49 protein-coding genes and 1 tRNA gene (2 of these 50 running past the window's edge) are annotated in these 57,385 nt (G+C 70.5%); 43 read left to right on the top strand and 7 right to left on the bottom strand.

Features of this window, described 5'->3' with window-relative positions:
- The 4 genes in view from ACE3UN_RS07510 to ACE3UN_RS07495 are tightly spaced (at most 54 nt apart) and all read right to left on the bottom strand, a layout consistent with a single transcriptional unit that may run on beyond the window.
- Nucleotides 1–80: the 5' portion of a BolA family protein gene (locus tag ACE3UN_RS07510; RefSeq protein WP_374674298.1), read on the bottom strand. The gene continues 196 nt to the left of window position 1, outside the view; 80 of the gene's 276 nt are visible here — the first part of the coding sequence; it begins with the start codon at nt 78–80; the stop codon falls past the left edge of the window.
- Nucleotides 77–754 (bottom strand): septation protein A, encoded by a 678-nt coding sequence (locus ACE3UN_RS07505; protein WP_374674297.1) that lies wholly within the window; start codon nt 752–754, stop codon nt 77–79. Before ACE3UN_RS07505 ends, ACE3UN_RS07510 begins: the two co-directional genes overlap by 4 nt.
- A 54-nt stretch (nt 755–808) precedes the next feature.
- A complete protein-coding gene (msrB, locus tag ACE3UN_RS07500; RefSeq protein ID WP_374674296.1) occupies nt 809–1,279 on the bottom strand; it encodes a peptide-methionine (R)-S-oxide reductase MsrB in 471 nt (156 codons plus the stop codon).
- A complete protein-coding gene (locus tag ACE3UN_RS07495) occupies nt 1,276–2,799 on the bottom strand; it encodes a YdiU family protein (RefSeq protein WP_374674295.1) in 1,524 nt (507 codons plus the stop codon). The genes msrB and ACE3UN_RS07495 overlap by 4 nt, the downstream gene beginning before the upstream one ends.
- A gap of 155 nt (nt 2,800–2,954) precedes the next feature.
- Between ACE3UN_RS07495 and ACE3UN_RS07490 the strand changes: the two genes are divergently transcribed.
- From ACE3UN_RS07490 to ACE3UN_RS07465, 6 genes are all read left to right on the top strand, one after another.
- The gene (locus tag ACE3UN_RS07490) at nt 2,955–4,604 is read left to right on the top strand and encodes a 3-(methylthio)propionyl-CoA ligase (protein WP_374674294.1); all 1,650 of its coding nucleotides are present in this window, start codon (nt 2,955–2,957) and stop codon (nt 4,602–4,604) included.
- A gap of 109 nt (nt 4,605–4,713) precedes the next feature.
- Complete coding sequence (locus tag ACE3UN_RS07485; protein WP_374674293.1) at nt 4,714–5,955, top strand: branched-chain amino acid ABC transporter substrate-binding protein; 1,242 nt, start codon at nt 4,714–4,716, stop codon at nt 5,953–5,955.
- Between the two features lie 106 nt (nt 5,956–6,061).
- Nucleotides 6,062–7,015 (top strand): branched-chain amino acid ABC transporter permease, encoded by a 954-nt coding sequence (locus tag ACE3UN_RS07480; RefSeq protein ID WP_374674292.1) that lies wholly within the window; start codon nt 6,062–6,064, stop codon nt 7,013–7,015.
- Between the two features lie 4 nt (nt 7,016–7,019).
- Nucleotides 7,020–8,375 (top strand): branched-chain amino acid ABC transporter permease, encoded by a 1,356-nt coding sequence (locus tag ACE3UN_RS07475; RefSeq protein ID WP_374674291.1) that lies wholly within the window; start codon nt 7,020–7,022, stop codon nt 8,373–8,375.
- Nucleotides 8,372–9,175: an ABC transporter ATP-binding protein gene (locus tag ACE3UN_RS07470; protein ID WP_374674290.1), complete on the top strand. Its 804-nt coding sequence runs from the start codon at nt 8,372–8,374 to the stop codon at nt 9,173–9,175. The genes ACE3UN_RS07475 and ACE3UN_RS07470 overlap by 4 nt, the downstream gene beginning before the upstream one ends.
- Before the next feature lie 56 nt (nt 9,176–9,231).
- Complete coding sequence (locus tag ACE3UN_RS07465) at nt 9,232–9,927, top strand: ABC transporter ATP-binding protein (RefSeq protein ID WP_374674351.1); 696 nt, start codon at nt 9,232–9,234, stop codon at nt 9,925–9,927.
- Here ACE3UN_RS07465 and ACE3UN_RS07460 read toward each other — a convergent pair.
- The gene (locus tag ACE3UN_RS07460; protein ID WP_374674289.1) at nt 9,924–10,967 is read right to left on the bottom strand and encodes a MerR family transcriptional regulator; all 1,044 of its coding nucleotides are present in this window, start codon (nt 10,965–10,967) and stop codon (nt 9,924–9,926) included. The two genes, ACE3UN_RS07465 and ACE3UN_RS07460, sit on opposite strands and share 4 nt — an antisense overlap.
- A gap of 108 nt (nt 10,968–11,075) precedes the next feature.
- On the opposite strand from ACE3UN_RS07460, the gene ACE3UN_RS07455 reads away from it, so the two are divergent.
- The 5 genes from ACE3UN_RS07455 to ACE3UN_RS07435 are packed head-to-tail and all read left to right on the top strand — an operon-like array spanning nt 11,076 to nt 15,811.
- Nucleotides 11,076–12,122, top strand: coding sequence for an NAD(P)/FAD-dependent oxidoreductase (locus tag ACE3UN_RS07455; protein ID WP_374674288.1), 1,047 nt, complete (start codon nt 11,076–11,078; stop codon nt 12,120–12,122).
- 8 nt (nt 12,123–12,130) lie between these two features.
- A complete protein-coding gene (locus ACE3UN_RS07450; protein WP_374674287.1) occupies nt 12,131–13,735 on the top strand; it encodes a cryptochrome/photolyase family protein in 1,605 nt (534 codons plus the stop codon).
- Entirely contained in the window at nt 13,732–14,190 is a 459-nt protein-coding gene (locus tag ACE3UN_RS07445; RefSeq protein WP_374674286.1) for a hypothetical protein, read from the top strand. Before ACE3UN_RS07450 ends, ACE3UN_RS07445 begins: the two co-directional genes overlap by 4 nt.
- 11 nt (nt 14,191–14,201) lie before the next feature.
- Nucleotides 14,202–15,191 (top strand): DUF2145 domain-containing protein, encoded by a 990-nt coding sequence (locus tag ACE3UN_RS07440; RefSeq protein ID WP_374674285.1) that lies wholly within the window; start codon nt 14,202–14,204, stop codon nt 15,189–15,191.
- A complete protein-coding gene (locus ACE3UN_RS07435) occupies nt 15,188–15,811 on the top strand; it encodes a DUF1566 domain-containing protein (RefSeq protein WP_374674284.1) in 624 nt (207 codons plus the stop codon). The genes ACE3UN_RS07440 and ACE3UN_RS07435 overlap by 4 nt, the downstream gene beginning before the upstream one ends.
- 37 nt (nt 15,812–15,848) lie before the next feature.
- Here the strand turns inward: ACE3UN_RS07435 and ACE3UN_RS07430 are convergent, their stop codons facing one another.
- The gene (locus ACE3UN_RS07430; RefSeq protein ID WP_374674283.1) at nt 15,849–19,118 is read right to left on the bottom strand and encodes an amidohydrolase family protein; all 3,270 of its coding nucleotides are present in this window, start codon (nt 19,116–19,118) and stop codon (nt 15,849–15,851) included.
- A 744-nt stretch (nt 19,119–19,862) separates the two neighbouring features.
- On the opposite strand from ACE3UN_RS07430, the gene ACE3UN_RS07425 reads away from it, so the two are divergent.
- The 20 genes from ACE3UN_RS07425 to ACE3UN_RS07330 all read left to right on the top strand — a co-directional run bounded on the left by ACE3UN_RS07425 (nt 19,863) and on the right by ACE3UN_RS07330 (nt 42,453).
- Nucleotides 19,863–21,956, top strand: coding sequence for a 3-hydroxyacyl-CoA dehydrogenase NAD-binding domain-containing protein (locus tag ACE3UN_RS07425; protein ID WP_374674282.1), 2,094 nt, complete (start codon nt 19,863–19,865; stop codon nt 21,954–21,956).
- Nucleotides 21,957–22,036: 80 nt separating this feature from the next.
- A complete protein-coding gene (locus ACE3UN_RS07420) occupies nt 22,037–23,212 on the top strand; it encodes an acetyl-CoA C-acyltransferase (protein WP_374674281.1) in 1,176 nt (391 codons plus the stop codon).
- Between the two features lie 173 nt (nt 23,213–23,385).
- Nucleotides 23,386–25,206, top strand: a complete 1,821-nt coding sequence (locus ACE3UN_RS07415) for an acyl-CoA dehydrogenase (protein WP_374674280.1) — start codon at nt 23,386–23,388, stop codon at nt 25,204–25,206.
- A 19-nt stretch (nt 25,207–25,225) separates the two neighbouring features.
- The gene (locus ACE3UN_RS07410) at nt 25,226–26,017 is read left to right on the top strand and encodes an SDR family oxidoreductase (RefSeq protein ID WP_374674279.1); all 792 of its coding nucleotides are present in this window, start codon (nt 25,226–25,228) and stop codon (nt 26,015–26,017) included.
- A gap of 8 nt (nt 26,018–26,025) precedes the next feature.
- A complete protein-coding gene (locus tag ACE3UN_RS07405) occupies nt 26,026–26,481 on the top strand; it encodes a PaaI family thioesterase (RefSeq protein WP_374674278.1) in 456 nt (151 codons plus the stop codon).
- 49 nt (nt 26,482–26,530) lie between these two features.
- A complete protein-coding gene (locus tag ACE3UN_RS07400; protein WP_374674277.1) occupies nt 26,531–27,550 on the top strand; it encodes an NADP-dependent oxidoreductase in 1,020 nt (339 codons plus the stop codon).
- Nucleotides 27,551–27,563: 13 nt separating this feature from the next.
- Nucleotides 27,564–28,073, top strand: a complete 510-nt coding sequence (locus tag ACE3UN_RS07395; RefSeq protein WP_374674276.1) for a GNAT family N-acetyltransferase — start codon at nt 27,564–27,566, stop codon at nt 28,071–28,073.
- Complete coding sequence (locus ACE3UN_RS07390) at nt 28,025–29,761, top strand: isovaleryl-CoA dehydrogenase (RefSeq protein ID WP_374674275.1); 1,737 nt, start codon at nt 28,025–28,027, stop codon at nt 29,759–29,761. Before ACE3UN_RS07395 ends, ACE3UN_RS07390 begins: the two co-directional genes overlap by 49 nt.
- 11 nt (nt 29,762–29,772) lie before the next feature.
- The gene (locus ACE3UN_RS07385) at nt 29,773–30,684 is read left to right on the top strand and encodes an SDR family oxidoreductase (RefSeq protein ID WP_374674274.1); all 912 of its coding nucleotides are present in this window, start codon (nt 29,773–29,775) and stop codon (nt 30,682–30,684) included.
- A gap of 115 nt (nt 30,685–30,799) precedes the next feature.
- Nucleotides 30,800–33,133 carry a Tex family protein gene (locus tag ACE3UN_RS07380; protein WP_374674273.1) on the top strand — a complete coding sequence of 778 codons (2,334 nt, stop codon included), beginning with the start codon at nt 30,800–30,802 and terminating at the stop codon, nt 33,131–33,133.
- A gap of 7 nt (nt 33,134–33,140) precedes the next feature.
- Nucleotides 33,141–34,223, top strand: a complete 1,083-nt coding sequence (locus ACE3UN_RS07375) for a phospholipase (RefSeq protein WP_374674272.1) — start codon at nt 33,141–33,143, stop codon at nt 34,221–34,223.
- Nucleotides 34,224–34,417: 194 nt separating this feature from the next.
- Nucleotides 34,418–36,337, top strand: a complete 1,920-nt coding sequence (thrS, locus tag ACE3UN_RS07370) for a threonine--tRNA ligase (protein WP_374674271.1) — start codon at nt 34,418–34,420, stop codon at nt 36,335–36,337.
- A gap of 80 nt (nt 36,338–36,417) precedes the next feature.
- Nucleotides 36,418–36,966, top strand: coding sequence for a translation initiation factor IF-3 (gene infC / locus ACE3UN_RS07365; RefSeq protein ID WP_374674350.1), 549 nt, complete (start codon nt 36,418–36,420; stop codon nt 36,964–36,966).
- A 126-nt stretch (nt 36,967–37,092) separates the two neighbouring features.
- Nucleotides 37,093–37,296 carry a 50S ribosomal protein L35 gene (gene rpmI / locus ACE3UN_RS07360; protein WP_374674270.1) on the top strand — a complete coding sequence of 68 codons (204 nt, stop codon included), beginning with the start codon at nt 37,093–37,095 and terminating at the stop codon, nt 37,294–37,296.
- Between the two features lie 28 nt (nt 37,297–37,324).
- Nucleotides 37,325–37,681, top strand: a complete 357-nt coding sequence (gene rplT, locus ACE3UN_RS07355; RefSeq protein WP_374674269.1) for a 50S ribosomal protein L20 — start codon at nt 37,325–37,327, stop codon at nt 37,679–37,681.
- A gap of 139 nt (nt 37,682–37,820) precedes the next feature.
- Nucleotides 37,821–38,876, top strand: a complete 1,056-nt coding sequence (gene pheS / locus ACE3UN_RS07350) for a phenylalanine--tRNA ligase subunit alpha (protein WP_374674268.1) — start codon at nt 37,821–37,823, stop codon at nt 38,874–38,876.
- 61 nt (nt 38,877–38,937) lie between these two features.
- Nucleotides 38,938–41,361, top strand: coding sequence for a phenylalanine--tRNA ligase subunit beta (gene pheT, locus ACE3UN_RS07345; RefSeq protein ID WP_374674267.1), 2,424 nt, complete (start codon nt 38,938–38,940; stop codon nt 41,359–41,361).
- 86 nt (nt 41,362–41,447) lie between these two features.
- The gene (locus ACE3UN_RS07340) at nt 41,448–41,789 is read left to right on the top strand and encodes an integration host factor subunit alpha (RefSeq protein ID WP_374674349.1); all 342 of its coding nucleotides are present in this window, start codon (nt 41,448–41,450) and stop codon (nt 41,787–41,789) included.
- Nucleotides 41,790–41,837: 48 nt separating this feature from the next.
- On the top strand, nt 41,838–42,329 hold the full coding sequence (locus tag ACE3UN_RS07335; RefSeq protein WP_374674266.1) for a MerR family transcriptional regulator: 492 nt from the start codon (nt 41,838–41,840) through the stop codon (nt 42,327–42,329).
- A gap of 47 nt (nt 42,330–42,376) precedes the next feature.
- A tRNA-Pro gene (locus ACE3UN_RS07330) sits at nt 42,377–42,453 on the top strand.
- A 461-nt stretch (nt 42,454–42,914) separates the two neighbouring features.
- Here ACE3UN_RS07330 and ACE3UN_RS07325 read toward each other — a convergent pair.
- Nucleotides 42,915–43,616, bottom strand: a complete 702-nt coding sequence (locus ACE3UN_RS07325) for a LuxR C-terminal-related transcriptional regulator (protein WP_374674265.1) — start codon at nt 43,614–43,616, stop codon at nt 42,915–42,917.
- A gap of 949 nt (nt 43,617–44,565) precedes the next feature.
- On the opposite strand from ACE3UN_RS07325, the gene ACE3UN_RS07320 reads away from it, so the two are divergent.
- The 12 genes from ACE3UN_RS07320 to ACE3UN_RS07265 form a co-directional block, all read left to right on the top strand.
- Nucleotides 44,566–45,732: a hypothetical protein gene (locus ACE3UN_RS07320; protein ID WP_374674264.1), complete on the top strand. Its 1,167-nt coding sequence runs from the start codon at nt 44,566–44,568 to the stop codon at nt 45,730–45,732.
- The gene (locus ACE3UN_RS07315) at nt 45,729–46,784 is read left to right on the top strand and encodes a hypothetical protein (RefSeq protein ID WP_374674263.1); all 1,056 of its coding nucleotides are present in this window, start codon (nt 45,729–45,731) and stop codon (nt 46,782–46,784) included. The genes ACE3UN_RS07320 and ACE3UN_RS07315 overlap by 4 nt, the downstream gene beginning before the upstream one ends.
- Complete coding sequence (locus tag ACE3UN_RS07310; protein ID WP_374674262.1) at nt 46,781–47,770, top strand: JmjC domain-containing protein; 990 nt, start codon at nt 46,781–46,783, stop codon at nt 47,768–47,770. Before ACE3UN_RS07315 ends, ACE3UN_RS07310 begins: the two co-directional genes overlap by 4 nt.
- Before the next feature lie 9 nt (nt 47,771–47,779).
- The gene (locus ACE3UN_RS07305) at nt 47,780–48,889 is read left to right on the top strand and encodes a class I SAM-dependent methyltransferase (RefSeq protein WP_374674261.1); all 1,110 of its coding nucleotides are present in this window, start codon (nt 47,780–47,782) and stop codon (nt 48,887–48,889) included.
- Between the two features lie 89 nt (nt 48,890–48,978).
- Nucleotides 48,979–49,878 carry a hypothetical protein gene (locus tag ACE3UN_RS07300; protein ID WP_374674260.1) on the top strand — a complete coding sequence of 300 codons (900 nt, stop codon included), beginning with the start codon at nt 48,979–48,981 and terminating at the stop codon, nt 49,876–49,878.
- Between the two features lie 101 nt (nt 49,879–49,979).
- Complete coding sequence (locus ACE3UN_RS07295; protein ID WP_374674259.1) at nt 49,980–50,237, top strand: hypothetical protein; 258 nt, start codon at nt 49,980–49,982, stop codon at nt 50,235–50,237.
- 96 nt (nt 50,238–50,333) lie between these two features.
- Nucleotides 50,334–50,537: a hypothetical protein gene (locus tag ACE3UN_RS07290; protein ID WP_374674258.1), complete on the top strand. Its 204-nt coding sequence runs from the start codon at nt 50,334–50,336 to the stop codon at nt 50,535–50,537.
- 153 nt (nt 50,538–50,690) lie between these two features.
- Nucleotides 50,691–51,578, top strand: coding sequence for a putative 2OG-Fe(II) oxygenase (locus tag ACE3UN_RS07285; RefSeq protein WP_374674257.1), 888 nt, complete (start codon nt 50,691–50,693; stop codon nt 51,576–51,578).
- Nucleotides 51,575–52,423, top strand: a complete 849-nt coding sequence (locus tag ACE3UN_RS07280; protein WP_374674256.1) for a hypothetical protein — start codon at nt 51,575–51,577, stop codon at nt 52,421–52,423. The genes ACE3UN_RS07285 and ACE3UN_RS07280 overlap by 4 nt, the downstream gene beginning before the upstream one ends.
- Before the next feature lie 161 nt (nt 52,424–52,584).
- Nucleotides 52,585–54,801: a DUF5916 domain-containing protein gene (locus ACE3UN_RS07275; RefSeq protein WP_374674255.1), complete on the top strand. Its 2,217-nt coding sequence runs from the start codon at nt 52,585–52,587 to the stop codon at nt 54,799–54,801.
- A 32-nt stretch (nt 54,802–54,833) separates the two neighbouring features.
- Nucleotides 54,834–55,811, top strand: coding sequence for a hypothetical protein (locus ACE3UN_RS07270; RefSeq protein ID WP_374674254.1), 978 nt, complete (start codon nt 54,834–54,836; stop codon nt 55,809–55,811).
- Nucleotides 55,808–57,385, top strand: partial view of a carbamoyltransferase gene (locus ACE3UN_RS07265; RefSeq protein WP_374674253.1) — the 5' portion only. The gene runs 222 nt beyond the window's last position; 1,578 of the gene's 1,800 nt are visible here — the first part of the coding sequence; its start codon is at nt 55,808–55,810; its stop codon lies beyond the right edge, outside the window. The genes ACE3UN_RS07270 and ACE3UN_RS07265 overlap by 4 nt, the downstream gene beginning before the upstream one ends.

Here is a 57,385-nt window from a genome sequence, read left to right as displayed (position 1 = left end):
TTCACCTGCAGCTCCTCGGGCTGCAGGCGCTCGCGCAGGCAGGCCTCCACGGCGGCGGCGCTGACGTGCGGCCGGCTCATCGGTCCACCCCCTTGGCGCCGGCGCCGGGCGCGGTGTCCGACGGTGCCGGCGCGGCGTCGTCGCGCGTCAGGTAGCGGCCCAGGTACAGCCCCTGGCCGATCACGAAGGCGAACATCAGGCCGGTGGTGCCGAAGACCTTGAAGTTGACCCACGTGCTGGTCTCGAAGTGGTAGGCCACCCACAGGTTGAGCAGGCCCATGCAGCCGAAGAACAGCACCCACGCGAGGTTGAGCCGGCGCCAGACGGCCTCGGGCAGCACCAGCTGCTCGCCCATCAGCGTCTTGAGCAGGCTCTTGCCGAACAGCGCCTGGCTGGCCCAGAACACCAGGCCGAAGCTCCAGTACAGGCCGCTGGGCTTCCACTTGATGAAGGTGTCGTTGTGGAACCAGACCGTCAGGCTGCCCAGCACGACCACCAGCGCCAGGCTCACCCACAGCATCACGTCCACCTTGCGGCCGCGCAGCTTGAGCCAGGCCACCTGGCCCAGCGTGGCGAGGATGACCACCAGCGTGGACAGCAGGACCGGCGCCTCGCGCGTGCCCACCACGCCGCCCGAGACCAGGGCGCCGAAGTACTCGGTGGCGAACGCGGCGGCCTCTTCGGGGCGACCCTCCGCCACCCGGAAGGTGGCGAAGAACAGCACGAGCGGCAGGAAGTCGAACAGCAGCTTCATGGGGAATCGGTGGCCTTCGGGGGCGAGGCCCGGGTGCTCGAGCGACGCGGGAGTCTACCCGCGCGCCCCGGCGTCTGCCTCCGCCCCGGGCGGGGCGGCGTCCTCGTCGAAGCGGATGGCGGCCGAATTGATGCAGAAGCGCTCGCCGGTGGGCGCCGGGCCGTCGTCGAACACATGGCCGAGGTGCGAGCCGCAGCGCGCGCAGCGCACCTCCACGCGGGTCATGCCGTGGGAGGTGTCGACCACGCGTTCGATGCGCCCGTCGTCCACGGCCTGCCAGTAGCTGGGCCAGCCGCAGCCGGCGTCGAACTTGGTCGCGGACTCGAACAGCACCTCGCCGCAGCCGACGCAGCGGTAGACGCCGTCCTGCCAGTGGTCCCAGAAGCGGCCGGTGAAGGCGCGCTCGGTGGCGGCCTGGCGCGCGACGGCGTACTCGGTCGGCGAGAGCTGGGCGCGCCACTCGGCGTCGGTCTTGCGCACCGGGTAGCGCGGGTCGTCGATGGGATGGGGGGTGTCGTGCTTCATGAGGAACAGCTCACTTCGATGTGGCGCGCCCAGTCGGGCGGGAAGCCGGCGTCGGCCTCGTGCTCGGGCTGCTCGTCGAACGGACGCTGCAGCACCCCGAGCAGGCGCATGGTCTCGGCGAAATCGCCCTGCTCGGCGCGTTCGATGGCGGCCTGGGCCAGGTGGTTGCGCAGCACGAACTTGGGGTTCGCCCGGCGCATGCGGGCGGCGCGGTCGTTGTCCTGGCTGGCCTCGCGGGCGAGGCGGGCGGCGTAGCGGCCGGACCAGGCGTCGAAGGCGTCGCGGTCGATGAACAGGTTGCGCACGCCGCCGCTGGCGTGGGGCTCGGCGGGCTGCCAGTCGCACAGCCGCCGGTGGGCGATGGTGTAGTCCACGCGCTCGGACGCCAGCAGGCGCTGCCAGTCGTCGATGAGCGCGGCGTCGTCGGGCTCGGCCTGCGCCAGCCCGAGCTTGGCCCGCATGTGGCCGGTCATCGCCTGGCTGAACGTGGCGGGGTAGGGCGACAGGGCGTCGTGGAGGGCGTCCACGTCGTCGTCCACCAGCGGCGCGAGGGCCTGGGCCAGGGCGTGCAGGTTCCACCACGCCACCTGCGGCTGCGCGGCAAAGGCGTAGCGGCCGCGCTCGTCCGAGTGGTTGCAGATGTGGCCGGGGTCGAAGCCGTCGAGGAAGCCGAAGGGGCCGTAGTCGATGGTCAGGCCCAGGATGGACATGTTGTCCGTGTTCATAACGCCGTGGGCAAAGCCCACCGCCTGCCAGTGCGCCATGAGCCGCGCGGTGCGCTCGGTGACGGCGCGCAGCATCGCCAGCACCGGCCGCTCGGCCTGGGCACAGGCGGGGTAGTGGTGGGCGATGACGTGGTCGGCCAGCGCGCGCAGCTCGTCGGGCAGCCCGTGGTGGGCGAAGTGCTCGAAGTGGCCGAAGCGGATGAAGCTCGGCGCCCCCGGGGTGGCGACGGCCGCCGTCTCGATGCGCTCGCGCCGCACTGGCAGGGCCGACCCGGTGACGCACAGGGCGCGTGTGGTGGGCACCCCCAGGTGGTGCATGGCCTCCGAGCAGAGGAATTCCCGGATGGACGAACGCAGCACCGCCCGGCCGTCGCCCATGCGCGAGTAGGGCGTGCGGCCGCCGCCCTTGAGCTGCAGTTCCTGCGGGCCGGCGGGAGTGTCCAGCTCGCCCAGCCACAGCGCCCGGCCGTCGCCCAGCTGGCCGGCCCACACGCCGAACTGGTGGCCGCTGTAGACGGACGCCAGCGGCCGCATGCCCGGCCAGAGCGCACGGCCGCTGAACACGTCCAGCGCCGGCGGCGCGCCGGGCCCGGGGAAGCCGGGCTCGCGCCAGCCGGCCGGCCAGCCCAGGGCCGCCGCGCAGTCGTCGCTCCAGGCCACCCAGTGCGGCTCGGGCAGTCCGGCCGGCGACATCTCGGTGAAGAACGCCGGGCCCAGCGTGGCGAAGCGGTGCGTCCAGGGCAGCGCCGCAGGGGCGGCGGCCGTGGCGGGCGGGGCGAGCGGGCGCGCGGTCATCCACGGCAGTGTAGGAAGCGGCGCGCATCGTGTGGGCGGCGGGGTCTTGTGGCCGCCGCGGGCCGACCCTGCGGCGCCTTGACGCGGTCGGGACAGACACCGCCGCGGCCGGTTCTAAGATGCGGGTCGACCTTTTAACCTGCAGGAGACACCCCATGACCGCTCTGGCCGGCCAGATGATGCACATGCCGCTGCTGATCTCGTCGCTGATCCGCCATGCCGCCCGCCACAGCGCCGACACCGAGATCGTGTCCAAGCGCGTCGAGGGCGACGTGCACCGGACCACCTGGGCGCAGGTGGAGAAGCGCTCGCGCCAGGTGGCGCAGGCCCTGGCCCGGCTGGGCTGCGGCCTGGGCGACCGGGTCGGCACGCTGGCCTGGAACGGCTACCGCCACCTGGAGCTGTACTACGGCGCCTCCGGCTCGGGCCTGGTGCTGCACACCATCAACCCGCGGCTGTTCCCGGAGCAGATCGCCTGGATCGCCAACGACGCGCAGGACCAGGTGCTCTTCTTCGACCTGACCTTCCTGCCGCTGATCGAGAAGCTGGCACCGGCGATGGGCTCGGTGCGGCACTTCGTGCTGATGAGCGACCGCGCGCACATGCCGGCGCAGACCGCCATCCCCGGCCTGCTGTGCTACGAGGAGCTGGTGGACGCCGAGGACGGCGCCTACGACTGGCCGGTGCTCGACGAGAACAGCGCGTCCAGCATCTGCTACACGTCCGGCACCACGGGCCACCCCAAGGGCGCCGTGTACAGCCACCGCTCCACCGTGCTGCACGCCTATGGCTCGGCGCTGCCCGACGCCATGGACTGCTCGGCCCGCGACGTGATCCTGCCGGTGGTGCCCATGTTCCACGTCAACGCCTGGGGCCTGCCCTATTCCGGCGCCCTGGTGGGGGCGAAGCTGGTGTTCCCCGGCCCGCACCTGGACGGCAAGTCGCTGTACGAGCTGTTCGAGGCGGAGCAGGTGACCTTCTCGGCCGGCGTGCCCACCGTCTGGCTGGGCCTGATCACCCACATGAAGGCGCAGGGGCTCAAGTTCAGCAGCTTCAAGCGCACGGTGATCGGCGGCTCGGCCTGCCCGCCCGCGATGATGAAGACGCTGCAGGAGGACTTCGGCGTGGAGGTCATCCACGCCTGGGGCATGACCGAGCTGAGCCCGCTGGGCACCCTGTCCAAGCTCAAGAGCAAGCACGACAGCCTGCCGCACGACGCGCAGCAGCGCCTGCTGGAAAAGCAGGGGCGGGTCATCTACGGCATCGACATGGCCATCATCGACGACGCCGGGCGGTCCCTGCCCTGGGACGGCCAAGCCTCCGGCAACCTCGTGGTGCGCGGCCCGTGGGTGATCGGCAGCTACTTCGGCCGGCCGGAATCCCCCCTGGTCAGCGTGGACGGCGAGCCCGGCTGGTTCCCCACCGGCGACGTGGCCACGATCGACGCCGACGGCTTCATGCAGATCACCGACCGCAGCAAGGACGTGATCAAGTCCGGCGGCGAATGGATCAGCTCCATCGACCTGGAGAACATCGCCATGGCGCATCCCGGCATCCACGAAGCCGCCGCCATCGCGTGCCGGCACCCCAAGTGGGACGAGCGGCCCCTGCTGGTGGTGGTGCTCAAGCCGGGCGTCACGCTCACGCGAGAGGACGTGCTGGGCTTCTTCGAGGGCAAGATCGCCAAGTGGCAGGTGCCCGACGACGTGGTGTTCGTGCCGGAGATCCCGCACACGGCCACCGGCAAGGTGCAGAAGCTCAAGCTGCGCGACCAGTTCAAGGACCACCAGCTGCCGGCCGCCTGAAGGCGCCTGTCCCGCCCGCGACAGGGCGGTTCGGGGAACTCCTGAAGCCGCCTGATGCGATTCGCCGCTACCGTGCGGCCACGCTGCACCGCACACAAGGAGACTCCCCATGGCAACGCGTCGTTCCTGGACCCTGACGAGCCTGACGATGGGCGCCGCCCTGCTGCTGCACGGCGGCCTGGCCTTCGCCCAGGCGGGCGAGACGGTGAAGATCGCCTTCATCGACCCGCAGTCGGGGCCGTTCGCCAACATCGGGCAGAACATCCTGCGCACCTTCCAGCTGGCCGCCGAGCGCTCCAGCGCGAAGACCGGCGTGAAGTACGAGGTGACCGCGTTCGACAACAAGGCGTCCCCCCAGGAGACGCTGAACGTGCTGAAGGCCGCCATCGACCAGGGCTACCGCTACGTGGCCCAGGGCAACGGCTCCGGCGCCGCGGCGGCCCTGATCGACGCGATCAACAAGCACAACGAGCGCAACCCGGGCAAGGAGGTGGTGTTCTTCAACTACGCCGCCGTCGACCCCGAGCTGACCAACGCCAAGTGCAGCTTCTGGCACTTCCGCTTCGACGCCGACACTTCCATGAAGATGGAGGCCATGGTCACCGCCATGACCGAGGATCCGTCGGTCAAGAAGGTGTACGTGATCGGCCAGAACTACGCCCACGGCCACCAGGTGGCGCAGTACACGAAGGAAATCATCAAGCGCAAGGCGCCCAACGTCCAGGTGGTGGGCGACGAACTGCACCCGATCGGCCAGGTGAAGGACTTCGCGCCCTACATCGCCAAGATCAAGCAGAGCGGCGCCGACACGGTGGTCACCGGCAACTGGGGCCAGGACCTGTCGCTGCTGATCAAGGCCGCCAAGGACGCCGGCCTGGACGCCAAGTGGTACACCTACTACGCGGGCGCCCAGGGCACGCCCACCGCCATCGGCAACGCGCTGTCGGGCAAGATCACCAGCATGTACGGCTCGTACAGCAACCTGCCGGGCGACTACACCGCCTTCCGCGACGCCTTCAAGGCCAAGTACAAGCAGGACTTCTCCACGTCCACCGTGCTGCACGTGTTCGCGGTGCTGGACGCGGCCATCGCCAAGGCGAAGTCCACCGATCCGGTGAAGGTGGCGCGGGCCATGGAAGGGCTCACCGTGCGCAGCTACGCCGGCGAGGTCACCATGCGCGCGGCCGACCACCAGCTGCAGCAGCCGCTGTTCTTCGCCACCTGGCAGAAGACCGACGCGAAGAACCCGTACAACGTGGAGGACACGGGCAACACCTTCGCGCTGACCAAGATGTACCCCTCGTACGTGTCCAGCACGCCCACGTCCTGCCAGATGAAGCGCCCGTCCTGACGGTCGCTGCGCCGCTGCCGGCACGCCGAAGGGCCCGCACGCCGCTGGCGAACGGGCCCTTTTTTCCGCCCCGCGCGGCCCCTTCCTCCTCCTTCCGCCTGCCCCCATGACGCTCGAGGCGCTCACCATCTCGCTGCTCAACGGCATCAGCTACGGGCTGCTGCTGTTCATGCTCAGCTCCGGCCTGACGCTCATCTTCAGCATGATGGGCGTGCTCAACTTCGCGCACGCCAGCTTCTACATGGTGGGCGCCTACCTGGGCTACACCTTCTCGCGCTGGGTGGGCTTCTGGCCGGCGCTGGTGCTGGCGCCGCTGGCGGTGGGCGTGCTGGGGGCGCTGTTCGAGCGTTTCGCGCTGCGCCGCGTGCACAAGTTCGGCCATGTGCCGGAGCTGCTCATCACCTTCGGCCTGAGCTTCGTCATCCTCGAGCTGGTGCAGCTGGTGTGGGGGCGCGCGGCCGTGCCCTACGCGCTGCCGGCCCAGCTGGAGGGGCCGCTGTTCACCCTGTTCGGCACGCAGTTCCCGCGCTCGCGCGGCTTCATCATGCTGATGGCGCTGCTCATGCTGCTGGGCCTGTGGCTGCTGCTCACGCGCACCCGGGTGGGCCTGGTGATCCAGGCGGCCCTGACGCACCCGGACATGGTGGAGGCCCTGGGCCACAACGTGCCCCGCGTGTTCATGCTGGTCTTCGGCGGCGGCGCGGCGCTGGCCGGGCTGGCCGGCGTGATCGGCGGCAACACCTACGTCACCGAGCCGGGCATGGCCGCCGCGGTGGGCGCCATCGTGTTCGTGGTGGTGGTGGTCGGCGGCATGGGCTCGCTGGCGGGGGCCTTCCTGGCCTCGCTGCTGATTGGCGTGCTGCAGAGCCTGGCGGTGGCGCTCGACCACTCGGCGCTCGACCTGCTGGCCTGGATGGGCACGCCCGCGGATGCAGGCACCTTCGGCTACGCCCTGCTCAAGCTCAAGATCTCGCAGGTGGCGCCCATCCTGCCGTTCCTCCTGCTGGTGCTGATGCTGGTGTTCCGCCCGCGCGGCCTCATGGGCACGCGCGAAGGTTGATTCCATGAAGACCCTGTCTGACCAACCCGCGGGCGCGCTCGGCGGCCGGGCCGCCCCCGCCGCGCCGCCGGCGCGCGCCACCTACGAGTGGAAGCCCCACGACGTCGGCCGGTGGCTCGTGTGGGGCGGCTTCGCCCTGCTGCTGGCCGTGGCGCCCAGGCTGTTCACCAGCGGCCTGTCGCTGACGCTGCTCTCGCAGATCGGCTACATGGTCATCATCTGCCTCAGCTACAACCTGCTGCTCGGCCAGGGCGGCATGCTGAGCTTCGGCCATGCGGTGTACACGGGGCTGGGGGCGTTCTTCGCCGTGCACGCGATGAACCTCGCCAGCGCGGGCTCGCTGCCCATCCCGCTGCCGCTGATCCCGCTGGTGGGCGGCCTCGCCGGCCTGGGCGTGGCGGCGCTGCTGGGCTACCCGTCCACCAAGAAGGCCGGCACGCCCTTCGCCATGATCACGCTGGGTGTGGGCGAGCTGGTGGCGGCCATGTCGCTGATGTTCCCCGAGTTCTTCGGCGGCGAGGGCGGCATCAGCGCCAACCGGGTCTACGACACCCAGCTCTTCGGCTGGACCTTCGGGCCGTCGATCCAGGTGTACTACCTGATCGCGTTCTACTGCTTCGTGTGCACGGCGGCCATGTTCGCCTTCACGCGCACGCCGCTGGGCCGCATGCTCAACGCCGTGCGCGACAACCCGGAGCGTGTGGAGTTCATCGGCTACGACACGCGCAAGGTGCGCTACCTGGCCTTCATGATCGCGGGCTTCTTCGCGGGCATCGGCGGCTCGTTCGTGGCGATCAACTTCGAGATCGTCACGGCCGAGACGGTCAGCGCCATCCGCTCGGGCGGCTACCTGCTGTTCACCTTCCTCGGCGGCGCCACCTTCTTCTTCGGGCCGATCATCGGCGCGGTGCTGCTGGTGCTGTCCTCGGTGCTGCTGTCCGAGATCACGCCGGCCTGGCAGATCTACCTGGGCTTCGTCTTCCTGTTCATGGTGATGTACGCGCCGGGCGGCGTGGCCAGCCTCATCATGATGAACCTGCACGTGGCGGCCTTCGGCCGGCTGGGCCGGCTGTGGACGGCCTACCTGGCGCTCGGCGGCGCGGGGGCGGTGCTGCTGGCGGCGCTGGCGGCGGTGGTGGAGATCGTCTACCAGCTGCAGCTCGACAGCTCCGGCGAGGGGGGCGTGAAGTTCTTCGGCACCGTGCTCGACCTGCAGCACACCGACACCTGGGTGGGCATTGCGTTCGTCGCGGCCACCGGCCTGGTGCTGTTCGAGCTGGCCCGCCGGCGTTTCGTCCACGAATGGGGCGAGGCGCAGTCGGAGATCGAGAAGGAAATCAAGCGCCGGGAGTCGATGTGAACCCATCCCCTTCGCCCAGCGGCGCGGCGCCGGCCATCGAGCTGCGCGGCGTCACCAAGAGCTTCGGCCGCACGGAGATCATCCGCGGGGTGAACCTGTCCGTGCAGGCCGGCGAGCGCGTGGCCATCATCGGCCCCAACGGCGCCGGCAAGTCCACGCTGTTCAACCTCATCAGCGGCCGCTTCGGGCCCACCCGCGGCGACATCCTGCTGCATGGCCGGCCCATCCAGGGCATGACGCCGTTCGAGATCAACCGCGCCGGGCTGTCGCGCAGCTTCCAGGTGAGCAACCTGTTCGGCCGCCTGTCGGTGTTCGAGAACATCCGCTGCGCCCTGCTGTGGGCCATGGGCCACCGCTACGAATTCTGGAAGTTCCTGGCCAACCTGCGCGACGTGAACGAGCGCACCGAGCAGGTGCTGGAGATGATCCACCTGGAGCGCAAGCGCGACCACCTCGCCATGAACCTCACCTACGCCGAGCAGCGGGCCCTGGAGGTGGGCCTCACCATCGCCGGCGGCTCCAGCGTCATCCTGCTGGACGAGCCGACGGCGGGCATGAGCAAGAGCGAGACGAGCCGCTTCGTGCAGCTCATCCGCGAAGTGACCGTGGGCCGCACCCTGCTCACGGTGGAGCACGACATGGGCGTGGTGTTCGGCCTGGCCGACCGCATCGCCGTGCTGGTGTACGGGGAGGTGCTCGCCTTCGACACGCCCGACCGCGTGCGGTCCAACGCGCGCGTGCAGGAGGCCTACCTCGGCTCGGTGCTCGCGCATGCGCAGGCGGCGGAGGCCCAGGCATGAGCGTCACCTCGCTGCACGAGGCCGCCAGCGCGGCTGCGGGCCCAGCGGCCGGGGCGCTGCTGCAGGTGGACAACCTGCATGCCTACTACGGCAAGAGCCACGTGCTGCATGGCGTGCGCATGGGCGTGGGCGAGGGCGAGATCGTCAGCCTGCTGGGCCGCAACGGCTCCGGCCGCTCCACCACCGTCAAGGCCATCATGGGCCTGGTGGACGCCACCGGCTCGGTGCGCTGGCGCGGCCAGGAGCTGGTGGGCCGCAAGGCCTTCGAGATCGCCCACCTGGGCCTGGGCTACGTGCCCGAGAACCGCGACATCTTCCCCAAGCTCACGGTGCACCAGAACCTGCTGCTCGGGCAGAAGAGTGCGCGCCGCCGCGGGCGCTGGGACTTCGACGACATGTACGCCATGTTCCCGCGGCTGAAGGAGCGCCAGCACACCGAGGCGGGCGTGCTCTCCGGCGGCGAGCAGCAGATGCTCACCCTGTGCCGCACCCTGATGGGCGACCCCGACCTCATCATGATCGACGAGCCCACCGAAGGGCTGGCGCCCAAGATCGTGGAGCTGGTGGCCGACTACCTGCGCGAGCTCAAGCGCCGGGGCATCTCGGTGCTGCTGGTCGAGCAGAAGCTCACCATCGCGCTGGAGGTGTCCGAGCGCTGCCTCGTCATGGGGCATGGCCAGATCGTGTTCGAGGGCACGCCCGAGTCGCTGAAGGCCGACGCCTACATCCGCAAGGAGTGGCTGGAGGTCTAGCCGGCGCCGGCGCGCGGCAGCACCAGGCCCTCGTGCACCGCGAGGCGCTCCAGCGCGTCCTCGAACAGCGCGCGCGCCAGGCCGGCGGTGCGCTGCAGGTCCCGGTGCACGGCCGCATCGGCCGCGTCGCGTTGCGCACACCCGCCGCTGTAGGCCTCGAAGTGCGACAGCTGCATCAGCAGGTCGGCCACGTGCCGCGGGCATTCGCACGCCATGGTGGGTGACAGCGCGGCGATGTCCGTCAGCGTCAGGTCGTCGTAGCGGCGCGGCGGCGGGGCGTCCGGCCCGCCCGGCCCCTCGGCGCGGGCGGCGGCCGCAGGCAGCCCGGCCGGCTCGGCCTCGGCCAGCGCCGCGTTCCACTGCGCCAGGCAGGCCGCCAGGGCCTCGTCGTCCTGCGGCTGGCGGCACAGCCACAGCCCCGCTGCGCGGGCCGCCGCCAGCGCGCTGCGCTCGGCGTAGCCGTACACCACCGCCAGCTGCGGTGCCCCCCAGGCAGAGGCCGCCCGCTGCAGCTGGGCCAGCTCCTCGTGCCGCAGGGTGGCCAGCGAGGCCAGGAACAGGGCCGGCGCGTCGGCCGGAGGATGGGCCGGCGGGTCGTCCGCCGGTGCGTCGCGCAGCACCAAGGCCGGCAGCAGGCCCGGAGCCGCCCGCTGCAGCCGCCGGGCCAGGGCGCGCCCGACCACCACCCAGGCGGGACGGGCCGGCCGCGGCCCGGCCTGTGGGCGGTGCCCGGGCGGCAACTGCGCGGCACGGGCGCTCGCATGCGTGCTGGCCACCGCCTGCAGGCCGTCGGCGTCCAGGTGCACCAGCGAGCCGATGGCGTGGCCCAGCTGGGTCAGGCGGCGCAAGGTCGCCAGGCGCTGGACATCGGCCGTGCTGTAGAGCCGGTGGCCGGCCGCCGTGCTCGTGCCGTCGCCCAGGCCGTAGCGCCGTTCCCAGACGCGCAAGGTGGTGACCGGCATGCCCACCATGCGGGCGACGGCACCGCTGCGGTACACCGGGCGGTCGGGGGAGGGGAGCGACGGGGATGACGTGACCACGGGTTGACTCGTAATGTGGCGGTGAAACGCTCGGGCAATGGCACTTCTCGGGCCAGGTGACTCGGATTTGCCTACAGTCCGTCGCATGTGTGCATCGGGAGTTTCCTCATGAGTCGCCCGCGCGTGGCCGTCGTGGGGACCGGCATGGCGGGGGCTGCCTGCGCGGCCCGGCTGGCCCGGGCCGACGTCGAGGTGGTGCTGTTCGACAAGGCGCGGGGCGTGGGCGGCCGGCTGGCCACGCGGCGCGTCGTGCTGCCCGGGCCGGATGGCACCGACCAGGAGGTGGCGTTCGACCACGGTGCGCCCTTTTTCACCGCCCGGTCGCCCGGCTTCGCCGCTGCCGTGGACGAGGCCGCCGGCGCCGGCTGGCTGGTGCCATGGTCCCCGCGCTGGGCGCCGGACAGCTTCCAGCCACTGGAGCAGGAGGCGGCCTGGCTCGCGCAGCCGCGCATGACACGCTGGTGCGCGCAGCTGTGCGCCGGGGTGCCGGTGCACCTGAACGCCCAGGTCGTGCAGCTGGTGCGCCGGGGCGGGCGATGGGCCGTCCATGCGGATGCGCCGGTGGGCGTGGTGGACGGCTTCACCCACGTGGTGGTGGCCGTGCCGCCCGCGCAGGCCGCGCCGTGGCTGCTGGAGCACCGGCCCGACTGGGCGCACGAGGCGCGCCACTGGGCGCTGCAGCCCTGCTGGACCTGGCTGGGCGTGGCCGAGCACACCCCGGAGGCGCCGGCCTGGGACGTGTGCCGGCCCCCGCGCGGCCCCCTGGCCTGGCTGCTGCGCCAGGACACCCGGCCCGGCCGCGCGGCCCCTCCGGGATGGACACCCTGGGTGGCGCACGCCACCGCCGAATGGAGCCGCTTGTGGCTGGAGGCTGCGCCCGAGGCGGTGGAGGCGGCGCTGCGTCCCGCCGTGCAGGCGCTGCTGGGCGAGGGCGTGCGCTGGCGCGGCAGCTGGGTGCACCGCTGGCGGTATGCCCAGTCGGCGCGCAGCGTCGCCGCCCAGCCGGCCCCCTGGTGCGACGACGCCCTCGGGTTGGCCGTGGCCGGCGACTACCTCGGCGGCGGCGGCGTGGAGGGCGCCTGGCGCTCCGGCCAGGCGGTGGCCGAGCACTGGCTCGCCACGCTGGCGGGCGACGCGGGCCGCCCGGGGGCGTGAGGCACCTGGTGCTGGTCCTGGGGGACCAGCTCGATCTCGATGCCTCGGCCTTCGACGGCTTCGACCCGGCGCAGGACCGCGTGTGGATGGCCGAGGTGGCGGAGGAATCCACCCACGTGTGGTCGAGCCAGCCGCGCATCGCCCTGTTCCTGGCCGCGATGCGGCATTTCGCGGCCGAGGTGCAGGCCGCCGGCCGGCCCCTGGACTACCGCCGGCTCGGCGATCCGGGCAACCGCGGCAGCCTGGCCGGCGAGCTGGCAGCGGCCATCGAGCGCTGGCGGCCCGCCGCGCTGGTGATGACGGCGCCCGGCGATGCGCGGGTGCTCGCGTCGCTGCGGCGCGTGGCGCAGGCGGCCGGCCTGCCGCTGGACCTGCGGGACGACCGCCACTTCTTCGGCACCGTGCGCGACTTCGCCGCCCATGCACGCGGCCGCCGCACCCTGCGCATGGAGACCTTCTACCGGGGCATGCGCCAGCGCCACCAGGTGCTGATGGACGGCGGCCAGCCCGCGGGCGGGCGCTGGAACTTCGACGCCGACAACCGCGCGGGCTTTCCACGCAGCGGGCCAGCGGAGGTGCCCGCGCCCAGCCGCTTCCCGCCCGATGCGCTGACCCGCGAGGTGATCGCCGAGGTGCGTGCGCGCTTCGCCCACCACCCGGGCTGCCTGGACGACTTCGCCTGGCCCGTCACCCGCGGCCAGGCGCGTCAGGCGCTGCACCACTTCGTCGGCCAGCGCCTGCCCGGCTTCGGCCGCTGGCAGGACGCGCTGTGGCCCGGCGAACCCTGGCTCTGGCATGCCCACCTGTCGGCCGCCATGAACCTGAAGCTGCTGGGGGCGCGCGAGGTGGTGGCGGCCGCGGAGCAGGCCTGGCGTGCGGGTGCGGTGCCGCTGGCCAGCGCGGAGGGCTTCATCCGCCAGGTGCTGGGCTGGCGCGAGTACGTGCGCGGCATCTACTGGACGCAGATGCCCGGCTACCTGGAGCACAACGCGCTGGGTGCGCACGGGCCGCTGCCGGCCTTCTACTGGACCGGCGACACGCCCATGGCCTGCCTGGCCGACGCCATCGGCCAGACCCTGCGCCACGGCTATGCCCACCACATCCAGCGCCTGATGGTGACGGGCCTGTACGCGCTGCTGCTCGGCGTCGACCCCCAGGCCGTGCATGCCTGGTACCTGGCGGTCTACGTGGACGCGGTGGAGTGGGTGGAACTGCCGAACACGCTGGGCATGAGCCAGGCGGCGGACGGCGGCCTGATGGCCAGCAAGCCCTACGTGGCCAGCGGCCGCTACATCGAGCGCATGAGCGGCGGCAGCCTGTGTGCGCGCTGCCGGTTCCGGCCCGGCGAGCGGCTGGGCGAGCGCGCCTGCCCCTTCACCACGCTGTACTGGGATTTCCTGGACCGGCACGAGGCCCGGCTGGCGGCCAACCCGCGCACCGCCATGCAGGTGCGCCATCTGGCGGCGCTGTCGGACGATGAGCGCATGCGCATCCGCGAGCGGGCCGCCGCATGGCGTGCGGCGGGCGGGCAGCCGCCCGCCTGGCCGCCGGCGGGCATGGCCGGCGCAGCGGCGCCAGGGCGCCCCGCGGTTCAGGCATCATCCGGCGGATGAACCGCCTTGCATTCCTCCTGCTGGCCGGCGCCTGTGCCCTGGCCGCTCCGCTGGCCGCCCAGGCCGCCAGCTCCGCGTCCTCCCTGGCCTCCGAGAGCCTCACCGCCTCCAGCGGCAGCATCTCCGACTCGCTGGAAGGCTCCAGCGAGAGCTCCAGCCGCCCTGCGCGCCGCGCCGAGGGCAACTACCGCGTCACGCGCGTGGCCGCGGCCGCCGGCCGGGCCGGCTACGCCCGCCTGACGCTCGTCCCGGCGGCCGGCCAGGACGAAGGCTTCGACCTCGTGCTGCCGGCGGCCACGGCGGACGCCGCGGGCCTCGCCGCGGGGCAGGTGGTGCGGGCCCAGCCGCAGCCCTACGGCATCCGCTTCGCGCGCGCCGACCGCACCGAGCCGTTCTTCCTGGCGCTGGACGACGCCTGGCACCGCGAACTCGCCGCCCACCCCGTCACGCTCTGAGGCGGCGCGGCATGGCGGGCCCGATCCTGGCGCCGGCCCGGCACGGGCTGGCGGCGCTGCTGCTGGCTGGCATGGCGGCCGCCGCGCCGGCCGGCACGCTGCGCTACTGCGACCGCGGCAGCGCCATGACGGCCGCGCAGCAGGACCAGGCGCTGCAGCTGGCGGCCCGGCTGAAGCAGGAGCTCGACGCGGCCGGCGAGCCGGTGGCGCTGGTCTCGCGCTCCGGCCTGAACCTCGCCTGGCTCGGCCTGCGCTTCACGCACGCCGGGCTGGCCCTGCGTGACAGCCCGCGCGGGCCCTGGGCAGTGCGCCAGCTGTACTTCGACTGCGACGCCGCCGTGCCCCGCCTGTTCGACCAGGGCATGGCGGGCTTCGTGCTGGGCACGGACGACCGGCAAGCGCGGCATGTGTCGGTGGTGTTCCTGCCCCCCGCAGCGAGCGCGCCACTGGCCCGGCTGGCCGGCAGCGCGCCCGGCGCCCTGGCCGTGCTGGCCGCCGACTACAGCGCCAACGCCTACGCCTGGGGCCTGCGCTACCAGAACTGCAACCAGTGGGTCGCCGAGCTGCTGGGCCTGGCCTGGGGCGAACTGCCGCTGCAGCCGCCGCCCGGCGCGCATGCCTCGGCGCCGCCGCTGCGCCGGCAGGCGCAGGATTGGCTGCGCCGGGCCGGCTACGCGCCCATGGTGTTCGACGTGTTTCCCCCGCTGCGCCTGGCCGCCGCGGCCGTGCCCTGGCTGCACGAGGACGACCACCCGGGCGAGGACCGCGCGCGCAGCCAGTACCGGGTGAGCATGCCCGATGCCCTGGAGGCGTTCGTGCGCCGCCGCTGGCCCGAGGCGCGGCGGGTGGAGGTGTGCCACGCGGGCGACCGGCTGGTCGTCCGCCGCGGCTGGGACCCGATCGCCGATGGCTGCATGCCGGCGCCGGGCGACGAGCTGAGGTCGCTGGGGGGGGAAACGGCCGGCACCCAGGCGGGAACCCCCGCGGGAGACGCCAGTTGAACCCTGTCGGATGCTGCCGCGCCGCGGTGGAGGCGGGCCTGCTTGCCCTGGCGATGCTGGGGTGCGCCGCGGCGGCGGCGGCGCCGCGCCCGGCCCCGGCGTCCTCGGCGGCGTCGGCGGCGTCAGCGCCCGCCGGCGCCCTGCTGCAGGCGCAGGGCGCCGTGGTGCACCAGCCGGCGGCCCGGCTGGTGTGGGCGCGCTGCGTGGAAGGCATGCGCTGGGACGGCCGCAGCTGCACGGGCGCCGCGCGGCGCGTGGACCTGGCAGGCGCGCAGCAGCTGGCCGCCGAGCGCCGGCGCGCCGAGGGCGGCGACTGGCGCCTGCCGCGCGTGCCCGAGCTGCAGCGCCTGGCCAGCTTCGCGCGGCGCCAGCCGGCGCAGGCCCGCCTGCTGTTTCCCGCCGCGCCGGGCGGGCCGCTGTGGACGGCGACGGCGCGTGTCGACACGCGCTCGGTGAACCCCTACAACTACGGCAACATCGCCGCCGGCCGCAGCGCGGAGTCCAGCGGGCAGGACGCCGCGCTGTTCGGCTGGGCGGTGGACGCCTTCACGGGCGACGCCGACAGCGACGTGCCGAGGGCCACGCACCTGCCGGTGCGGCTGGTGCGCAGCGGCGGCTGAGCGGCGCGCGGACCGGGCGCGCGCGCCGGCCGGCCGCTCAATCGTCGGCGTGGCTGTGGCTGGCCGCCTCCACCGGCATGCCGACGCCGGCCGCGCCTTCGAAGAAGTGGGGCCGGCGCGTGCGCTGGCGCGGCCACAGCTCGTTCATCGTGGCCGCGTCGTAGAGCCGCCCGCCCAGCATCACCTGGCGCACGCGGTCGCTCGCGCGGATGTCGGCCAGCACGTCGCCCTCGATCACCACCAGGTCGGCCAGCTTGCCGGGCTCCAGCGAGCCCAGGTCACGGTCCAGCCCGAGGTAGTGGGCCGGGTTGAGCGTGGCCGCGCGCAGGGCCTCCAGCGGCGTCATGCCGCCCAGCGCCAGCATCCACATTTCCCAGTGGGCGCCCAGGCCCTCGCGCTGGCCGTGGGCACCGATGTTCACCTTCACGCCCAGGCGCTGCAGGGCGGTGGCGGTGCGCGCCACGCGCAGCACGTTGAAATCCTCCTCCGGCGCGGTGGGCCGGCGCACGGCGCGGGATTCGAGCAGGCTGCGCGGCACGTGGCGGGTGAGCAGCGGGTGGGTCCACACGTCGGTGCGCGCGTACCAGTAGTGCTCGCCGTCCAGGCCACCGTAAGCCACGTTCAGCGTGGGCGTGTAGCCCACGGCGGTCTGCGGCCAGAGCTGCCTGACGTCGTCGTACACCTCGGCGATGGGCAGGGCGTGCTCGATGCCGGTGTGGCCGTCCACCACCATGCCCATGTTGAGCTGGAACAGCGAGCCGCCCTCGGGCACCACCATCATGCCGGTGCGGCGCGCGGCCTCCAGGATCTGCTGGCGCTGTTCGCGCCGCGGCAGCTGGTAGCTCTTGACGCTGATGGCGCCCTCGGCGCGCTGGCGCCGCAGGTGGCCCAGCGCGTCGTCCAGGCTGTTCACCTCGGCGCTGATGCCGGCCTTGGCGCCGTAGAGCACCGAGCCGGTGGAGAAGATGCGCGGCGCCACGACCCGCCCGGCCCGCTGCAGCTCGGCCTGCGTGAACACTTCGCTGTTGCGGGCGGACGGGTCGTGCACGGTGGTCACGCCGAAGGCCAGCGAGGCCAGGTTCACCCAGCTCTGCTGCGGCACGATCTCGCTGTCTCCCATGGGGCCGTGCCAGTGCGCGTCGATGAAGCCGGGCACGATGGTGGTGCCGCGCACGTCGACGACGCGGGTGCCGGCCGGCACGGGCACCTGGCCGGCCGGGCCCACGGCGAGGATGCGGTCGCCTTCGACGAGCAGCACGCCGTCGTCGATGACCTCGTCGCCGCGCATGGTGACGAGCCGCGCGCCGGCGAGCGCCACGCGGCCGGTGGGCTTGTCCGCCGCCTGCGTGAAGCCGATGGTCTGGCCGGTGGCCGCGGGCGCGGCCGGTGAGGCGCCCGGCGTGGCGCCCACCGGTGCAGTGAACAAGGTGTCGCCCAGCGCGAAGTGCAGCCGCTGGCTGTCGCCGCTCCAGTGCAGCGAGTGGCCGGCGTCCGCGTCCAGCCGGCGCACCGGCATGGCGTCCATGCGGGGCCCCACGGCCAGCGGCTTGCCGCTGCGCGGCAGGGGCGCCACGTAGGCATGGAAGCGTTCCACGAAGCCCAGCCAGCGGCCATCCGGCGACACGGCGTACTCGCTCACGTGCTCACCGCGCGCCACCTCGGTCTCGCGCCGGTCGGCCAGGTCGATGCGCACGAGCTTGCGCTGCGCGTCCACCTCGTTGTCCAGCGTGCTGCGCGTGACATAGACCTCGTCGCTGCGCGCGCCGAACTGCGGCGCGCTGCCGTCGGGCGTGAGCCGCCAGGGCGCACCCTGGCCATCGGCCGGCAGCACCCACACGCCCGGGTCGAGCGCATGCCAGGGCGAGGTCAGCGTGCCGCCGCGCACCTTCTCGACCACCACCGTGCGGCCGTCGGGCGAGAAGCGCGGCGCCAGGTACTTGCCCGGGGTGCGCGTGAGCACGGTCTCGCGCCCGCTGGCCAGGTCGCGCCGCACCACGTGGCCGAGCTGCTCGTCGGTCCAGGCCACGAAGACCACCTGCCGGCCGTCGCGCGACAGGCTGGGGAAGAACTCGAAGCGGCCCTCCTCGCGCGTCAGCCGGCGGGGCGTGCCCTCGGGCAGCGGGCGCACCCACAGCGAGCCGAGCGCCGAGTACACCACCTGGCGCCCGTCCGGGGCCACCTGCACGGAGCGCAGCTGGCGCACCGGGAAGCGCGCCGGCGCCACCTCCTGCGCCACGCGCAGGGCAGGGCGCAGCTCGCGCGTGTCCTGCACGTGGAAGGCGATCTCGCGCGCCGCCTGCGCCGCGTCGCGGGCGAACGGGTCCACCCGCCACAGCCTGCCGCCGGCCCACAGCACCAGCTCGCGGGCATCGGGCGTCCACGCGAACGCCGGGTACACGCCGTACACCGACCACGATTCCTGCAGGTCGCGCTCCAGGTGCGGCCAGGCGGCGCGCTCCTCGCCGGTGGCGAGGTTCTTCACGAACAAGGTGCTCTGGTTGCGCACCCGGCGCACGAAGGCCAGCCACTGGCCGTCGGGCGAGGGCGTGGGCCGCACGGCGCCGCCGGGGCCCTGCACGAAGGCTTCCACCGTGCCGTCGTCCAGGTTCTGCCGGAAGATGGTGAAGATGCCCTGGTGGGCGTCCTTGTTGTATTCGAAGGTGCGCCCGGGCGTGGTGTCGCGCGAGTAGTACAGCCAGCGCCCGTCGGGCGAGAAGGCCGGCTCGCCCAGGTCCTTCTGCCAGTTGGGCTTCTCGTTCAGCGCCAGGCCCTTGGCGCCGCCTTCGCGCGGGTAGAGCCAGATCTCACCGGAGCCGGCCGAGCGCGTGCCGGTGTAGTGCTTGCGAGCGGCGATGTAGCGCCCGCTCGGGTGCCATACCGGGTTGTTCAGCAGGCGGAAGTCCTCGGTGGTGACAGCACGCGCGTCGCTGCCGTCCGCGGCCATCACCCAGACGTTGTCGCCCCCGCCGGCGTCGCTGACGAACGCGATCTGGCGGCCGTCGGGCGAGAAGCGGGCCTGGTGTTCCCAGGCGATGGAGTGGGTGAGCGGCGTGGCGCGGCCGCCCTCGATGGGCAGCAGGTACAGGTCGCCCAGGAGGTCGAACACCACCTGCTTGCCATCGGGGCTCACGTCCACGCTCATCCAGGTGCCGGTGCGCGTGTCGATGTGCGCCGTGCGCGTCTCGCCGGGCGGCTGGTTGACGTTCCAGGGAGCGGGCTTGGGGGCTTCGCTGACCTGCGCGGTGGCGCTGGAGGCGGCGAGGAGGGCCAGCAGGCAGGCGAGGGTGTCGCGGTTCAGGAACGGCATGGGTCGGGTGGCCTTGTGGGCGAAGGGGCGAGGATAAGGGCGGGAGCGCGGCCGCGGGGCATGGGGGCAGGCGCCGGGGCTCAAACGTCCGCGTCCTCGGCCTGGCGGCCGAGGATGCCCTGCGATGCTCGGCCGCGGGTCGCGCGGCTCAACTCGCTTCGCTCACTGGCGTTCGCTGCGCTCGGACAGTCGCCGCGAGTCAGTGCACGAAGCGCGCTGGCGCGCGCCGACCCGCGGCCTGCGATTCTCGGCGCTCCCATTCGCCCCGGCGCCTGCCCCCATGCCCCGTTCGTTCACCCGGGTCGCGGTGCGAGCGGTCGCACAGGCACGCAGTTCGCCAAGCGGCAGGGGGTACCCGGCGGTGGCGATTTGTGCAGCGCCGAGGAGCGCAGGGCGGAAGGCAGCGCGCGCCAGCGCGCATCGTCAACTGACTCGCGGCGACTGTCCGAGCGCAGTGAGCGCAGCGAACGCAGCGAGTTGAGCAGCGCGCCTTCCGGCCGAGCACCGCAGGGCAGTCGGCGCGCAGCGCCGACCGCGGAACCATGAGCCGCCGCCGGGTGCCCCCTGCCGCGACGCACCCACCGTGCACCGCCGGTCTCGGGGACCTCGCCTGGCAGGCCGCTCTCAGGGTTTCACCTAGCCACCCGCCTGTCACCGCAGAGACACTGAGGGCACTCCCGGTCTTCCTAGAATCGAACGACCGTTCTAATTTCCCATCCCGCACACGAGCACGAGGACACGCACATGAGCGCCAGCTACGAGATTCACGGCCCGGTGGCCGTCATCACGCTGAACAACCCGCCGGTCAACGGGCTGGGTCATGCGACCCGCAGCGCCGTGGCCGAGGGGCTGGAGAAGGCGCAGGCCGACGACAGCGTCCGGGCCATCGTCATCACGGGCGCCGGCAAGGCGTTCTCGGGCGGCGCCGACATCAAGGAGTTCGGCTCGCCCAAGGCGCTGGCCGAGCCCAACCTGCTGTCGCTCATTCGCCTGGTGGAGCTGTGCAGCAAGCCGGTGGTGGCCGCCGTGCACAGCGTGTGCATGGGCGGCGGCCTGGAGCTGGCGCTCGGCTGCCACTACCGCGTGGCCGCACCGGGCGCCAACGTGGCGCTGCCGGAGGTGAAGATCGGCCTCATCCCGGGCGCGGGCGGCACGCAGCGCCTGCCGCGTGTGCTGGGCCTGGAGACCGCGCTCAACATGATTGTCAGCGGCGAGCCGGTCAAGAGCGAGCTGCTCGCGTCGCTGCCTGGCCAGAAGCTGTTCGACAAGCTCATCGACGGTGACCTGCTGGCGGGTGCGATCGCCTTCGCCACCGAGGTGGCCGACAAGCGCCCGCTGCCGCTGGTGCGCCACCTGAAGGTGACGCATCCGAACCCCGACGCCTACGTCCAGTTCGCGCGCAACACCGTGAAGGCGATGTCCAAGCACTTCCCCGCGCCCGCCAAGTGCGTGGACGCGGTTGAAGCGGCGATGACCAAGAAGTTCGACGACGGCATGGTTTTCGAGCGCGAGATCTTCACCGCGCTGATGTTCACGCCCGAGTGCAAGGCCCTGCGCCACGCCTTCTTCGCCGAGCGCGCCGCGAGCAAGATCCCCGATGTGCCGGAGGACACGCCGCTGCGTGAGGTGAAGAAGATCGCCATCATCGGCGCCGGCACCATGGGCGGCGGCATCGCCATGAACTTCCTCACCGCCGGCATCCCGGTGGTGATGCTCGAGATGAAGCCGGAGGCACTGGAGCGCGGTGTCGCCACCATCCGCAAGAACTACGAGGCCCAGGTCAAGAAGGGCAAGCTCAAGCCCGAGAAGTTCGAGGCCAACATGGCCCTGCTCGGCACCACGCTCGACTACGCCGCGATCGGCGATGCCGACATGGTGATCGAGGCCGTGTTCGAGGACATGGAGGTGAAGAAGGCGGTGTTCGAGAAGCTCGACGCCGTGATGAAGCCCGGGGCCATCCTGGCCACCAACACGTCGACGCTGGACGTGAACAGGATCGCCGCGTTCACCAAGCGCCCGCAGGACGTGATCGGCACCCACTTCTTCAGCCCCGCCAACGTGATGAAGCTGCTGGAGGTGGTGCGCGGCGAGCAGACCGCCAAGGACGTGCTCGCCACGGTCATGGCGCTGGGCAAGAAGATCCGCAAGACCTGCGTGGTGGCGGGCGTGTGCGACGGCTTCATCGGCAACCGCATGATCGAGCAGTACAGCCGCCAGGCCGGCTTCCTGCTGGAAGAGGGCTGCACGCCGCAGCAGGTGGACCGCGCGGTGGAGAAGTTCGGCTTCGCCATGGGCCCGTTCCGCATGGGCGACCTGGCCGGCAACGACGTGGGCTGGTACATCCGCAAGCGCCGTTATGTGGAGAAGCCCGAGCTGCGCTACTCCAAGACCGCCGACCTGCTCTGCGAGATGGGCCGCTTCGGGCAGAAGACGGGGGCCGGCTGGTACGACTACCAGGCCGGCAAGCGCGATGCGATCCCCTCGGCGGTGGTCGAGCAGATGATCGAGGACCACCGCCAGACCATGGGCATCACCCCGCGCCAGGTCAGCGACGAGGAGATCGTGCAGCGCCTGGTCTTCGCGCTGGTGAACGAAGGGGCCCGCCTGCTCGAGGAGGGCATCGCCCTGCGTGCGTCCGACATCGACATGGTGTACCTCACGGGCTACGGCTTCCCGCTGCACCGCGGCGGCCCGATGTGCTACGCGGACACGGTGGGCCTGTACAACGTGGTGCAGGCGATGAAGCGCTTTGCGCGCAACCCGAACGACGACGCCGCCTTCTGGCAGCCCGCGCCGCTGCTGGCGCGCCTGGCCGCCGAGGGCAAGAGCTTCAGCTGAAGGCCGGCGGCCAACCCGCACGCCCCGCGCCACCAGCGACACCGCACGTCACCCCACGCACCGAACACGAGGATTCCGTCATGAGCCGAGCCGTCATCGTCTCCACCGCCCGCACGCCCCTGGCCAAGAGCTGGAAGGGCGCCTTCAACATGACCCATGGCGCCACGCTCGGCGGCCATGTGGTGGCTGCCGCCGTGCAGCGCGCCGGCATCGACCCCGGTGCCGTCGAGGACGTCATCCTCGGCTGTGCCAACCCCGAGGGCGCCACCGGCTGGAACATCGCCCGCCAGGCGGCGCTGCGCGCCGGCCTGCCCATCGGCGTGGCCGGCATGACCGTCAACCGCTTCTGCTCCAGCGGCCTGCAGACCATCGCCCTGGCGGCGCAGCGCATCATCGCCGGCGAGGGCGATGTGTACGTGGCCGGCGGCGTGGAGAGCATCTCCTGCGTGCAGCAGGAGATGAACATGCACATGTTCCAGGACAGCTGGCTCAAGGAGCACAAGCCCGAGATCTACTGGCCCATGCTGCAGACGGCCGAGCAGGTGGCCAAGCGCTACCAGATCCCCAAGGAGCGCATGGACCGCTTCGGCGCCGAGAGCCAGCAGAAGGCCTGTGCGGCGCAGGCGGCCGGCAGGTTCGCCGACGAGATCGTGCCGATCACGGTGACGGCGGGCGTGGCCGACAAGGTGATGGGCCTGCGCAGCAAGGAAGTGACTGTGAGCGTGGACGAAGGCCTGCGCGAAGGCACCACCTACGAGTCCATCCAGGGCATCCGCACGGCGCTGCCGGGTGGCGTGGTGACGGCCGGCAACGCCAGCCAGTTCAGCGACGGCGCCGGTGCCTGCGCGGTGGTGAGCGAGGCCTATGCCGAGCGCAAGGGCCTGAAGCCGCTGGGCCGCTTCCTCGGCTTCGCGGTGGCAGGCTGCGAGCCCGACGAGATGGGCATCGGCCCGGTCTTCGCGGTGCCCAAGGCGCTCGACCGCCTGGGCCTGAAGGTGAGCGACATCGACCTGTGGGAGCTGAACGAGGCCTTCGCCGTGCAGGTGCTGTACTGCGTCGACCGCCTGGGCATTCCCATGGACCGGCTGAACGTGAACGGCGGCGCCATCGCGCTGGGGCATCCCTACGGCGTCTCGGGCCAGCGCCTGACCGGCCATGCCCTCATCGAAGGCAAGCGCCGCGGCGCCAAGCGCGTGTGCGTCACCATGTGCATCGGCGGCGGCATGGGCGCGGCGGGCATCTTCGAGGTGTTGTAACTGTCTGCCCCCACGGCCCCTGGCGGGGCCTGCCCCCCGAGGGGGCTCGCGCAGCGGACCCGCGTAGCCGGTCCGCGCACGCCACTTGAAGCCGGCCACTCCTCCGCAGGGCCGGTTCGGCACCACGCCACTTGATGAACGGCCGCCGCTGCGCGGGGCCTTGGCAGGACACCATGCTGCGAGCGACGCTTGATTTTTTGCTGCACGACTGGCTGCGCGTGGACGAGCTCGCGGCGCGTGAGCGCTTTGCGGACCATTCGCGCGAGACCTTCGGCTCGGTGCTGGACACCTGCGAGCGCATCGCGCGCGAGAAGTACGAGCCCTTCAACCGCCTGGTGGACACCGAGGAGCCGCGTTTCGACGGCGAGAAGGTGATCCTGCCGCAGGCCACGCACGACGCCTGGAAGGCGTACGCCGAGTCGGGCATGCTGAGCGCCGCGCAGGCCTACGACATCGGCGGCATGCAGCTGCCCTACACGGTGGAGGCCGCGGCCAACACCTTCTTCGCCAAGGCCTCGGTCAGCATCGGCAGCGGCATGCTCACCGTGGGCAATGCCAACCTGCTGATGGCGCACGGCACGCCGCTGCAGCAGCGGGTGTTCGCGCTCAACGAGTTCAGCGGCCGCTGGTCGGGCACCATGTGCCTGAGCGAACCGCAGGCGGGCTCCAGCCTGTCGGACGTGGCCACGCGCGCGGTGCCGGACGGCGAGGGCTTCGACGCCGACCCGCTGGGCCCGCGCTACCGGCTCACGGGGAACAAGATGTGGATCTCGGCCGGCGAGCACGAGCTCACCGAGAACATCATCCACCTCGTGCTTGCCAAGATCCCCGGGCCGGACGGCAAGCCCGTGCCCGGCACGCGCGGCATCTCGCTGTTCATCGTGCCCAAGAAGCTGGTGGACACCGAGGGGCAGCTCACCGGCGAGCGCAACGACGTGGCGCTGGCCGGGCTGAACCACAAGTGCGGCTGGCGCGGCACCACCAACACCCTGCTGAACTTCGGCGAAGGCCGCTACCCGGTGCGCGGCGGTGCCGGCGCGATTGGCTACCTCGTCGGCCAGCCGGGCGAGGGCCTGCGCTGCATGTTCCACATGATGAACGAGGCCCGCATCGGGGTGGGCCTGGCCGCCACCATGCTGGGCATGGCCGGCTACGAGGCCTCGCTCGCCTACGCGCGCCAGCGCCCGCAGGGGCGGCCCATCACGGAGGGGGGCAAGGACGCCTCGCGGCCGCAGGTGCCCATCGTCCAGCACGCCGACGTCAAGCGCATGCTGCTGGCGCAGAAGGCGTATGCCGAGGGGGCGCTGGCGCTGGCGCTGTACTGCGCGCGGCTGGTGGATGAGCAGCACACCGGCGCGCCCGAGGCGGCGGCCGAGGCGGCGCTGCTGCTGGAGGTGCTCACGCCGATTGCCAAGAGCTTCCCGAGCCAGTGGTGCCTGGAGGCCAACAGCCTGGCCATCCAGGTGCTGGGCGGCTACGGCTACACGCGCGATTTCCCGGTGGAGCAGTACTGGCGCGACAACCGCCTGAACATGATCCACGAGGGCACGCACGGCATCCAGGCGCTGGACCTGCTGGGCCGCAAGGTGGTGATGCAGGGCGGGGCGGGCCTGAAGCTGCTGGCCACGCGCATCACGGACACCCTGCAGCGCGCGGGCCAGGTGGACGGCCTGGCCGAGCTGGCCGGTGAGCTGGGCGGCGCGCTGCAGCGCCTGGGCGCGGCCACCAAGGCCGCCTGGGCCACCGGCGTGCCCGAGGAGGCGCTGGCCAACGCCACGCTCTACCTGCAGGCCTTCGGCCACGTGGTCATCGCCTGGATCTGGCTGGACGTCGCGCTGACGTCCCGCGCCAGCGCCGACGCCGCCCGGCGCCAGGGCGCGCTGGCGGCCTGCCGCTATTTCTTCGCCTACGAGCTGCCGCTGGTGGACGCCTGGCTGCGCGTGGTGGCCACGCGCGAGCCGGTGTGCCGCGAGATGGACGAGGCGTGGTTCTGAACCGACCGAGGAGACACCCATGAGCACCCCCATCCAGCACCTGTTCAACCTCGAGGGCCGCACGGCGCTCGTCACCGGCGGCTCACGCGGCCTGGGCCTGCAGATCGCCGAGGCGCTGGGCGAGGCGGGCGCGAAGGTCCTGCTCACCTCGCGCAAGGCAGCGGACCTGGAGGAGGCCGCGGCGCACCTGCAGGCCAAGGGCATCGACACCCGCTGGGTGGCGGCCGACGCCAGCGTGCCCGAGGACGCGCAGCGCGTGGTGGCCGAGGCCATGCAGCGCCTGGGCCAGATCGACATCCTGGTGAACAACGCCGGCGCCACCTGGGGCGCGCCGGCCGAGGCCCACCCGCTGGCCGCCTGGGACAAGGTGATGAACCTGAACGTGCGCAGCCTGTTCGTGTTCAGCCAGGCGGTGGCCAATGCCAGCATGATCCCGCGCTGCTTCGGGCGCATCATCAACGTGGCGTCCATCGCCGGGCTGGGCGGCAACCCGCCGGCCATGCAGACCATCGCCTACAACACCAGCAAGGGCGCGGTGGTGAACTTCACGCGCGCGCTGGCCGGGGAGTGGGGCCGGCACGGCATCACCGTGAACGCCCTGGCGCCGGGCTTCTTCCCCAGCAAGATGACGCAGGGCCTGCTGGCCACGCTGGGCGCCGAGAACATGGCCGCCCACGCGCCGCTGAACCGGCTGGGCGACGACGACGACCTCAAGGGCGCCGCGCTGCTGTTCGCGTCCGCCGCCGGCAAGCACATCACCGGGCAGATCCTGGCGGTGGACGGTGGCGTGTCGGCGCTGGTCGGGGGATGATGGCGCCGATGAGCCGTTCGCCCATCGCCTTTCCCTTGCGCATCCCCTTCGTCGAGCAGCTCGGCCTGGAGCTGCACGCCTGTGCCGGCGGCGCCAGCGAGCTGCGGGTGGACCTGAAGGAGGCCCACATGAACTCGTGGGAGGTCGCCCACGGCGGCGTGCTCATGACCATGCTCGACGTGGCCATGGCCACGGCCGCGCGCAGCCTGAACCTCGACGGCCCCGGCGTGGCCACCGTGGAGATGAAGACCAGCTTCATGCGCCCGGCCGAGGGTGAGCTGCGTGCGACGGGCAAGCTGCTGCACCGCACCAGCACGCTGGCCTTCTGCGAGGCCTCGGTGTTCGATGGCGACGGCCAGCTCTGCGCCCATGGCACCGGCACCTTCAAGTACGTCCGTGCGCTGCCGGCCAAGGGCCGCCAGCTCAAGGCCCTGCAGCGGCAGGACGGCCCGCGCGCCGAGTGAGCGTGCCGGCCGCCTTCCGATCCCCACCGAACTCCCTGAAAGGACCCCCATGACCACGATGAACCGCCAGATCCTGCTCGCCTCGCGCCCGACCGCCGAGCCCACCGTCGACAACTTCCGCCTGGTGGAAACGCCCGTGCCCGAGCTGGCCGACGGCCAGGTGCTGGTGCGCCACCACTTCCTCAGCCTGGACCCGTACATGCGTGGGCGCATGAGCGAGAGCAAGAGCTACGCCCAGCCGCAGCCGCTGGACGAGGTGATGATCGGCGGCACGGTGGGCGAGGTGGTGGCGTCGAAGAACGGCCACTTCAAGGTCGGCGACCAGGTGGTGGGCATGGGCGGCTGGCAGGAGTACGCCGTGGTCAACGCCGACCAGCGCGGTGTGCTGCAGAAGGTGGACACCACCCACATCCCGCTGTCGGCCTACCTCGGCGCCGTGGGCATGCCCGGCGTGACCGCCTGGTACGGCCTGGTGAAGATCATCAACCCCAAGGCCGGCGAGACCATCGTCGTCAGCGCCGCCAGCGGCGCGGTGGGCGGTGCGGTCGGCCAGCTGGCCAAGGCGCGCGGCTGCCGCGTGGTGGGCATCGCCGGCGGGCCCCAGAAGTGCGAGCAGGTGGTCAAGGAGCTGGGCTTCGACGCCTGCATCGACTACAAGGCCCACGGCGACGCCAAGGCGCTGTCCAAGGCCCTGAAGGAAGCCTGCCCGAACGGCATCGACGGCTACTTCGAGAACGTGGGCGGCATGGTCCTGGACGCCGTGATGTCGCGCGCCAACGCGTTCTCGCGCATCGCCATGTGCGGCATGATCGCCGGCTACAACGGCGATCCCATCCCCATGTCGGCGCCCCAGCTCATCCTGGTCAACCGCATGAAAATCGAAGGCTTCATCGTCAGCGAGCACATGGACGTGTGGCCCGACGCGCTCAAGGAGCTGGGCATGCTGGTGGCCAGCGGCAAGTTCAAGTACCGCGAGACCGTGGCGGAGGGCCTGGCCGCCGCGCCCGAGGCCTTCCTGGGTCTGCTCAAGGGCCGCAACTTCGGCAAGCAGCTGGTCAAGCTCGTCTGAGCGGCACCCGCCCATGCCGCCGGCCTCCACCCTGACCTGGACCTTCGCGCGCTTCGACGCGCTGGGCGTGCGCGACCTGTACGACGCGCTGCAGCTGCGTGCGCTGGTGTTCGGCGTGGAGCAGCACTGCATCTACCTCGACCCGGACGGCGTGGACCCGCTCAGCGCCCACCTGATCGGGCGTGACGCCGAGGGGGCCCTGCGGGCCTACCTGCGCGTGGTGGACCCGGGCGTGAAGTACGCCGAGCCCTCGCTGGGCCGCGTCGTCACCCACCCCGAGGTGCGTGGGGGTGGCCTGGGCCGCGTGCTGCTGGCCGAGGGGCTGGCGCGCTGCGACGCCGCCTGGCCCGGCCACGCCAACCGCATCAGCGCACAAGCGCACCTGGCCGCCTTCTACGCCGGCTTCGGCTACCAGCCGGTGGGCGACAGCTACCTGGAAGACGGCATTCCCCACCTGGAAATGTGGAGGCCGCCATGTCCCGCACCCCGCATGCCGATGCCCAGCCACCCCGCCACGGCCTAGCCGCCGAGGCGGGCGCGCCGACGCACGAGGTGTTCAACCAGCCCGAGCCGCTGACCGGCGCCAACCTCTTCACGGGCGACGCGGGCCTGCGCGATGCGCTGGCCTTCCACGCACCCGCGCTCGGCGCCGACGCGCTGGCCGGCCTGGCCGCCCTGGGCGAGGAGGCCGGCAGCGCGGCCCTGCAGGCCCACGCCCGCCTGGCCAACGAGCACCCGCCGGTGCTGCACACCCACGACCGGGTCGGCCGGCGGGTGGACGAGGTGGAGTTCCACCCCAGCTACGGCGTGCTGATGGACCGCGTCACCGCCCACGGCCTGCATGGCACGCCCTGGGCGGACGGCCCCGGCGGCCACCTGCGGCGGGCGGCCGGGTTCATCGTGTTCACCCAGCTCGAGCCGTCGGTGATGTGCCCCGTGTCCATGACCTACGCCGCCACCCCCGCGCTGCAGGCCAACCCGGCGCTGCATGCCGACTGGGCGGCCCGCGTGGCCGCACGCGCCTACGACGCGCGCCCGCTGCCCGTGGCGGCCAAGCACGCGGTCACGCTGGGCATGGGCATGACCGAGAAGCAGGGCGGCTCGGACGTGCGGGCCAACACCACGCGCGCCGAGCGCGACGGCGAGGACGCCTGGGGCGAGCGCTTCCGCCTGGTCGGCCACAAGTGGTTCTTCAGCGCGCCGCAGAGCGATGCGCACCTCGTGCTGGCGCAGGCCCCCGGCGGGCTCAGCTGCTTCTTCGTGCCGCGCTGGCTGCCCGACGGCACGCGCAACGCCGTGCAGGTGCAGCGGCTGAAGGACAAGCTGGGCAACCACGCCAATGCCAGCAGCGAGGTGGAGTTCCGCGGCGCCTTCGGCTGGCGCGTGGGCGAGGAGGGCCGCGGCGTGCCGCAGATCCTGGCCATGGGCGCGCTCACCCGCATGGACTGTGCGCTGGGCACGGCCGGCCTGATGCGCCAGGCGCTGTGCCTGGCGCTGCACCACACGGCGCAACGGCAGGCCTTCGGCAAGCCGGTGGCCTCGCACCCGCTGATGCGCAACGTGCTGGCCGACCTGGCGCTGGACAGCGAGGCGGCCACCGCGCTGGCACTGCGCGTGGCCCGCAGCGTGGACCGCACGGTGCATGGCCAGGACCCCACGGGCCACGAGGCGCTGATGCGGCGCCTGCTCACCCCCGTGGCCAAGTACTGGGTCTGCAAGCGCGGCAGCCACTTCGCCCAGGAAGCCATGGAATGCCTGGGCGGCAACGGCTACGTGGAGGAGGGCGGCCACGGCGTGATGGCGCGCATCTACCGCGAGATGCCGCTCAACTCCATCTGGGAGGGCGCCGGCAACATCATGGCGCTGGACCTGCTGCGCAGCCTGCAGGGGCCCCAGGGCGGCCCCGCGGCCGAGGCGCTGGCGGCCGAGCTGGCGCCGGCGCGCGGCGCCCACCCCGCGTTCGACCGCCTGGCCGCCGCGCTGCCCGCCCGGCTGGACGGCGCGACCCCCGAGTGCGAAGCGCGCATGCTGGCGCGCGACGTGGCGCTGGCCGTGCAGGCCGCGCTGCTGCACCAGCATGCGCCCGACTTCGTGTTCACGGCGTTCTGCGACGCGCGCCTGGCGCGGCCGGAGTCGCTGGCCGCGTACGGCAGCCTGCCGGCCGCGGCGCCGTTCGATGCGCTGATCCAGCGCGCCCATCCCACTGCCTGACGAGGAACCCCATGCACGATTTCACCGGCCGCACCGCGGTCATCACCGGCGCCGCGTCGGGCTTCGGCCTCGAGGCCTCGCGCATCGCCGCCCGCCTGGGCATGCAGGTGGTCATGGCCGACGTGATGCCCGACCCGCTGGCCCGTGCGGCCGCCGAGGTCGAGGGCCTGGGGGCCAGCGTGCTGCCCTTCGCGCTGGACGTGTCGCGCGCCGAGCAGGTGCAGGCCCTGGCCGACGCCACCGTGGCGCGCTTCGGCGTGCCGCACCTGGTGTTCAACAACGCCGGCGTGGGCCTGGGCGGGTTGATCTGGGAGCACTCCGTCAAGGACTGGGACTGGATCGTCGGCGTCAACCTCATGGGCGTGGCGCACGGCGTGCGCGTGTTCACCCCGCTCATGCTCGACGCCGCCCGGCGCGACCCGGCCTGGCGCGGCCACATCGTCAACACGGCGTCCATGGCGGGCCTGGTGAACATGCCCAACCAGGGTGCCTACAACGTCACCAAGCACGCCGTGGTGTCGCTCAGCGAGACGCTGTACCAGGACCTCGCGCTGGTGACCGAGCAGGTGCGCGCGCATGTGCTGTGCCCGTACTTCGTGCCCACCGGCATCGCCCACAGCGATCGCGCCCGGCCCGGCGAGATGCGCGAGGCGGCCGCGCCCACCCCCAGCCAGCGGGCGGCGCAGCTCATGAGCGAGAAGGCCGTCGCCAGTGGCAAGGTCAGCGCGGCGGAGGTGGCGCAGTTCGTGTTCGACGCGGTGCTGGCCGACCGCTTCTACATCTTCAGCCACCCCAACGAGCGGGCGCTGGCGCCCGTGGGCGTGCGCCTGCAGGACATCGTGGCCATGCGCAACCCCACCGACCCCTTCGCCCACCGGCCCGAGCTGGGTGAGCAGCTGCGGGCCGCCCTGCGGGGCGATTGACCGCGCGGCGGCCTGCCCCGCGGGGCGGGATTTGTCCACGGGCGGCTGCGCCCGATCTGGCACACTCGCGCGCTTCTTTCTGGCCGGGGGCCGCGCGAGGGCCCCAGACACTGCCTTGGACAAGATCCTGCTGCAAATCGCCGCCGAGCTGAAGGTTCGGCCGGCCCAAGTGAACACCGCGGTCGAGCTGCTGGACGGCGGCGCCACGGTCCCGTTCATCGCCCGCTACCGCAAGGAGGCCACCGACGGCCTCGACGACATCCAGCTGCGCGAGCTCGAATCGCGCCTGGCCTACCTGCGTGAGCTGGAGGACCGCCGCGCCGCGGTGCTCAAGAGCATCGACGAGCAGGGCAAGCTCACGCCCGAGCTGCGCGCGGCCATCGAGGCCGTGCCCACCAAGCAGGAGCTGGAAGACCTGTACCTGCCGTACAAGCCCAAGCGCCGCACCAAGGGCATGATCGCCCGCGAGGCCGGCCTGGAGCCGCTGGCCGACAAGCTCTTCGCCGACCCCACGCTGGAGCCGCTGGCCGAGGCCGCCGCGTTCATCAACGTGGAGGGCGGCTTCGCCGACGCGCACGCGGTGCTGGACGGTGTGCGCGACCTGCTCAGCGAGCGCTGGGCCGAGGACGCCGCGCTGGTGGGCACGCTGCGCGAGTGGCTGTGGGCCGAAGGCCTGTTCCGCTCCAAGCTCGCCGAGGGCAAGGACCCGACGAACCCCGACGTCGCCAAGTTCCGCGACTACTTCGAGTACGACGAGCCCATCCGCACCGTGCCCTCGCACCGCGCGCTGGCGGTGTTCCGCGGCCGCACGCTGGAGATCCTGGACGCCAAGCTGGTGTTGGACGAGGAGGTGGTGCCGGGGCAGCCCACGCTGGCCGAAGGCCGCATCGCCCACCACCTCGGATGGCGGCATCAAAAGCGTGCGGGTGACGAGCTGGTGCGCAAGACCATCGCCTGGACCTGGAAGGTCAAGCTCTCCATGAGCCTGGAGCGCGACCTGTTCGGTCGGCTGCGCGAGGAGGCCGAGAAGGTCGCGATCAAGGTCTTCAGCGAGAACCTGCGCGACCTGCTGCTGGCCGCGCCGGCCGGCAAGCGCGTGGTCATGGGCCTGGACCCGGGCATCCGCACCGGCGTGAAGGTGGCCATCGTCAGCGACACCGGCAAGGTGCTGGACACCGCCACGGTGTACCCGCACGAACCGCGCAACGACTGGGAGGGCAGCCTGCACGTGCTGGGTCGCCTGGTGGCCACCCATGGCGTCAACCTCATCGCCATCGGCAACGGCACCGCCAGCCGCGAGACGGACAAGCTCGCGGCCGACCTGATCAAGCGCATCGCGGCCCTGGCGCCGGATGTCGCGCTGGAGAAGGTGGTCGTCAGCGAGGCGGGCGCGTCGGTCTATTCGGCCTCCGAGTTCGCCAGCAAGGAGCTGCCGGAGCTGGACGTGAGCCTGCGCGGCGCCGTGTCCATCGCCCGCCGCCTGCAGGACCCGCTCGCCGAGCTGGTGAAGATCGATCCCAAGAGCATCGGGGTGGGCCAGTACCAGCACGACGTGAACCAGAGCGAGCTGGCGCGCACGCTGGACGCGGTGGTGGAGGACTGCGTGAACTCGGTCGGGGTCGACCTGAACACGGCGTCGGCGCCGTTGCTGTCGCGCGTGTCGGGCCTGTCGCAGGCGGTGGCGGGCAGCATCGTGCGCTGGCGCGACGCCCACGGGGCGTTCCGCAGCCGGCAGCAGCTGCTGGAGGTGGCGGGGCTGGGTGCCAAGACCTTCGAGCAGGCGGCCGGCTTCCTGCGCATCCGCGGCGGCGACAACCCGCTGGACCTGTCCGGCGTGCACCCGGAAACGTACCCGGTCGTCGAGCGCATCCTGCAGCAGGTGGGCCGCCCGATCCAGGAGCTGATCGGCAAGGCCGATGTCATCCGCACGCTGCGGCCCGAGGCCTTCGCCGACGAGAAGTTCGGCGCCATCACGGTCAAGGACATCCTGGCCGAGCTGGAGAAGCCGGGGCGCGACCCGCGGCCCGACTTCAAGGTGGCGCGCTTCAACGACGGCGTCGAGGACATCAAGGACCTGCAGCCCGGCATGGTGCTGGAGGGCACGGTGAGCAACGTGGCCCAGTTCGGCGCCTTCGTGGACCTGGGCGTGCACCAGGACGGCCTGGTGCACGTGAGCCAGCTGTCGAACAAGTTCGTCAACGATGCCCGCGAGGTGGTGAAGACCGGCGACATCGTCAAGGTGAAGGTGCTCGAGGTGGACCTGGCGCGCAAGCGCATCTCGCTGACCATGAAGCTCGACGCGGCGCCGGCGCCCAAGGGCAGCGCGCGGGGCGACAACAGCTACCGGCCCGCCGGCCGCCAGGAGCGCGCTGCGCCCGGCGCACGCGGCGGCGCCGCCCCAGCGCAGGGCGCCATGGCCGCGGCCTTCGCCAAGCTGCAGAAGCGCTGAGCGGCCCGTGAGCACCCGCCCCACCGCCTTGCGCGTGCTCGCCGGCCCGCGCGCGCGCCGGCAGCTGCGCGAGCAGGGGCTGCGTCCGTCGGACGTGGCGGTGGTGCCGGCGGCCGCGGGCGGCCCCAAGGGCCTCATCCTCAACCCGCTCGACCGCTTCCTCTTCGCCCGCTGGCTGCCGGCGGGCGGCCGCGAGCTGCACCTGCTGGGTGCGTCGATCGGCGCGTGGCGCATGGCGGCCGCCTGCCTGCCCGACCCCGACGCGGCGCTCGCCCGCCTGGCCGAGGACTACGTCACCCAGGACTACGAGCATGCTCCCGGCCGGCCGCCGACGGCCCGTGTGGTCAGCCGCACCTTCGGCGCCAGGCTGCAGGACCATTTCGGCGGCGTGGAGTCCCAGGTGCTGGGACACCCGCGCTGGCGCCTGCATGTGTTCACCAGCCGCGGCCGCCATGTGCTGGGCCGGGAAGGGCGCCTGCGCACGCCGCTGGGTTACGGCGGTGCCTTCTTCTGCAACCTGGTGGCGCGGCGCGCCATGGGCGGCTGGTTGGAGCGCGTGGTGTTCTCCGACCCGCGTGACCCGCTGCCCCTGCCGCTGCACGACTTCCCCACGCGGCAGGTGGCGCTGACCGCCCGCAACCTCGCGCCGTCCCTGCTGGCGAGCTGCTCCATCCCCTTCTGGCTGGAGGCCGTGCACGACATTCCCGGCGCACCCCGCGGCGCCTACTGGGACGGGGGCATCACCGACTACCACCTGCACCTGCGCTACGACCGCATCGCCAACGGCCTGGTGCTGTACCCGCATTTCCAGCCCACGCTCGTGCCGGGCTGGCTGGACAAGATGCTGCCGCACCGGCACCGCAGCACCGGCGCGCTGGACAACGTGGTGGTGCTGGCGCCCCGGCCGGAGTGGGTCGCGGGCCTGCCCAACGGCAAGCTGCCCGACCGGGCCGACTTCAAGGCCTATGGCGACGACCTCCCCGGCCGGCAGCGCGTCTGGCGCACCGCCATCGCCGAGAGCCAGCGCCTGGCCGACGAGTTCGCCGAGCTGGTCGGGCGTGGCGGCCCCATCGAGGCCGAACCGCTGTAGGCCCCGGCCGGCTACAATCGACGCCCAACCTCCTGTCCCCCCAGCAAGAGCGAGAAAGGCACCCCGGTTATGACACCGCGAACTACGACCTTTGGAGACCTTCCCTAGTCGGCCGCGGCTGGTTCGAACTCGTTCGACCTTTCTCTTCACGAAGCGCGGCCACCGAGCCGCGTTTTTCGTTTCCGGACTGCACCATGATCAAGATCTCCCTGCCCGACGGTTCCCAGCGCGAGTACCCGGGCCCCGTCACGGTGGCCGAGGTGGCCGCTTCCATCGGCCCCGGCCTGGCCAAGGCCGCATTGGGTGGCCGCATCGGCCACGGCGCCGAGGCGAAGCTGGTCGACACCAGCCACCGGCTGGAGGGCGACGCCGCGCTCGCCATCGTCACGGACAAGGACACTGACGGCCTGGAGCTCATCCGCCACTCCACGGCGCACCTGCTGGCCTACGCGGTGAAGGAGCTCTTCCCCGACGCCCAGGTGACGATCGGCCCGGTGATCGACAACGGCTTCTACTACGACTTCGCGTACAAGCGCCCCTTCACGCCCGACGACCTGGTCGCCATCGAGAAGAAGATGGCCGAGCTGGCGAAGAAGGACGAGAAGGTGGAGCGCCGGGTGCTGCCGCGCGACGAGGCGGTGAACTACTTCAAGGGCCTGGGCGAGCACTACAAGGCCGAGATCATCGGCTCCATCCCGGCGGGGCAGGAGGTGTCGCTCTACCGCGAAGGCGGCTTCGAGGACCTGTGCCGCGGCCCGCACGTGCCCAGCACCGGCAAGCTCAAGCACTTCAAGCTCATGAAGGTGGCGGGCGCCTACTGGCGCGGCGACCACCGCAACGAGATGCTGCAGCGCATCTACGGCACCGCCTGGGCCACGAAGGACGAGCTCCAGCAGTACCTGACGATGCTGGAGGAGGCCGAGAAGCGCGACCACCGCCGCCTGGGCAAGGAGCTCGACCTGTTCCACCTGGACGAGCACTCGCCCGGCACCGTCTTCTGGCACCCCAAGGGCTGGACGGTGTGGCAGGAGGTGGAGCAGTACATGCGCCGCGTGTACCGCGACAACGGGTATCTCGAGGTCAAGGGCCCGCAGATCCTGGACAAGACGCTCTGGGAGAAGACGGGCCACTGGCAGAAGTACCGGGAGAACATGTTCACCACGGAGTCGGAGAAGCGCGACTACGCGCTCAAGCCGATGAACTGCCCCGGCCACATCCTGATCTTCAAGCAGGGCATCAAGAGCTACCGCGACCTGCCGCTGCGATTCGGTGAATTCGGACAGTGCCACCGCAACGAGCCCACCGGCGGCCTGCACGGCATCATGCGCGTGCGCGGCTTCACGCAGGACGACGGCCACATCTTCTGCACCGAGGAGATGATCCTCGACGAGTGCGTGGCCTACACGGCGCTGCTGCAGAAGGTGTATGCCGACTTCGGCTTCACGCAGATCCTCTACAAGGTGGCGACGCGGCCCGAGGCACGCATCGGCTCGGACGACAGCTGGGACAAGGCCGAGCACGCGCTGATGGAGTCGCTGCGCCGGTCGGGCTGCGAGTTCGTGGTCTCGCCGGGCGACGGTGCCTTCTACGGCCCCAAGATCGAGTACACGCTGAAGGACGCGCTGGGCCGCGAGTGGCAGTGCGGCACGATGCAGGTGGACTTCTTCATGGCCGAGCGCCTGGGAGCCGAGTACGTGGCCGAGTCCGGCGAGCGCCGCACGCCCGTGATGCTGCACCGCGCCATCGTGGGCAGCCTGGAGCGCTTCATCGGCATCCTCATCGAGCAGCACGCGGGTGCCCTGCCGGTGTGGCTGGCGCCCACGCAGGTGGTCGTCAGCTCCATCACCGACGCGCAGGCGCAGTACGTCCAGGACGTCGTGAAAACGCTGAAAAAACAAGGAGTTAGGGCAGAGGCCGATTTGCGCAACGAGAAGATCACGTATAAAATACGGGAGCATTCGTTGCAGAAGGTCCCGTACATCCTCGTCGTAGGCGACAAGGAAAAGGCAAGCGGGGCCGTTGCGGTGCGCGCCCGAGGCAACCAGGATCTGGGCGTGATGCCGCTGGCCGACTTCCAAGCCAAGCTCGCCAGCGACATCGCGACCAAGGTCTGATGTTTGCCTCGGTTTTTGCGCTCCACCAGTTTTTGCTGGGCCGGGCCCTTGCCTCCTCGCCTGTTTAAGGGGTTTGCACCATCGCTACCTTCCTCGATCGCCGGACGCCCAATGTCGAGCGCAAGCATCGACTCAACCGTGAGATCACCGCCCCGAACGTGCGCCTGAACGGCGTGGACAACGAGCCGCTGGGCATCGTTCCGTTGCAGGAGGCCTTGCGGTTGTCTGCCGAAGCCGACGTGGACCTGGTCGAGATCGCCGCCACGGCCGATCCGCCGGTATGCCGGCTGATGGACTACGGCAAGTTCAAGTACCAGGAGCAGAAGCGCGCCGCCGAGGCCAAGTCCAAGCAGAAGGTCATCGAGGTCAAGGAAGTCAAGTTCCGGCCCGGCACCGACGAAGGCGACTACGCGATCAAGATGCGCAACCTGCGCCGGTTCATCGCGGAAGACGGCGACAAGGGCAAGGTGACCCTGCGTTTCCGCGGTCGCGAGATCACCCACCAGGACATCGGCATGCGGCTGCTCGAGCGCATCCGCGACGAACTGGCGGACGTGGCCGTGGTGGAGCACATGCCCAAGCTGGAAGGGCGCCAGATGATCATGGTGCTGGCGCCCAAGAAGAAGTGAACGTGTTGTGAAGGATTCGCCCGACGGTCTGGTCACCGGCGGGATGAAGCAGAAGCCCTGGCAGGCTCGTCAAGCGCCACCCCAACCCGGTGGCCGCCCAGCCGGGGCAATCGATAAGGAGCAGTCATGCCCAAAATGAAGACCAAGAGCGGGGCCAAGAAGCGTTTCCGCGTCCGTCCGGGTGGCACCGTCAAGCGCGGTCAGGCGTACAAGCGCCACATCCTCACCAAGAAGACCACCAAGAACAAGCGCCAGCTTCGCGGCTCGGCCAACGTTCACGAGACCGACATGGGCCACATCGCCAAGATGCTGCCCTTTGCCGGCCTGTGATCTTCTGACGGACTGAAAGGAACCGAACATGCCTCGCGTCAAACGTGGTGTCACCGCCCGCGCCCGCCACAAGAAGATCCTGGCCCTGGCCAAGGGCTTCCGTGGTCGTCGCAAGAACGTCTTCCGCATCGCCAAGCAGGCCGTGATGAAGGCGGGCCAATACGCCTACCGTGATCGCCGTACCAAGAAGCGCGTCTTCCGCCAGCTGTGGATCGCCCGTATCAACGCCGCCACGCGCGGCCTGGGCTTGACCTACAGCAAGTTCATCGCCGGCCTGAAGAAGGCCCAGATCGACCTGGACCGCAAGGTCCTGTCCGACATGGCGATCAACGACCCGGCGGCCTTTGCCAGCATCGTCGACAAGGTGAAGGCCCAGCTGAGCTGATGCAAGCGCCGGTCCTGCGCCGCCCCTCGCGAGCCCTCGCGAAGGCGGCACGGGCCGACAGGCACTCCAAGGCCGTCACCTCGCGGGGCGGCCTTTTTTCATTCTTTCGCGCCCCACGCGCCCGTCGCGTCTGTCCCACATGAACGACCTCGATCAACTCGTGGCGGCCGCCCAGGCCGATTTCGAGCAGGCGGCCACGCCGGCCGAGCTGGAGAACGCCAAGGCCCGCTTCCTCGGCAAGTCCGGCCGCGTCACCGAGCTGCTCAAGGGCCTGGCGGCCCTCGGCCCCGAGGACAAGAAGACCCGCGGCGCCGAGATCAACCAGACCAAGCAGCGCATCGAGGCGGCCCTGCAGGCCAGCCGCGAGAAGCTGGCCGACGCCGAACTGCAGGCACAGCTCAAGGCCGAGGCGCTCGACGTCAGCCTGCCGGGGCGCCAGCGCGGCCAGGGCGGCCTGCACCCGGTGTCGCGCACGCTCGAGCGCATCGAGGCCATCTTTGGCTCCATGGGCTTCGCCGTCGCCGACGGCCCCGAGATCGAGGAAGACTGGTTCAACTTCACCGCACTGAACACGCCGGCCGACCACCCGGCGCGCTCGATGCACGACACGTTCTACGTGGACACGCGGGCGGCGGACGGCACCGGCCACCTGCTGCGCACCCACACCAGCCCCATGCAGGTGCGGCACGCGGTGCAGCACGTCAAGGCACACGCCGACCGCCTGGCCGCCGGCCTGCCCATGCCCGAGATCCGCGTCATCGCACCGGGCCGCACCTACCGCGTGGACAGCGATGCCACCCACTCGCCCATGTTCCACCAGTGCGAAGGCCTGTGGATCGGCGAGAACGTGAGCTTCAAGGACCTGAAGGCGGTGTTCGCCGACTTCTTCCGCCACTTCTTCGAGCGCGACGACCTCACCATCCGCTTCCGGCCCTCGTTCTTCCCCTTCACCGAGCCGTCGGCCGAGGTGGATATCGCCTTTGCCGACGGCCCGCTCAAGGGCCGCTGGCTGGAGGTGGCCGGCTCGGGCCAGGTGCACCCGAACGTCGTGCGCAACTTCGGGCTGGACCCGGAGCGCTACATCGGCTTCGCCTTCGGCATGGGCCCCGACCGCCTGACCATGCTGCGCTACGGCGTGAACGACCTGCGCCTGTTCTTCGACGGCGACCTGCGTTTCCTGTCGCAGTTCCAGTGAGCTGAGCCGCCCCGAAACGCCTCTTCCCGTCGACCGCCCCGACGCCTGACACCGCCTTCCCATGCAATTCCCCGAATCCTGGCTGCGCGAGTTCTGCAACCCGCCGCTGACCACCGCCGAGCTGGCGGACCTGCTCACCATGGCCGGCCTCGAAGTCGAAGAGCTGCGGCCCGTGGCGCCGCCGTTCTCGCGCATCGTCGTGGCCGAGATCGTCGAGGCCGAGCAGCACCCCAACGCCGACCGCCTGCGCGTGTGCCGCGTGGACGCCGGCCCGCACAGCAAGGACGGCCCGCTGCAGATCGTCTGCGGGGCGCCCAATGCCCGCGTGGGCATCCGCGTGCCGCTGGCGCTGGTGGGCGCGCAGCTGCCGCCGGGTGAGGACGGCCAGCCGTTCGAGATCAAGGTCGGCAAGCTGCGCGGCGTGGAGAGCTTCGGCATGCTGTGCTCCGCGCGCGAGCTCAAGCTCTCCGAAGACCACGGTGGCCTGCTGGAGCTGGCGGCCGATGCGCCGCTGGGCCAGGACGTGCGCGAGCACCTGCAGCTGGACGACACCCTCTTCACGCTCAAGCTCACGCCCAACCTGGCGCACGCGTTGTCGGTGTACGGCATCGCACGCGAGGTGGCGGCACTCACCGGGGCGCCGCTCAAGAGCCCGCAGTTCGAGCCCGTGGCGCCCGCCGTGGACCAGACCGTGCCCGTCACCGTGCTGGCGCCCGACCTGTGCGGCCGCTTCTCCGGCCGGGTGGTGCGCGGCGTCAACCCGAAGGCCCGCACGCCTGCCTGGATGGTGGAGCGGCTGGCCCGCTGCGGCCAGCGCAGCGTGTCGGCGCTGGTCGACATCTCCAACTACGTGATGTTCGAGTACGGCCGCCCTTCGCACATCTTCGACCTGGACAAGCTGCACGGCGGCCTGGCGGTGCGCTGGGGCCGCGAGGGCGAGACGCTCAAGCTGCTCAACGGCAGCACCATCACCGTGGACGGCCAGGTGGGCGTGATCGCGGACGACGCGCAGGTCGAGTCGCTGGCCGGCATCATGGGTGGCGACGCCACCGCGGTGTCCGACGACACCGCCAACATCTACATCGAGGCGGCGTACTGGCACCCGTCCGCGGTGGCGGGGCGTTCGCGCCGCTACAACTTCTCCACCGACGCGGGCCACCGCTTCGAGCGCGGCGTCGACCCGGCGCTGACGGTGGAGCACATCGAGCACATCACCCGCCTGGTGCAACAGGTCTGCGGCGGCCAGGCCGGCCCGCTCACCGACTGGCAGGGCGAGCTGCCCGCACGCACGCCCGTCACGCTGCGCGTGGCGCGCGCGGCCAAGGTCATCGGCATGCCCCTGACGCAGGCCGAGGTGGCGGGCGTCATGCAGCGCCTGGGCCTGCCGTGCACCGAAGGGGAGGGCACCGTCACCGTGACGCCTCCGAGCTGGCGCTTCGACCTGGCGATCGAGGAGGACCTGATCGAGGAGGTGGCGCGTGTCATCGGCTACGAGCGCCTGCCGGCCACGCCGCCGCTCGCGCCCGTGACGGCCCACGTGCGCGTGGAGGCGCAGCGCGGTGCCCACGCGGTGCGCCATGCGCTGGCGGGCCTGGGCTACCAGGAAACGATCAACTTCAGCTTCGTCGAGGCGCGCTGGGAGCACGAGCTGGCCGGCAACCCCGATCCCATCCGGGTGCTGAACCCCATCGCCGCGCCGCTGGCGGTGATGCGCTCCAGCCTGCTCGGCAGCCTGGTGCAGGTGCTGCGCTACAACCTGGCGCGCAAGGCGCCGCGCGTGCGCGTGGCCGAGATCGGTCGCGTGTTCCGCCGCGACGCCGCGGTCGCAGCAAGCGACCGCAGCGTGCACGGCGTCGCCCAGCCGATGCGCGTGGCCGGCCTGGCGTTCGGTGCGGTGGCGCCGCTGCAGTGGGGCAGCAAGGAGCGCGCCGTCGATTTCTTCGACGTCAAGGGCGACGTGGAAGCCCTGCTGGCGCCGCGGCAGCCGCGTTTCGTGGCCGCGCAGCACCCGGCCATGCACCCGGGGCGCTGTGCCGCGGTGGAGTTGGACGGCCAGGTGATCGGCCATGTCGGAGAACTGCACCCGCGCTGGCGCCAGGCCTACGAGCTGCCGCAGGCTCCCGTGCTGTTTGAGCTGGACCTCGCCGCCGTGCAGCAGCGCGACGTGCCGCTGGCGCGCCCGGTGCCGCGGCAGCAGGCCGTCGTGCGCGACCTCGCGCTGGTCGTGGCCGACAGCGTCTCGCACGACGCGCTGGTGGCCAGCCTCAAGGGCGGTGACGACGGCCTCGTGCGACGCGCCACGCTGTTCGACATCTACAAGCCGGCCGCCGCGAGCGCCGACATCCCGGACGGCCACCGCAGCCTGGCCGTGCGGCTGGAGCTGCTCGACGAGGTGGCCACGCTCACCGACGAACGCATCGACGCCGCCATCGCCGAGGCGGTGTCGCGCGTGCAGGCCGCCCATGGCGCCCGGCTGCGGGCATGATGGCCGACATGGAAGCCCGCCAACCCATGCCCGCCGACGTGCCGCCGGACATGTCCCCCGACCCCGCCACCGACGAGACTGCGCCGATGGACCGCGTGATCCTGCCTTCCCTCGAAACGCCGACGCTCACCAAGGCGGAGCTGGCCGAGCTGCTGTTCGAGCGGCTGGGCCTGAACAAGCGGGAGTCCAAGGACATGGTCGAAGCCTTCTTCGACATCGTGAACGAGGCCCTCGTGCAGGGCCAGGACGTCAAGCTCTCGGGCTTCGGCAACTTCGCCATCCGGCGCAAGGCGCCGCGCCCGGGGCGCAACCCGCGCACCGGTGAGCCCATCCCCATCAAGGCGCGCAACGTGGTCACTTTTCACGCCAGCCACAAGCTCAAGGCGATCGTCCAGGGCGACCTGCCTCCGGCGGAAGAGTTCGAGTAAAGTCTGCGATCCTGCGTCCCAGGCCGTTGATTCGGCACGCCTTCCGCCATGGACCCCAGGGCCGACGCCCGCCTGCCTCCCATCCCAGCCAAGCGCTACTTCACCATTGGTGAGGTCAGCGAGCTGTGTGGTGTGAAGCCGTACGTCCTGCGCTACTGGGAGCAGGAGTTCACCCAGCTCAAGCCGATGAAGCGGCGGGGCAACCGCCGCTACTACCAGCACCACGAGGTGCTGCTCATCCGCCGCATCCGCGACCTGCTGTACGACCAGGGCTTCACCATCAGTGGTGCGCGCAACCGCCTGTCCGAAGCGGGCGCGCTGGAGGCCGCTGGCGCCGCCGATGCAGGCAGCGAAGTGCCCGATGCGCCGCCCCCGGTACCGCCCAAGCTGGCCGGCCCGGCCACCATCACCGTGGCGGTCTCCGCCGCGCTGCAGCAGGCGAACGGCGCCGAGTTGCGCCTGCCCGTGGAACCGCCCCTGGACGGCGTGGCCTCTCTGCGCAACGAACTCATGGCGATCCGCGAGTTGCTTGTTTTCTGACATCGTTGGCCGATTGGCCCGTTTTCACGCTATACTGCGAGCTTCGTCGGGGTGTAGCGCAGCCTGGTAGCGCACTTGCATGGGGTGCAAGGGGTCGCGAGTTCGAATCCCGCCACCCCGACCATAAACAGCTGAAGCCCGGTGTCCACAAGACACCGGGCTTTTTGCTTTGGGGGTTTCGGGCCATGCCATCGCCGACGCTCTTGGCCCGTGGCTGTGCAGCCGAACTCCGAATGCCGTCCGGGCAGTTCTCGGTGCCGCTAGACACCCGGTGGCCCGATCAAGCGCCGCTATGGACCGCCCGCCACGCCGGAAAAAAACCGGGCGCTGGCTGGTCAGAGCCAGCGCCCGCAAGGTCAACCAAGTCGTCACCTGGAAGTCACGACGCTGGTTGTGGAGGGATCGGACCCGCACCACCCGATGGAACGCTGGGGACGCCAAGCGGCGCTGAACCCGGCCACCGGGTGCAGACCGAGCCACACATGGCATCACGCGAAGACTGGCGACCGGGCGCGTGCGTTGAAGGTGATTTCAGCAGGCTGCCTTGCACATGGCACCTACCCGTTCGGGTGGGCCATCGGCTCACTACAGGAGACCGGCTGACATCGCGCGGATCACGGCCGCTTGCGCGGTGGGCGCGTGGAACTTCGCCTGGATGCGCTTCACGTGGTAGCGCACCGTGTTCTCGGAGACGTTCAGGATCATGCCGATCTCCCACTTGCTCTTGCCGTGCATCAGCCAGCGGAGGATCTCGCGCTCTCGGTCGCTGATCGCGACATGCGGAAAGGGTTCGTTGCACAGCAGTCGAACTGCAGCGTCCTGGCAATGCGCCGCGAAGAGCTGCAGTTCAGCGAGCATCATCATGAGCCGCTGAGGGTCGGTGGGGAGCGCCTGCTCGCGGTCCAGGCCCAGCACGAAGTGCCGCTGATTCGGCATGTGGAGCGCCACCGTGATGCCGGTCTTGAAACCGAAGGGCGCCATCATGTCCCACAGATCCGCCGCGCCGGCGTCGACGTAGAACTCCTGGTCGTACACGAACGGGATGTTCATGCGCTTCAACTGGCACATGACCGGATCCCTTGCCGACAATTCCGGGTCCATCGAGGTGGCCGCGAAGTCGGCCGGCATGTTGCCCACGTAATGGACGTCCATCCTCCTGCCCGGCGACTCGACGAGCAGCAGCCCGTTGGCCAATCCGAAGTCCATGTGCTCCGCGAAGGACACCAGCCGCTTCTGGAAGGTGTCCTTGTCCGGCGCCTGGCTGACGTCGAAGAGATCGAGACGCATCGTGGGAGCCCTTGTGGGTGGAGCCCTACCCGAACGGGTTGTTGCGAGCCTGCGTGGCGAACCAGAAACTGGTGCCGTCAACTCACGCAAGCATCCATGCCGCAGCCGACATGCCGCCTCGTCGCCTCTCCCTTGCACCGAGTGCAGCGACCGGTGGGGCACCTGCGGCGGTCGCTCGACCAGTTCCAGCCTGGAATGCTCTGCACCCCATCCGACGGCGCCGGCGATTATGTGGTGGGCATGTGCCCGTGGGGCCTGGCGGACTCGGACGAAACGGTTGCTGATTGTTGGGACTGGGTCGGGAGGTGGTGCGAGGACACATGGGTGGTGGCGCTGGCCAATCCGACGGCGCTCGCGTCTAACCTGATCCTGCTGGGCAATGCTGGTGTTCCACTGAAGTCGCCCGCTGCCCTGTTGGAAATGGATACTTCGGCGCACTGCCTGAGGTGGCAGGGGTTGGGTACGAACGAGCTGCGTGCCGGTGCAGGCAGCACTGCGTCCCTCCAGGTCGTGCAGAACGAGTCGCCTCGATGCCCTCTGACGGCATCCGGCCTCCTGCGCCGGACAGGAGAACACGCCCAGACAAAGCTCTTGCCTTGGCCCTTGCCGTGGCGCAGGCGGCTGGCGCCTTGCGCACGGACCGGTCGGCGGCCTGCGGCGCGCCGGGCAGTCCGTTTCGAATCGTCACATCTCAACAGCGCTTCGATCGCAATCGGCGCTTGTGAAGAGTTCAAGGCGCAATTAGAGTTTGACCATTCGCCAAAGCGAATAGGGCTGCAGAGCAGTCACTTCCTACCGCCACGACCACCGGTGCCTAGACACAGCACCCTCGCGTCGTCGTGCCGCGGAATACAAAGTCGTCGGGTTTCTGGTTGTGTGGGGCACGAGATCGTGCGCAGTAACGCCTGCGCCGGTCGGGATGATTTCGTCCTTTTGCTCCTCCGCAATCATGCACGCACCCGATTCTGCGGCCGACAGTTCGGCGACCGCACTTCGATCCATATTGATCGAGGCGGCCCTCATTGGTCTAGTTTTCCTATTTCTTGCCGAAGGACTGAGCCGTCTTCTGCATGGCGGCGCGCGTCCGATGCTGCCTTACGTGGCAGATCCTTCGATGGCGCCCCGTCTGCCATCCAACTTCTCTTCCGATATTCGCTTCGGCGACGCGGCGGTTTTTGAAGTGTGCACCGACGAGTATGGACTGCGAGGCAGCATCTGCGGCAAGCGCGCCGTGGAGCCTTCCGTGCTGGTCGTCGGCGATTCACAGGCGCTGGGGTGGTCCATGCCGTTCGGTCACAGTGTCGCGGCCTTGGTGGCGAGGGGTCGCGGCCAGGGGCTCCCCGGGGTGGCGCGTGCCATGGCCTCCGGCGGCGCCGACGTCGAAAGTCTGCGCAGTTGGGCTGAGGAATACCGCGAGCGCATGCCTCGGAAGTCCTCGACACGGGAGCTCAATATCCTGGTGCTCAATATGGGGAATGACCTCGACGAAATGTACTACGGCCGCGCGACAGGCCGGATGCCGGAACTGAAGGCGCTTCGAGAATGGCTGACCTTGAACAGCTACGCCATGCTGGACGTTGCCTTGCTGAAGAATCAGGTGTCTGGCGCTGGGGATTGGCATCTGCCACCCGGTGCCAATCCGGTGGCGGTCGCCCTCACTGAGGAAGAGCGGCTAGACCTCGCAGAGGCCACGGCCGAGGCCGTCATTCGCCTGTCCGCTGCCCTGCCAGCGGCTCGCCAAACCATGGTCCTGGTCCTGCCGACGGATTACCAGATCAGCCTGGGTGAATTCGAGAAATACCGCCCCTTCTATCCATCGTCTGCTCAGTTCGACGTATGGAAACGTCGGCTCCCGGCCATGGCGCGCGGTCTCGACGACATGGAACGCCACATCACGCGATCGCTGGCGAGGGCGGGCGTTCAGACCGTGTCGCCCAGGGCTCTACTGGCAGCGCAGGATCCGCGCCACATCTTCGACCGGCGCAGTCACCACTACACCGAGGCAGGGCATCGGGTGCTGGCGCAGGTGCTGCTTCCCGCCGTACAGGACGGGGCGGTGTCCACGGGCGCGGGGTCAGCACACGCCACCCAGGGGAGGCCACTGTGGACGCCATGACCCTGCCCGCCGCCTCCGGGCGGCCCGACGGCGGATCCCGGCCCGGTCGACCGCGACTGCGCAATGTGGCCAAGTGGCTGGGCGCTGTGGCGGTGTGTGCGGCACTGGCGGAGTTGGGCATTCGAGTCCTGCTGTCGCACGCACACTGGAGCCCGCCGGTGTTCAGGGCGGAGCCGCTGCCGCTCGGTTATGCACTGGGGCCCGGCATCCAGGTGCAGGCTCGACAACTCGGGCGCACGGTCCAGATCTCTACCGATCCAGGCGGCCACCGCCGCACCGTGGGCACGCCAGAGGCTCCCGGCGCACGGGCCGTGCATCTGATCGGCGATTCCCAGGTCTTCGGTTGGGGCCTGTCCGACGACGAAACCGTGGCCACGCAACTGCAGCGATCGCTGGGAGGCTCGTTCCGCGTGGTGAATCACGGGGTGCCCGGATACGGCCCCGCCGAATACCTCAAGGTGCTGGAGCGCGTGTCAGCCAGCGACGACGTCGTCGTGCTGCTCACGGAGGAGAACGACGCGGCGGACGTCTACGGCCTGGCGCAGCCCGCCCATGTGGCGTGCGGCTTCATCGCGACGGTGGCACACGACAGCACGGCGGCGTGCATGCTGATGCAGTCCCGTCTGGTCCAGGGCCTGTTCGAGGTGCGGCACGCGTTCCATCACCGCTATCTCATGACGCCGCTCGGCTTCTCTGACCATTCGACGGTGGCAGGCCGGGTCCTGGCGGGGCGCGCGAACCGATGGATCGCGCAGGTGCGTCAAGCGCGCCAGGGGCGCGTGATCGTCACCATCGTCCCCTGGAAGGGCCGGTACTCGTCCGACTGGCGACGCCGTTACGCGCCTCCACCCGTGCCAGATCCCGAGGCGCTGCCCAGCCCGTTCACGGACGCCCTCGGCATGGCCCAGGCGTTCTCCACACACCCCGACCCCATGGCGCTGTACCTGCCCGGGGACAGCCATGTCTCCCCCGAAGGCGCGAGCTGGCTGGCCAGGGAGATCGCCCGCGGGATCGGGACACCGCGACCCACCGACCTTGAGGAGAACCCATGAATCTGCTCGCTCTCGATCCTGCCGGCCTTGGCCCTGTGGAGGCGGCGATGCCCCCTGACGACTCCGCCGTCCGTCGACCTCCCGTACCGCTCACCACGGCCGAGCAGGCGCTGGCCAACATCGTTTCGCCAGTGACCTGGTCGCAGTTCCTCTCGGACTACCTCGGCCGGCGGCCCTTGCACGTGAGCGGGGAGGCCGATTGCTTCGCGTCGCTCGCCGATCCTGCAGCCGTCCGGGAGCTCATCGAGGCCGGTGTGCCGTGGCAGTTTCGTCGCATGCCGGAGATGTACCTGGATGGCTACCGCGTCCCGCATGAAGACCTTGTCGACACCTACACCGACATGGACGGCCGTGAAGCGCGGCGGCCCCGCCTGCGGCGCATACGCCGTCTGCTGGAGAAGGGCGCCACGGTGAATGCGTTCGGGCAGGAGTCTCACTTCCCCGGGCTGGCGGCCATGCGCCGGGTGTTCTCCGAGGCCTTCCATGCGGAATGCGAGGTGGCGACGTTCTATTCGCAGCAAGGCCACCAGGGGCTGGCCCCTCACTACGACTGCGTCGACATCTTCGTCCTGCAACTGCACGGTCACAAGCGCTGGTTCGTCTCGAGCCAGCGCGTCGACTCGCCAGTGGTCGGGCACGGCGGTCCCACCCAGTACGACGACCAGGCGAGCCATACCGACATCGTGCTCGAACCGGGTGATCTCCTGTATTTTCCACGCGGCACATTCCACCAGGCCGTCGCACTGTCCGAGCAGTCACTGCACGCCACCATCGCGGTCAAGCGTCCCACATATCTTGATATGTTGATGGCACTGGGTCAGACCGCTGCCGAGAGCGATCGCATCCGCCACGATCTTCCCCTGGCGCACGCACGTGCTCCCCGGGACACCAAGGACCAGTTGCTCGATCGCCTGCGCGAGGCCCTGGACCAGCCAGGGTTCGATGAAGCGTTCGAGCGCTTGCTCACGCTGCGTTCCGGTCACTGAGGAGCCGACATGCTGGTGGAACTGAGACAGATCGTGGCCGCTCGCCTCGGGCGATCCGCCCTGCCGGCGGTGCAGGCGGTGGTGCAGCCCGGGCCGGGCTGTCCGCCAGCCGATGTGCTCGACATGGCGCAGGCCCTCTGCCAAGGCGCCGCGACCTTCCTGCGCGACGACGCACGGACCGTGGCGCAGAAGGGCGCGGACGCCTTGATCCGATTCGTGGCCGGCCTCCCAGCGCACCTCGCCGACGCGGTGCGCCGTGTGCCGGCGCAGACGTCGCCCGCCTGCAAGGCCTGGATCGAACCACAGCTCAACGCGTACGTGTCCCTCGGCTGCACGGTCAACGAGGTGTGGGCGCACCTGATCGGTCCGGAGTCCGGTGTCGACGACGGCGTGGCGAGGGCCTTGTTATGGCACGGGCCGCGTACGGTGCTGGACTTCGGCTGTGGCGGCGGCCACTTCGCCCAACTGATGGCCGAGGCGGGCGCGGAGGTGGACGGTCTCGATATCGACCCGGTGAAGATCGCGTTCTTCCAGTTCCGATCGCGGCTGTACAGCCTGCAGTCGCGCATGCGTGTCGGTCGCCAGCGCGAGACCTACGACATGGTCATGGCCTTGAACGTGCTGGACCACCTGCAGGATCCCCGTCCGGCACTCGATCTGTTCCGGTCGTGCCTGCCGCCCTCCCATGTGCTGTGCACCGTGGCTGCCTTTCCCCACGATGGCTGGCACCAGTCCCAGCGGGAACTGGTGGTGGACTGTGGGCAGCGCCTGTGGCAGGACTTCACCTTGTCGGCCATTGATGAGGGTTTGCCGCCTTGGATGGACTGCTGGGTGCGCCGGCCGCTCGGCCAGCCGGCGCCATCTCTGGACCCCGCCACCGTGCCGCGGCTGAATCCTGGGTCCACGCTGCACCACGGTGACGCGGGTGGCGCCACGCTGTACGCGAACCGCTTCTACAGCCAGCCGCTGCTGCTCGACCCCGACTCTGCCGCGACGTGCCTGCATTTTGATGGCCAGCAGAGCGTGGCGCAGATCGCCCAACGCGCGGAGGTGGACGTGGAGGATCTGCTTTGCCTGTGCGAGACATTGATGACGACGGGGCACCTGTATGTGCCCTGATGCCCCACCGCCGACGGATGCCGCACCACTGCCCGATCTTCGCGCCGCGCAGGCCCGGTTCCCGCTGTTCTTTCACCCAGGAGCGCTCGATGACTGTTTCACCTGACTTGTTCGCCACATTCTCGTCGTTGGTCGACCACCACGACGTGGACCCCCCTGCCGCCGCGGACCGGCTGCGCGAGATGGTGAACGACAACCTCATCGAGGAGAGCGACCACCGCCGCCTGGCATGGCTGGTGAACCATGTCATCGGGGAGACGCTCGGACAGTGGACACTGTCCTCCGACACCCTGGACAGGGGCCTGGGCGCCTCGCGCGAGCCTGCTTGCGTCGTGCAGCGCGCCACGGCGGCCTTGATGTGCGGGCAGGCGGCCCACAGCCTCAGCCTCCTTCCCCGGCTGGCTGAGCTCGCGCAGTGCACGTACCCGATGGCGGCGGCGGTGGTGTACCTGAGCGCACTGCAGTACTCGAAGGACGCGTCCGTGGACGTCAAGGTGCCGGCGTTCAACGGTCTGCTCGAGATGCTGGATGCTCCCGTGGTCTCCATGGGCCGAGTCGCTCCCATCGTCGCGGCCGCGCTGAACAACGTCACCTCCAGCCTGATGGATGCACCGGACGACAACGTCGGTGGCGATCCGTCTGCCTACCGGAGGGCCCTCGTGAAGGGTGCCGAGCGCTGCCGCGCTGTCTGGACGGAAGTGGGCAACTGGATAAACCAGGAGCGTGCCCACTACCTGGTCGCGCTGTGTGCGAACCGATTGCTGGACCACGGGGCGGCCGAGCGGGCCGCGCTTGCGGGCATCGAGACCATTACGAACAACGGCACGGAGGACGTCGACCGGGCGTTTCTTCTACTTGAACTGGCCCGTGCCCGTCGTGGGCTCGGTCGACAGGCCGAAGCGGACGGGGCTCGCCAGCAAGCCATGGCATTGGCCGCGTCGTTCGACAAGGAGGTGCGCGCGACGTTCGACGCACGCGCATTGACCTGACAGGCTCCTGGCCCGGCCGCTTGGCGGGGCCTTGAGAAGAGGCGGCCACCATCGCGATGAGGTGGGGGACGCCAAGTTTCAACCGACTTGAAGGAGAAATCATGCACCCGACAAAAGCCGGGAAGCTGCGAGCTCTGGTCTACACAGGGCTGGCTGGCGGCCTGGTGGGCGTGTCCACCTACAGTGCGGCCGCCCACGGTAACGCATCCAGCCACTCTGCGCCATTGCCCGGGCAGACGATCACCTGGGACGTCGACGACCTGGTCCTGGACGACCTGGTCCCGCCCCAGGACGTGCTTTCCACAACCGCTTTGGCGCTTCCGGTGACGGATCGCGAGGCGTCGGACCGGCTCGAGTAGTCGGCCTTCCCCCAATGAACTTGGTTCGCAGCGTCAGACCGCGTTGCCGTTCCGAAGTCCCATTCAACCCGAAGTCTCTTTGACCAAGGACGCATCATGGACTCGAACAAGACCCGGAAGCTGCGTGCACTCGTCTACACCGGCCTGGCCGGTGGACTGGTGGGCGTCTCCACCTATAGCGCGGCTGCACATGGCAACGCGTACAGCACGGATGTGCTGCCCGAGCACATCAGCTGGGAGGCCGACGACATCGTCGTCACGGCGGACATGCCGCTGAAGCCAAGCCCCCCGGCACAGTAAGCCGCAAGGCTCCTGTCGGCACCGGCGCAAGACCACGTCGGGGCCTGCTCTCCTCAACGATTTCCAGGGTGTGCGCCTGACAGGCGCATCTGCCCAGGGATTCGTCTGCCCAAAGAAGTCGACACCATGGTCTTGGATTCACGGCCGGCCCGCATGGCCGAAGGCGACGACGTGCTCACTGCACTGGCGTTCGACGACAACCCGTCGGCGCTTCTTGCCTTGGAACGGAAGGTCGAGGCGCAGCCCGACCGCGCTGCGGCATGGTGCAGCCTCGGTGTGGCGCACGCCCGGGCGGGTCGCTACCAATCGGCCTTGGAGGCTTTCAGGCGGGCCCTGTCGCTGGCCCCGGGGCACGTCACGTCCACGGCCTATTCCGGCGTGTGCCTGCACATGCTGGGCCGCCACGAAGAAGCAGAGGAGATCCTCGACTACGAGGGCATGGTGGCGGTGTCGCCATTGCTGCCATCGGCGACAGACGAGGAGACGGCGCGGTTCAACGAGCAGCTCCTTGGCCACGTGCTGCACCACCCCACGCTCACGTGGGAACTCACCGACAAGGCCGTCCGCGGCGGATACCAGTCAGAAGAGCTGTTCACGCCCGACGCGCCTGCGGTGATCCAGCAGTTCCGCCGCCTGGTCTCGGCCCGCCTCCATCAGCTGCTGGAACGCAGCGACGCGCGCTCGTCGGACGCGACGGCATCGTCCGACTGGCGGCTGACCTGCTGGGCGGTCAGCCTGGAGCGCGGGGGGTATCAGCTGCCGCACGTGCATCCGCGCGGGCTTCTCAGCGGCGTGTACTACGTGCGCGTGCCGTCTGCTGGCCCTCGCCCACACGCCGGCGCGATCCGGTTCCGGCGGCAGCTGCCCTGGCTGCCGCCGGCAGCGCCGGGATCCATTCCTGTCTCGCGCGTGGTCCTTCCCCGGCCGGGCACGCTGGTGGTCTTTCCCTCGTACTTCTGGCACGACACCGTTCCCTTCGACGCCGACACCACGCGGGTTTCCCTTGCGTTCGATCTGTTCGTCCCTTCCGAGAGGCCATGAACATGCCACTGGATTCCACTTTTCATGCCATCGCGGCGTCGCTGTTCCATCCCGGCATGGGCACCGAGCACATCGGGCCCTTGTTGCATGCAGTCGCCTGCATGCACAGGCCGCGCACGATCTTGGTGGTCGGGGCGGGGTACTCCACGGTCTTCCTGCTGCAGGCGCTGGCCGACATCGAGCAGGAGCGTGCCCGAGACGAGGCCATCCTTGCGGGTCGCATCGACGATCCGGCGCGCCGCGAACTTCTGCTGCCAGACGCCGCTGGCGCCGACCGTGACCATGAGCCCGCACGGCTCATCGTCATCGACGACTTCTCGGACGACCGGGGGCGACTGCGGCATCTCGATCGCTGCATCGAGCAACTCGGGTTGGCGCCTCTCGTTGTCGTCCACAGGCAGCGGTACCAGGAGTGGCAGGCACCGACCCGCTTCCGTGCGGATCTGGTGTGGCTCGATTGTGGTCATCAACTCGACTACAGCGACCTGTGCAATCGCTTCTGGCCACTGGTGAGCGAGGAAGGCGGCCTGCTGGCCATGCACTACACCTACGTGGACATCCAGCCCCTGGCCGATGAGCCGCCGGTGCTGATCCCGGGCCCCTGGATCAATGCAGCGAAGTCACAGCATGCACGCCTGGGACCTCGTGCCACGTTCGAGCTGCTGTCGCTGGTGGAACCGCACAAGCGCCGCCAGGGCAGCGTGTCCTGGCTGCGCAAGAGCCCGGCCGACGCATGCCGCAGTTCCACGCTGGAGCACGAGCAGCGTGCCCTGTACGGACGCTGTGGCCCGGCGTTGGACGAGCTTCACCGGGGGCGGGCGGGCTCCCAGGAGCGGCGCCCATGAGACCGCCTCTCCCTCCACCGGTCCGATCGGCACCGCGGCCGCGCAGTCGCGGCGACGCTCCGTGCGCCAGCTTTTCGCAGGGCCTGGCCCTGGTTCTGGCGATCGTCCTGTTCCTCGCGTTTGGGGCGGCCTGGGCGGGGCCACTGTGGTCAGGGGCCGTGGTGGCCTCGGCCGTGCCGTTGGGCGCGCAACTCGCCTGGATGGCGCCGGACTCCCGCCCGGGGGGGCAGGCCGTGTCCGTCGCGCGGGTGGAAGGTGCCGCCTGCGACATCCTCCTGGACGGGCACGGCGCCGAGCCTTGCTGGGCGGATGCAGTTCCACAGACCGTGGGCCATGTGTTCCGGCCGGTCCCCGGCGGCTGGCCCGCGGTGGAAACGCGCTTCCGGGTAATGCAGGACGCACAGCACCTCTACGTGTGGGTGGAGGCCGACGACCCGGACACGTCCCGCCTGCGGCACGGCAACAGCCGACGCGACAAGGTGGCCAACGACCAGGACAACGTCTCCTTGTACATCGACCCGGTCGGCTCCCGCCGCTTTGCTCAGATGTTCCGCGTCAACCCTTCGGGCTCGCTCACCGACGGCACGTGGAACGAGGCGAACATGGCCCTGAGCCTGGACCCGGACTTCGAGTTCGACGCAGCGACGGCGGTGTCTGCCGCCGGCTGGAGCGCTGAATTCCGGATTCCGTTCCGCTCCTTGCGGTACGCCGCCCGCGAGGGGGCACCCGCGCCATGGACGGTGCTCGTCACCCGCAGCCATCCGCGCGCGGACCGCCATGTGTATGCCAGCGCTCCGATCAGTCCGAACTCTGACTGCTTTCTCTGCCAGAACGCTGTCCTCGAGCGGCTCGATCCGCCGGCCTCGCCCCGCTTCTGGCAGGCCATGCCCTACCTCGCCGCGCGGTCCGTTACCCGCCACGGCGCCGACGGGCGGCACGCGCGCGACCATCTCGACGCCGGGCTCGATGTCAAGGCACGCCTGGGCGCAGCCACCTTCATCGACGCGACGGTCAACCCCGATTTCTCGCAGGTGGACCTGGACACGCCGCAGTTGTCGGCCAACGCCCGCTTCGGCCTGTTCTACCGGGAGAAGCGACCCTTCTTCCTGGAAGGCGCCGACCTGTTCGACGCGCCGTTGCCGCTGCAGACCACCCGGACGATCGGCGAGCCGGCATACGGTGTGCGGCTGACCCACCGCAGCGAGGAGATGGATGCGCTGGCCATCCTCGCCCGGGACCGCGGCGGCGCCGCGATCATGTACCCCGGACCATTCCAGTCGTACCCGATCGTCCGGGACAGCGAGGCTGACGTGGCGCTGGTGCGGACACGGTGGTCCGTGGGCCCGAAGGTCGCGGTCAAGGGGTTGGCGAGCCTGCGACAGTTCGACGACGGCGAGCGCAACGCGGTACTGGGTGCCGATCTGGCCTGGCAGGCCAGCCCCAGCAGCCGATACCGCTTCCAGTGGGCTGTCAGTGAGACGCGCCGCGATGCCCGCCATCTGGCGGAGCGGACCTCCGGCCCGCCGCCAGGCGCCGGCCAGGCCGCGCTGGCCGAGCATTCGTACTACGGTAGCCGCTGGGAATCGCTGCTCACCCTGGAGCGGATCGGCAGCGCCTTCCGCTCAGAGAACGGGTTCCTCGGTCAGGTGGGCCACGGTCGGGCACAGGCCATCGTCGGCTACCGCCTGGGTCCGCAAGGATGGTTTTCCGAAGTCAAGCCGTGCCTTACCTGGGAGCTCAACGAGGCGCTCCCAGGCGGTCTGGTGTACCGCCAGCTCCGGCCGGCCATCCAGCTGCTCGGGCCCTCCACCAGCGTGTTCGTCCAGGCGCAGCTGGACGATGCCCGGGCAGACCGGGATCGTCCATCCCACCGCCTGCCGCAGTGGATGGGCAGCGTGAGGTGGACGCCCGGGCCGGGGCTCACTTTGCTGCAGGTGGACGTCGAGGCGGGACGCCGGCTGGATTACGCCAGCGACCAGGTGGGGCCGGGAGTTCGCCTGCACGGGGAAATCGGCTACCGCCTGGCACGGCATGTCGACATCGGGCTCGTCAGCAACCACGAGCGCATCGACCGTGCGGACGGCGGCGCAATGCTGTCCGACACCAACCACCAGTTGCTTGGCACGCACAGCCTCGGTGGCGATCGGTGGGTACGTTTGATTCTCCAGACCTTCCGGACCGAGCGCTCGGTGCCATCGAGCGACCACCGGGTGAGTGAGCGGCACGTCGGCTCCCTGGTGTGGGCCGTCGCGCCGTGGCCGGGATCCCAGCTCAGCGTCGGCCTGTCCGCCGTCCTGGGCCACGACGCGTCGAGCCGGCATCACCGCACGCAGGAGGCCTTCCTGAAGTGGCAGCACGCCTTTGCCGGTGGCTTTTGAGCTCGCCGGGTCTGTTCATACGGAGCCGATGCATGAACCAATTCGAGGATTACGTGCGTGATGCATGGACCCACCATGCCTGCCACCCGCATGCGGTGCTCGAGCGCCTGGAAATAGGCTTCGAGCTGCTGTGCCAGCTCGACGACATCGCCGGCCGGCTGGCCGACTTCTCCGTCGTCGTCGAACACACGGCGCTGGCGCACTGCGGGCAGTGGGCTCCAGTGGACCACTGGCTCACCCGGCTGCGTGCGCTCGGTCGGCCGGATGGTCGACCCCTCGAGTCGACGAAGGGCATCGGCCGGTTGGCGTTCGCGCTGACCATCGCCCAGGTCGGCCATGCGGACCCGCCACCGTTGCCTGACGACCAGGTGCTGCCTGCCTGCGCCAACGGCCTCGCTGCGCATTGCCACGCGCACGGCCCCGCCGCCGCCCTGGCCTGGATCCACCGCTTCAGCCAGGGGCTGCCAACGGCGACGCGCAGCCACATCAAGGCGGTCGCTGGGGCGATGAATGGGCTGAGCTTTCATCTGTCGCGGTTGAGCGATGGCCCGGGGGCTCAGGAGGTCAGCATCGCGGCCGCCACGCTGAGCCGGGACGCCCGTGCACTGCTGGGCCACTGGCGCGCGCTGGCCGATGCCGAGCGATTCCTCAGCCTCACGCTGGCGGAGCTCGACCACGGTGAGCCGGCGCAGGCGAGCGCTCGGCGCTGTCAGGCCCTGTGCAGTCAGAACGCGGCGCCGGTGATGGACCGGTTCCTGGCGGCGCATGCCATGGCCCGTGCGTCGTGCTGCCTGGGCGATGCCACGAGCGCCCAACAAGCCCGAGCGGAGATGGCCTGTCTGCTGGCGGAGATCGACGACACCGCTGCACGCGCGCAGCTGGCGGCGCTGTTGCTGTCCGTGGACGTCCGGATGCAGCAGCAGGCCGACTTCGACGGTGCATCCGATTCCCATGCGCCCACCGGCGCGAATGACCCCCCCATGCCACGCCCACTCAAGGAGGATGCATGAACACGTTGGGACTGTCCTTCGACTTTCACGATGCCTCGGCCGCCCTGATGTGCGGTGGGGACCTGATGGCCACCAGCGCGGAAGAGCGCTTCACGCTCCAGAAGCACGACCCGAGCTTTCCTGCGCACGCGGCCGAGTGGGTGCTGCAGCATGCGCAACAGCAGGCAGGCGACGTGGATGTGGTTGCCTTCTATGAGCGGCCGGACGAGAAGTTCGCACGGGTTCTGCACTGCGGGTTCGAGCGCTTCCCCCGCGGCAGCGCCTCGTTCGCACGGGCGATGAAGAAATGGCTGGGCACCACCCTGTGGACTCGCAATCACATCGCCGAGCAGCTCGGTGTGTCGCCCAAGAAGATCGTCTGCGTCCCGCACCACGACAGCCACGTGGCACAGGCCTTCGTCGAGTCGCCGTTCGAGTCGGCTGCCGTGCTCGTCGTGGACGGTGTGGGTGAATGGGCCTCCACGACCCTGGCTGTCGCGTCGCGGGCCGGCGGGGTGAAGGTCCTGGAGCAACTCGACTACCCCCAGTCCATCGGCCTGGTCTATGCGGCCTTCACGGCCTTTCTGGGGTTCAAGCCCAACTCGGGCGAGGCCAGCACCATGGCCCTGGCTGCCTTCGGGGAGCCGCGCTACGTGGACGAGATCGTGAAGGTCATCCGTCCGCTGGCCGGCGGGCACTACGCCGTCGACCCCGACCACTTCAACTTCCTGGCGGAGGACGAGCAACTCTTCCGGCCAGCGTTTCGACGACTGTTCGGCGAGCCGCGCGACGTGCAGCGCAGGTACCCCTTCGACGCCTTGCGCGACGAGCAGGTGGGCGTCACCGAGCTCGACCGCCGGCACGCCGACATCGCGTGCAGCCTGCAACTCGTGCTCAGCGAGGTGCTTCTGGGCCTGTGCGAGCGACTGAGGCTGCTCACCGGGGAGGACAAGCTGTGCCTGGCAGGCGGCGTGGCGATGAACTGCCTGGCGAACACCGACATCGTCCGCTTCTCGGGTTTCCGCCACATCTTCGTTCCACCCGACCCAGGCGACGGCGGCGCAAGCGTCGGCGCGGCGGCGCTGCTCAGTGGCATGGGTCGACCCAGGCCGCGGGCCACACCCTACCTGGGGCCGGCGTGCGACCCAGCCGCCGTCTCGGCCCTGCTGGAGCCCGGCTTCCTCCAGCAGCTCGGCAACGTGAACCGCACGCCCGGCGTACCGGAGGTCGCTGACATGTCGGTGGTGCGCATGGAAGAGGGTGCGCTGGTCGAATGGGTGGCCGCAGCCCTGGCCCAGGGGCAGATCGTGGGCTGGGTGCAGGGCCGGTTGGAGTCGGGGCCGCGGGCCCTGGGCAACCGGTCCTTGCTGGTCGATCCCGCCAACCTGGACGCGGTTCGCCGCCTGAGTCGCACCATCAAGAGCCACTCGCATTTCCGGCCCTACGCGTTGTCCATCGCCGGGGAGGCGGCCGAGCGCATCCTCGATTGCGGCTTCACCAGCGAGCCCGTGTTGCGCTGGATGCAGACCATCTGGCCGGTGCGGCGCCAGTTTCACACCCTCTTGCGCGGCGGCGTGCACGTGGACGGGACGACC

Source organism: Ideonella sp., assembly GCF_041918995.1.
GTDB lineage: Bacteria > Pseudomonadota > Gammaproteobacteria > Burkholderiales > Burkholderiaceae_C > Ideonella.
This window is presented reverse-complemented; position numbering and strand designations above follow the sequence as displayed.

Excerpts from the sequence above, each read along its gene's own strand:
- ACE3UN_RS07505 (WP_374674297.1), bottom strand. The coding sequence starts at position 754 with ATGAAGCTGCTGTTCGACTTCCTGCCGCTCGTGCTGTTCTTCGCCACC.
- msrB (WP_374674296.1), bottom strand. The coding sequence starts at position 1,279 with ATGAAGCACGACACCCCCCATCCCATCGACGACCCGCGCTACCCGGTG.
- ACE3UN_RS07495 (WP_374674295.1), bottom strand. The coding sequence starts at position 2,799 with ATGACCGCGCGCCCGCTCGCCCCGCCCGCCACGGCCGCCGCCCCTGCG.
- ACE3UN_RS07490 (WP_374674294.1), top strand. The coding sequence starts at position 2,955 with ATGACCGCTCTGGCCGGCCAGATGATGCACATGCCGCTGCTGATCTCG.
- ACE3UN_RS07485 (WP_374674293.1), top strand. The coding sequence starts at position 4,714 with ATGGCAACGCGTCGTTCCTGGACCCTGACGAGCCTGACGATGGGCGCC.
- ACE3UN_RS07480 (WP_374674292.1), top strand. The coding sequence starts at position 6,062 with ATGACGCTCGAGGCGCTCACCATCTCGCTGCTCAACGGCATCAGCTAC.
- ACE3UN_RS07475 (WP_374674291.1), top strand. The coding sequence starts at position 7,020 with ATGAAGACCCTGTCTGACCAACCCGCGGGCGCGCTCGGCGGCCGGGCC.
- ACE3UN_RS07455 (WP_374674288.1), top strand. The coding sequence starts at position 11,076 with ATGAGTCGCCCGCGCGTGGCCGTCGTGGGGACCGGCATGGCGGGGGCT.
- ACE3UN_RS07445 (WP_374674286.1), top strand. The coding sequence starts at position 13,732 with ATGAACCGCCTTGCATTCCTCCTGCTGGCCGGCGCCTGTGCCCTGGCC.
- ACE3UN_RS07440 (WP_374674285.1), top strand. The coding sequence starts at position 14,202 with ATGGCGGGCCCGATCCTGGCGCCGGCCCGGCACGGGCTGGCGGCGCTG.
- ACE3UN_RS07430 (WP_374674283.1), bottom strand. The coding sequence starts at position 19,118 with ATGCCGTTCCTGAACCGCGACACCCTCGCCTGCCTGCTGGCCCTCCTC.
- ACE3UN_RS07425 (WP_374674282.1), top strand. The coding sequence starts at position 19,863 with ATGAGCGCCAGCTACGAGATTCACGGCCCGGTGGCCGTCATCACGCTG.
- ACE3UN_RS07420 (WP_374674281.1), top strand. The coding sequence starts at position 22,037 with ATGAGCCGAGCCGTCATCGTCTCCACCGCCCGCACGCCCCTGGCCAAG.
- ACE3UN_RS07415 (WP_374674280.1), top strand. The coding sequence starts at position 23,386 with ATGCTGCGAGCGACGCTTGATTTTTTGCTGCACGACTGGCTGCGCGTG.
- ACE3UN_RS07410 (WP_374674279.1), top strand. The coding sequence starts at position 25,226 with ATGAGCACCCCCATCCAGCACCTGTTCAACCTCGAGGGCCGCACGGCG.
- ACE3UN_RS07405 (WP_374674278.1), top strand. The coding sequence starts at position 26,026 with ATGAGCCGTTCGCCCATCGCCTTTCCCTTGCGCATCCCCTTCGTCGAG.
- ACE3UN_RS07400 (WP_374674277.1), top strand. The coding sequence starts at position 26,531 with ATGACCACGATGAACCGCCAGATCCTGCTCGCCTCGCGCCCGACCGCC.
- ACE3UN_RS07395 (WP_374674276.1), top strand. The coding sequence starts at position 27,564 with ATGCCGCCGGCCTCCACCCTGACCTGGACCTTCGCGCGCTTCGACGCG.
- ACE3UN_RS07390 (WP_374674275.1), top strand. The coding sequence starts at position 28,025 with ATGTCCCGCACCCCGCATGCCGATGCCCAGCCACCCCGCCACGGCCTA.
- ACE3UN_RS07385 (WP_374674274.1), top strand. The coding sequence starts at position 29,773 with ATGCACGATTTCACCGGCCGCACCGCGGTCATCACCGGCGCCGCGTCG.
- thrS (WP_374674271.1), top strand. The coding sequence starts at position 34,418 with ATGATCAAGATCTCCCTGCCCGACGGTTCCCAGCGCGAGTACCCGGGC.
- rpmI (WP_374674270.1), top strand. The coding sequence starts at position 37,093 with ATGCCCAAAATGAAGACCAAGAGCGGGGCCAAGAAGCGTTTCCGCGTC.
- rplT (WP_374674269.1), top strand. The coding sequence starts at position 37,325 with ATGCCTCGCGTCAAACGTGGTGTCACCGCCCGCGCCCGCCACAAGAAG.
- pheS (WP_374674268.1), top strand. The coding sequence starts at position 37,821 with ATGAACGACCTCGATCAACTCGTGGCGGCCGCCCAGGCCGATTTCGAG.
- pheT (WP_374674267.1), top strand. The coding sequence starts at position 38,938 with ATGCAATTCCCCGAATCCTGGCTGCGCGAGTTCTGCAACCCGCCGCTG.
- ACE3UN_RS07340 (WP_374674349.1), top strand. The coding sequence starts at position 41,448 with ATGGACCGCGTGATCCTGCCTTCCCTCGAAACGCCGACGCTCACCAAG.
- ACE3UN_RS07335 (WP_374674266.1), top strand. The coding sequence starts at position 41,838 with ATGGACCCCAGGGCCGACGCCCGCCTGCCTCCCATCCCAGCCAAGCGC.
- ACE3UN_RS07325 (WP_374674265.1), bottom strand. The coding sequence starts at position 43,616 with ATGCGTCTCGATCTCTTCGACGTCAGCCAGGCGCCGGACAAGGACACC.
- ACE3UN_RS07320 (WP_374674264.1), top strand. The coding sequence starts at position 44,566 with ATGCACGCACCCGATTCTGCGGCCGACAGTTCGGCGACCGCACTTCGA.
- ACE3UN_RS07315 (WP_374674263.1), top strand. The coding sequence starts at position 45,729 with ATGACCCTGCCCGCCGCCTCCGGGCGGCCCGACGGCGGATCCCGGCCC.
- ACE3UN_RS07310 (WP_374674262.1), top strand. The coding sequence starts at position 46,781 with ATGAATCTGCTCGCTCTCGATCCTGCCGGCCTTGGCCCTGTGGAGGCG.
- ACE3UN_RS07305 (WP_374674261.1), top strand. The coding sequence starts at position 47,780 with ATGCTGGTGGAACTGAGACAGATCGTGGCCGCTCGCCTCGGGCGATCC.
- ACE3UN_RS07300 (WP_374674260.1), top strand. The coding sequence starts at position 48,979 with ATGACTGTTTCACCTGACTTGTTCGCCACATTCTCGTCGTTGGTCGAC.
- ACE3UN_RS07295 (WP_374674259.1), top strand. The coding sequence starts at position 49,980 with ATGCACCCGACAAAAGCCGGGAAGCTGCGAGCTCTGGTCTACACAGGG.
- ACE3UN_RS07290 (WP_374674258.1), top strand. The coding sequence starts at position 50,334 with ATGGACTCGAACAAGACCCGGAAGCTGCGTGCACTCGTCTACACCGGC.
- ACE3UN_RS07285 (WP_374674257.1), top strand. The coding sequence starts at position 50,691 with ATGGCCGAAGGCGACGACGTGCTCACTGCACTGGCGTTCGACGACAAC.
- ACE3UN_RS07280 (WP_374674256.1), top strand. The coding sequence starts at position 51,575 with ATGAACATGCCACTGGATTCCACTTTTCATGCCATCGCGGCGTCGCTG.
- ACE3UN_RS07270 (WP_374674254.1), top strand. The coding sequence starts at position 54,834 with ATGAACCAATTCGAGGATTACGTGCGTGATGCATGGACCCACCATGCC.